The organism is Martinezella tropici, from assembly GCF_003287875.1.
GTDB lineage: Bacteria > Pseudomonadota > Alphaproteobacteria > Rhizobiales > Rhizobiaceae > Rhizobium > Rhizobium tropici_C.
The window spans coordinates 1-43,554 of sequence record NZ_QMKK01000053.1 but is presented as its reverse complement, the minus strand read 5'-3'; the positions used below and the strand labels follow the sequence as shown (position 1 = coordinate 43,554).

Sequence of the window (43,554 nt, the reverse complement as noted above, 5' to 3'; positions counted from 1 at the left end):
TGAGACCCCATGTCCTTAGCCGGCAGGGTGGCTCGTCTCGCATTATGTTCAGAACGAGGGTTAGCTGCAGCGCCAGAGCCTCAAACATAGGAGACGAGCCGTGGTCGATGATATCGCAGTTTACGTTGGTTTGGATGTGAGCAAGGAAAAAATCGCGATCGGTCTGGCGGAAGCGGGCCGCAAAGGTGAGGTTCGCTATTACGGCGAAATTGCCAACCGTGCTGATGCGGTGCGCAAATTTGTCGACAAGCTTGCTGGACGTCACGGACGCCTGTGCCTTTGCTATGAGGCCGGCCCGACAGGTTATGGATTGTATCGTCAACTTCGCGATCTTGGCCATGAATGCCTTGTCGTCGCGCCATCGCTGGTTCCGACCCGTCCGGGGCTTCAGATCAAGACGGATCGCCGCGATGCTGTCGCGCTTGCCGCGTTGTTGCGCGCTGGTGAACTGTCGTCCATCTGGGTTCCCGACGAGACACATGAGGCCATGCGCGATCTCTGCCGGGCAAGGGAAGTGACGGTCTCGGATCTACGGCGCGCGCGCCAGCATCTTTTATCGTTCCTGCTCCGGCACGGGCGGGTCTTCGAAGGCCGCTCTCATTGGACAAGAGCTCATCGAAACTGGCTGGCGACACAGCGCTTTGATCACCGTGCGCAGCAGATCGCTATGGAAGAATATATTCGTGCCATCGAGCAAATCGAGGAACGGCGTGAGCGGTTGACCCGGCAGATGGTGGCGCTCTTGCCGGACTGGTCGCTTAACCCTGTCGTCGAAGCGATCCAGGCCCTGCGCGGTGTCGCACAGATCTCGGCGGTGACACTGGTATCGGAGATCGGCGACTTCAGACGCTTCAACAATCCCCGGCAGTTCATGGCATGGCTGGGTCTGGTTCCCAAAGAGCGCTCGACCGGGGCCAGCGTGTCGCGGGGTTCAATCACGAAGGCCGGCAACACCCGTGCGCGGCGCATGCTGGTCGAAGGCGCATGGACCTATAGATTGCCTGCGCGTGTAAGCCAGGAAATCCTGAAACGAACGGAGGGGCTGCCTGAAGCGATCAGGGCGATCGCCTGGAAGGCGCAGGTGCGGCTATGCCAACGATATCGGCGCATGCAGGCTAGTGGCCGCCCCACAAACATCGTCATCGTCGCCATCGCGCGCGAGCTCGCTGCCTTCGCCTGGGCGATTGCGACGACAGTTCCCATTACCCCAACAAAGGCAGCCTGACGAAAAGGCATCAAGGGAAAGGAGAAAACAAGTTCAATTCCATCACGCTGTTTATTGCTGGGCGTGGCGGCCGGTCAGGGTAACCCTCGTTGTGATTCTGCGAGCCTGAAACGGCAACACGCGCCATGTGAGACAGAGGAAGGCCCGAGACGAACCACGGTCCTGCGGTATCCAACCCGCGCATCAGAGTCTGATCAACCGTCGTCTCAATGCCGCCGCGTCCTGCAATAACCAGCCCGTTTCTTTCGGCGCTGAAAAGCGAAACGAAAACCTATACCCCAATCCTTGAAAACGGACATGAGAATCACATCTCAAGCAAAATTAATAGGTCCTGAGCCTAGATCAAGACCTGAAGCGCAAGAGGCGAGCCTGAAAGATCGCGATGCGCTTCAGTGAACCGAAATGCCATTCTTTCTTCGTCCATTCAGCAGATGAATGAACGTGATGCCCTGCTCCAGCAGAAGCTCGGCAGCCTTCAGGTCCTTCGGGCCGAGATCCGACGAACAGCTGCGAAGATTGCATGCGAGAAAGAAGGAATTGGTGGCGGCTAGCGCATCGCCATCCTCCTCCGCCTCTTCGGCGGCAGCCTGCAGTACATCCGCAACGGCCGTCATAAGGTCGGCGCGCTCCTGCAGGTTCATTTCATCGAGACTTTTCGTGATGCCATTCATGACGCCTCCTCCGCGCACGCGAATATCTCCGGCATCGACCGGGCCGGCGCAGCTTGCAACTGGACATGATAGAAATGCGATTGGTAAGTCAGATATGGCGACGACGGCGTCAAACAGCAAGGCATGGCTTCCATGCCAAGAGCGCATGGCACTGCGGCCGGCACCCGAGGTGCGTTTGGCGGAATCGACCTATCGCGGGGATCGATCCTAAGGCGCCGTTGTCCCCGGGGACGTTCTAAAGGTGTGGTATCCAGTGGTGATCCGAATGGAGCCTTTCAAGTGGCATCCGTAAGCCAATACTTTCCGAATCTGAAAAATAAAGCCGCCTGCCGGAACGCATCGAAGACCGATCGACCTCCGATGCGGGATATCTCTATCAATGCCGTTCAGCGCGGACGGCGGATCGCCCGCAGTTTGCCGCTGCTGCCGCCGCCGGCATAGAACCGGTCCTTGCCATCGGATTCGAGGCCGGAGACGCCGGTCCCTTCGGGCATTTCGAGCCGCTCCAGCACTTCGCCCGTCGCCGGATCGACGCGGCGCACATCGCTTTCGTCGCCCTCCCAGGTGCCATGCCACAATTCTCCGTCGACCCATGTGACGCCGGTGACGATACGGTTGGATTCGATGGTGCGCTTGATGGCACCGGTTTCGGGGTCGATTTCGTAGATCCTGCGGCCGCGATGCTGCCCGACCCACAGGCTGCCGTCACTCCAGGCGAGGCCTGAATCGCCGCCGTTGCCGGGCGCGGGAATGGTGGAAATGATATTTCCTGTCGCGGGATCGACCTTGTGAATCTTGTCCTCGGCGATCTGATAGAGGTAACGCCCGTCGAAAGCGGTGCCTGCATGGGACGCAACGTCGATCGTGCGCACCTGTTCGCCGCTCTCCGGGTTCAGAGCATGCAGCTTTTCGCCGGAGGCGAACCAGACGTGCTGGCCATCGAAGGTAACTCCATTCACCCTCGGCGCGTTCTCGAAGGGACCGTATTCGCGAATGATTTCTGCTCGGGACTTTTTCATGCTTCCATCCTCCGGTCGGAATTGGTCGAGTGTCGATATGAGAGACCTTAGTCGCTCGGCAGCGGCCCAGGGAGTAACAATGTTGTCGGGAAGCCGACAACCGGCGGCATCATCCAGCGGCAGGCTCTCCCATTGCCGACACTTTGCACCATTCCAGCCGCTGCAAGCGCGTCGAGAGCACGCTGCACCGTGCGCGGGCTTGTCGCCAGTGCAATCGACAATGCTGAACTCGACCAGGATTCTCCATCCGAAAGCAGAGCGAGCAGCGAGCCATTCTCGACTTCCACCGGTGGCGCCAGTACCACGACACCGCGTTCTCCACGCGGCGTCAGCGCAAAACCGCGCGGCGTCGCGCTGATATCGGCCAATGGCTCCAGGGCGGCGCGAAGCCTCCCGATCTCGACCCTCAGCCGCGCCCTGTGGGATTCGTCGGCATGGCGAGCATGGAAGGCGCGGGAAAGCAGGGTAGAACGCGGTACATCGGCGGGAGCGGCCTCGGCAAGCGCGCGCGCCAGGGCAAAGAGCACCGGCCGGCTCGCAAGCGGCACGATCTCGCCGCCGCTGCGCACGATATTGCGGCAGGCATCGACCACCAATATTCCAGACGCCAACAGGGCCTCGACCTCGTCGAGCGACAGCAATTTCTCCTCGCCCTGGGCTACCAGCCGCGCAGCCGGGGCATCCAGAGCACGTGTCGCATCGCGCACTTCGATCATAAGTGCGGGGATCCCTGCCTTGCCGGCCGCTTCCGCGGCGCGCGCAAGGGCGGCGCGGGCCGGCGCGATCCGCAGGCGGCGGATGGCGATGCCGGCGACCGCCAGTTCATGGCTCGCCCTTGCGGCTGGTGGCAGCGGCGATGGATCGAGCTTCGCCAATAGGCGTTCGGCCTCGTCCAGATGGCCGACAAGCAACAGACGGCGTATCTGCAGGTTGCGGGCATGGGCGGCATTGACGTGGTCGCCATGTCTTTCGAGGGCCGCCCTTGCCGTCTCCAGCGTTTTTTCCGGCCAGCCAAGGTCACGCGACACAAGGGCAATCTCGGCTTCGGCCACGGTGCACCGGGCACGGGCGACAGCCTCGCGGGGACCAAAGGCGCGCGCGGCGCTCTTCAGAAGTGTCTTGGCGCGGACAAGATCTCCGAGCTGCGCCATGGCAATGCCGCGCAGCGCCAGCGCCGGCGCATCCTCGCGCAGCGACACACGCTTCAAAGCGCCCAGCACATCGCCTGATGCAAGCGCCTGAGCTGCAGCGACGATCAGCGAGTCCATCGAAATCCCGTCACACTTGTAACTCCCACCCCTTCGGTCTCCAGGGGTAAGTTATCGCATATCGGCAGGCAAGATGTAGCGCCGACACGGACGAGCTGACCGACAAGAGGAGATGAACCATGACGATGCATAGAACTGGAACGCGCCAGGAATGGCTTTCGGCACGGCTTTCGCTACTGGAGCAGGAAAAGGAACTGACGCGACGCAGCGACGAGATCGCCGCCCGCCGCCAGGAATTGCCCTGGGTGAAGCTGGAGAAGGACTACCGGCTCGAGACCGAGAAGGGCGTCGTTCCGCTCTCAGGCCTCTTCAAGGGCCGCTCGCAGCTTCTGGTCTATCATTTCATGTTCGGACCGGACTACACGGCCGGCTGCCCATCCTGTTCGTCGATCGCCGATGGCTTCAACGGCATCGCAGTGCATCTTGAGAACCACGATGTCGCTTTTTCCGCAGTATCCAGGGCGCCGCTTGCCAAACTGTTGGAATTCAAGCGGCGCATGGGCTGGACCTTCGACTGGGCCTCATCGGCCAATAGCGATTTCAACCACGATTTCAACGTCTGGTTCACGCCGGAAGAACAGCGCGACGGTGGCATCGAATATAATTACCGTCGCGAACCGCCGATGCCCGACGCTCAGGCGGGCAAGACGATGCAGCAATGGGAGCTGCGCGGCAGCGAAGGCCCGGTGCAATTGATGGCGTCAATGACAGGGACGAATGTCCCAACCTACACACGCGACCGGCCCGGCGTCAGCGCTTTCTCGATCCAGGATGGCGACATCTACCACACCTATTCGTCCTATGCCCGCGGCCTTGACGGTCTCTGGGGCATGTATCAGTGGCTCGATCGCGCCCCGCTCGGCCGCAACGAGACCGGTGTGTGGTGGAGACACCACGATCGATACGGAGCAAACTGATGTCTGGCTCATCCGAAAACAATGAAAGGGTCGGCAGACATGCCGCCGCCCCTGCCCTGCCAGCCATTGCCGGTCGCTGGCTGGCAATGGCCGCTGCGCCAAGTTTCGCCCTCATGACGGTGCTGTCTGCCTATGGCGCGACCGGCGACATGATCTGTTCGGCGCATGATAGTTCGATGCTCGGCGGCATGGTGCCGATGTATCTGCTCATGAGCCTCTTTCATTGCGGTCCCTGGCTGAAGCTTCTCGCGAGAGAAGAACCAGGCGCCCGCATATCAGCCTAGATGCCGACTAGGCGAGGTTCTTGAGATAGAGCGAAAGCAGCTGGGTCTGGGATGAGATGCCGAGCTTGCGATAGACGTTGCGGCGGTGAACCTTCACCGTCCCCGTCGAGATATTGAGCTTCAGACCGATCGATTCCGACGAATGCCCCTGTAAGACGAGTTCGACGATGGCAGTCTCCCGGCTCGTCAGATTGAGATCCCGCCAGACAGCTTCCGCTGGCGGGACAATCTCGTTCTCGCCCTTCCTGCGCCGGCTCCTGCTGCCGGCCACCAGTTGCGCATCGAAGCGCGAGGCGAGGCCGGCCCAATAGTGTCGCACCATGTTTGCGACGAGCGGTTCGACCTTCTTCAGCGTCGCAAATTCAGCAGGCGGAAAAACCCCGGTCCTCTCGCGCCGCATCAATGAAAGGACGATGGTGACGTCCTCGTCGGCATTGACGAAGAAGCCGATCTCCTCGGCAAGTCCGGTCTGCACATAATAGGTTCGGTAGTACTCGCTGGAAAAGAAGCGATCCGGCGCCAGCTCCCGCATCCTGAGCACGCCTTCGCGGCGGCTGCGCGCCGTGTGATAGAAGGGATCCAGCAGATAGGGGCCAGCCTGGTAGAGCGTGACGAAAACGACATGCTCTTGGGGATCGAAAGTGCTGTAGAGATCGATCGGCCGTTCCTTGCCGCGATAGGCGAAAACGACCACGTAATCGAACCGTACCAGCGACGCCATCATCTGGCGGAACGTCTCTCCGAACTCGGCATCCGTCATCGTCGATCGGCCGATCGTGGCGTTGAAGGCGGCAAACAGCCCTTCAAGGTCGGTGCTCATGTGACGGATCCCCTCTGCCGCCCTGCGCATTCAGCGCAGCCCCTATATACACCTCCCACGAAGCATTCTGCACGAAAATACCTCTTTCGGGGTATATACCTCGCGAGAAGCTCAGGCTTACTCTTTCCTTAACGACGGTGGCAATAAGGCAGATCAAGACTGCCGACCAACCGCAGGGAACAGACGTGGCATCCGCTTCAACGAACGATATCGAATTCCGTTCGGTCACGAAGAACTATGGCGCCGTGACCGCCGTGATGGACATCAATCTCAATGTGCCCAAGGGCGCATTCCTGGCGCTTCTGGGGCCTTCCGGCTGCGGCAAGACGACGTGCTTGCGCATGATCGGCGGCTTCGAACAGCCGAGCGAAGGCACAGTGCTGATCGACGGGCGGGAGATGAACGGTGTTCCGGCCTACCGACGCCCGGTCAACATGGTGTTCCAGCACTATGCGCTGTTTCCGCATTTCAACGTCGCGCAGAACGTCGCCTACGGGCTGAAGCAGATGCGCCCGAAGATCGGCGGTACCGAAATCGACCGGCGCGTTGCCGAAGCGCTCGAGATGGTTCGCCTCGGCGGTTTCGCCAAGCGCCGCATCCATGAAATGTCCGGCGGGCAGCAGCAGCGCGTGGCCCTGGCGCGCGCCATCGTCAACCGTCCCTCCGTGCTCCTGCTCGACGAGCCGCTGGCGGCCCTTGACAAGAAACTGCGCTCGGCCATGCAGATCGAGCTTCAGACGCTGCAGCGCGAGCTCGGCATTACCTTCGTTCTCGTCACCCACGACCAGGAAGAAGCACTGTCGATGGCCGATATCGTCTGCGTCATGAGCGCAGGGCGCATTCGCCAGCTCGGCACGCCGCAGGAAGTCTATGATCGCCCTGCCGATCTCTTCGTCGCCGATTTCGTCGGCAAGACCAACCGCATCGAGGCGACGATGGAAGCCGACGGCAAAACGCTTCGCCTGGCGGACGGTTCGGCACTGTCAACCGGCAAGCGGCTCGCACCGGGAGCGGCAATTGCCGCCCTGCGTCCGGAAGCGATCCATCTCAGCCGCGGCATGGCGGCAGCCGGTATGTCCTTCAAGGGCACGGTGACGCATCGCATCTTCCTGGGCTCGTCAGCCGAATATGCGGTCACCGTCCCCGGTCTCGGCGATTTCCTGATCACCTCGGATCGCCGCAGCATGAACGAAAGCGATCTCGTGGGTCCGGGCGAAGAGGTCTTCCTCGGCTTCGACCCCACAGCCCTCCATGTCTTTCCAGCATCGAATGCATAAGCCAAAACAAGGGAACAGCATCATGAGCAAGGATTATAAGGACAATCTTCCGATTTCAGCCGAAGGCTTCATGGACGAATTCATGCGCCTGAAGCGTGGCTCGATCAGCCGTCGTCACTTTCTGAATATCACAGGCCTCGGCCTTGCAACGGCGGTTCTGTCGCGCTTCCCGGGCGCGCTGTCGACGCCCGCCTATGCCGCCGGCGAACTCGGCACGCAGATGTCGATCGCGACCTGGCCGAACTATCACGACCCCGCGACCTTCGAGAACTTCAAGGCAGCAACCGGCGTCGCCGTCGAAGTCAACGTCTTCGGCTCGAATGAGGAAATGCTCGCAAAGCTCCAGGCCGGCGCCTCCGGCTGGTCGCTCTTCGTACCGACCAACTACACGATCTCGACCCATCACAAGCTCGGCCTCATCGAGGAACTCGATCTCTCCAAGATTCCGAATTTCAGCCAGGCAACGGAAAGCCCGCGCTTCACCAAGGAAGGGCAGATCGACGGCAAGACCTATGCCGTGCCGAAGAACTGGGGCACGACCGGCTTTTCCGTCAACACCAAAAAGATCAAGACCAAGCTTTCGAGCTGGAAGGACTTCTTCGAGATTGCGCAGACGGAGGCCGACGGCCGCGCCATGGTGCACGATTATCAGCTGACCACCATCGGCAGTGCGCTCGTTTCCCTCGGCTACGATTTCAACTCGATCAAGCCGGAAGAGCTCGCCAAGGCCGAGGAACTATTGATCAAGGTCAAGCCGCATCTCTTTGCCATCAACTCCGACTATCAGCCGTCGATGCGTTCGACCGACGCCTGGCTGACCATGTGCTGGACCAATGACGGCGCGCAGCTCAATCGCGACATGCCCGAGCTTGACTATGTGCTCGGCAAGGACGGCGGCGAGATCTGGACCGACTATTACGCGATCCCGAAGGATGCGCCGAACAAGGCCGCCGGCTATGCCCTGCTCAACTATCTGATGGACCCGAAGAATGCGGTGAAGGAGCACATCGCCAATGGCGCACCGACCACCGACAGCCGTGTGATCGAGCTCCTGCCGAAGGAAATCACCTCGAACAAGATCGTCTATCCGGATGAAGCCTCGCTGACGCCGCTCGAATTCGGTGCCGCCGTCACGCTCACCGATCCGAGCCGTGCCGAACTGATGGCGCGCTTCAAGTCGGCGTGATCGTTTTTCTTCGACCCGATCCCTTGCACCATGACGGCGGTAAGGGATCGGCTTCCTTCTCAGCACCGGCGGACAAAGAACCTCTCGATGCCCCTTAACCCTGCCACCAAACGGCGCCTCGTCACCGCTGCCCTTGTCGGGCCGGCAAGCATCTGGCTGTTCGTCTTCCTGGTGCTGCCCTTCATTGCCATCATCGTCTTTGCCTTTGGTGAGCGTGCGCCCGAAGGCGGCTATCAGGCAGCTTTCACCTTCGCGCAATTCGCCAATCTCGGCTCGCGGTCGGCCGCTTTCATCAATACGTTGATCCTTGCGCCGATCGGTGCGGCTGTCTGTCTGCTCGTTGCTTATCCGGTCGCCTATTATCTGGCCGTCAAAGCGAGCCCCCAACGCCGCCTGCTGCTCGTCTCCCTCGTCGTCGTGCCCTTCTGGACGAGCCTGCTCGTGCGCACATACGCCTGGATGTACCTGCTCGGCGCACGCGGCATTCCGCATCTGCTGGAATTCTTCGGCATAGAGAACACCAGACTTATCAACACGCCCGGTGCCGTGCTGCTTGGTATCGTCTATGGCTATCTGCCGCTGATGATCATGCCGATCTATGTCAGCCTCGAAAAGCTCGACCGCCGCCTCCTTGAGGCTTCTGCCGATCTCGGCGCCAGGCCCGTCTCGACCTTCTTTGGCATCACGCTGCCGCTCTCCTTGCCCGGCGTCATGACCGGCGTTGCCCTGGTGACGATCCTGTTGCTTGGCGAATATCTGATCCCGCAGTTGCTTGGCGGCGGCAAGGTGTTCTTCATCGGCAATGCGCTCGTCGACCTCTTCCTGCAATCGCGCAACTGGCCATTCGGATCGGCGATCGCCGTGACCCTCGTTGCTGTCGTCGTCATCGTGCTCCTGGTTGCCATGCGCATTGCCTGGCGCGTCGCCGGCACCCGTCAGGTGGATCTCGTCTGATGCGCGCGCTCGTTACCTTCGTCTATCTGTTCCTCTATACGCCGATCGCGCTCGTCGTCCTGTTCTCCTTCAACGCCGGCCGCAATGCCAGCGAATTCACCGGCTTTTCGACGCAGTGGTACGGACGGGCGCTATCCAACACTTTTCTGATGGAAGCGCTGCGCAACAGCCTCATCATCGCCTTTACCAGTGCCGCGCTCGCCGCAATCTTCGGCACCATGGCGGCAATCGGCTTGGAACGGCTCGGTCCTCGCGCCCGCGCCGTCTTCGACGGGCTCTTTGCCGCCGCGACCGTCGTGCCTGGTGTCGTCATCGGCATTGCGACGCTGGTGGCGCTCGTCGAGGTCTTCGGCATCATCAACCCGTTGATCGCAGCCGTCTGGCCTAGCGATCAGCCACCGAAATTCGCACTCGGGTATGGCTCGATCATCGCCGCGCACGGCCTCTTCACCATGGCGCTGGTGACGATGATCGTGAAGGCGCGCATTGCAAGCCTTGGCCGTGACATCGTCGAAGCCTCCAGCGACCTCTACGCCACGCCGCTGACCACGTTCCGGCAGATCGTGTTGCCGCAGATCATGCCATCGATCCTCGCCGGCTTCCTGCTCGCCTTCACCTTCTCCTTCGACGATTTCATCATCGCCTTCTTCGTCGCGGGATCGAATACGACGCTGCCGATCTATGTCTTCGCCTCGATCCGCCGCGGCGTCACGCCGGAGATCAACGCGATCGCGACCATGGTGCTGATCGCATCGCTCTTCCTCATTCTCATCGCGCGTTTCCTGATGCGCGAAAAGACAACGACAAACTGACCAGGGAAACATCATGATACTCAAGAATCGGGTCGCAATCGTCACCGGAGCCGGCTCCGGCATCGGCCGCGCCGGCGCGCTGATCATGGCGCGCGAAGGCGCGCATGTGGTCGTCGCCGATATCGACTTGGCAAATGCCGAGGAAACTGTGAGCCAGATTGCCGAGGCGGGTGGCAGCGCCGAAAGCCTTGTTGTCGACGTCATAGACGATCAGGCGCTTGAGGCCGGTGTCGCAAAGATCGCCGCCCGGCACGGACGCATTGATATTCTGCACAATCACGCCGGCGCTCAGGTCGCCGGTAATCTGGAAGAGGTCCCGGTTTCCGGTTTCGATAGGTCCTGGAACCTGAATGTTCGGGCGCATTTCATGGCTTCGCGTTTCGTCATGCCGATCATGAAGAAGGCTGGCAAGGGCGTCATCCTCAACACCTCGTCGTCATCGGGCGTGCTCTATGATCGCGAGATGATCGCCTATACCACCTCCAAACACGCGGTCACCGCCATGACCCGCCAGATGGCCGGCGACTATGCCCGCTTCGGCATCCGCGTCAACGCGCTCTGCCCCGGCTGGGTCGACACGCCGTTCAACGCGCCGTTCATCACGCAGATGGGCGGACGCAGCGCCATCGAAGATTACATCGCCGAGAAAGTGCCGCTTGGACGATGGGCCGATGTGTCGGAAATCGCCGAACCGATCCTGTTCCTCGTTTCCGACCGCTCCTCCTACATGACAGGTCAGATCCTCGTCGTCGATGGCGGCGAAACGGTCGTCTAGAGCCGTTTGTATTGACGCATTTCCGGACGGAAAACCGCTCCGCACTTTTCCTGGAATTGCTGCTCTAGGCTTGCGGACGTAGACGTCTCACCGATGCGTGAAATCCGTGCGCCGTCGTTCCTCTCAAAGCCAGTCCGGCAGCCCCGCCGCCACGCGCCCGGCGACAGCTGCCTCGACGCAATCGGCAAGGCTGCCAAAGCGCACGGCGCGTCCGCTGAGCCCCGGCCCGTAATGCGCATACTTGCCCGAATTGGTCATGACCGCACGCGTGCCGGGCGGAAAGACCGGCTCGGAGATCGAGCACCAGCAAAGGTCGGGCAAAACCTGCACGCCGCTGTCACGCAGCCGCGCCAGCGTCCCGTCAGCCTCGGCAGTCGCGATGACATCGCGCCCCGCCGTGACGATGACCATCACCTCAGGCAGGCGGCGCCGGCCGGCAAAGGCGTGGGCGAGCGCATGGCATTCGGCAAGCGAGGCGTGCGGGCTGCCGATGGCGACGAGCTCGACGGCTTCCGGCCCCTCGTTTAACATCCTCCAGGCGGCAGCCATGTCGGCGCGTGTGATGGTAAGGCGATCGGCATTCGGATCGAGAGCATCGACAGCCTCCGGCGTCACGCCTTCGACATGCAGCATGGGAGCAGCAGATGTTGTGCCAAAGGCAGCACAGAGCGCCTTCAGGTCGTCGCGCGCCGGATGTCCGGCGGCAAGACCACGCAGCAACGGAATGCGATCGGGAGACGCCTTTCCGGCGAGATAGCCGATGAGCGGCCAGAAAGCATCGTCGCGACCTTCGGGAAGTTCGACATCGAGGATACGCGTCGCCTTGCGATTTTCATCCAGATATACGCCCGAAAGCGGCGCGCGACCTGTCAATGCAATACAGAGATCGAGGAAATCGGGATGCTTGGCGGTGCGCGCACCAAGCACGCTGTTGGCGAAGATCACGGCATTGGACTCCGCCCAGCCAATGGCCTCGCCGGCGCCCGGTGCGCTGTCGAGCAGATAGGGAGAGCAGGTGAAAGTCGGGCGGCAGCCCATGCGCACATAGGCATCCGCCAGCCGCGCGGCGGGATCGCCAAAATCCTCCGGCACGCCCTGCGATCTCCAATTGGCGCGATCGACGGAAATGGCGTTCATGGTGGTAGGTATGCGCACACGTCCGCCGAACTCAGCCATCTTTTCCGCAAAGGTCAGGTTGGCTGGGCTTGCATAGATGCATCCATCGATATGACCCTGCGTCACGTCGATAAGCGAAGTGGCGCCCTGCTGAGCCGCCATGGCGGTCAATATGCGCGTGGCCTGAGCAACCGCAACGCCTTCGCCGCCCGCAAGCATGAACCTGTCGGCCTCCGTCAAGGAAAGCCCGGCGATAGCAGGTGGCAAAAGAGGCATGGTCTCGCCATCCGCGACGATGGCAGCGGTTTCGATCCTGACCGTCTTTGCATGCGCCAGACGGGCAAAGACATCCGGATGGAGCCGCACGACGGGCAGCTGCCGGCCGAACATTTCGGCGGCGACAAGTGCGCCGAGCGTCAGCACATCCTCGGCTTCGCAGAAGATCAGGGCAGCCGGCGCGCGGCCTGTCAGCGCGAGATCGAGCAGCACACCGGAACCACTGCAGGAGCCGCGGCTCGAAGGCATCATCAGGATTGCGCCAGTGAGACATTCGCCATGCAGAGGATGATGGATATCGATGACCTTGCCGGTGGCCGGATCGACCCCACCCCAGAAGCTGAGGGCCTCCTGCGTGGCGACGACGCGGCCCTCCGCCGTGCCACCCATGATGCTGCGAGCCGATGCCGTGTCGTTCATTTCATCGTGGGTCCATATGCGAGAGGATTGTAAGCACCGATGTGGAAATCCACATCGTCATGCCTGTTTGCATTAGAAGCGTTGCGGCGAGAAGGGCGTCAGATCGATCGCCGGCGCCTGCCGTGTCAAAAGGTCGGCGACAATACGCGCCGTGCCGGCGGATTGGGTCAAACCGAGATGGCCATGGCCGAAGGCATAGATCACGTCCGGCGTCGCCTTGGCGCTGCCGATCGCAGGTAGACTGTCGGGCAGCGATGGGCGGAAGCCCATCCATTGCACGCCACCTTCCGGCTTGAGGCTGGTCAAGAAACTACGCGCCTTCTGCAGCATGGCTTCGGAACGGCGAAAATTCGGCGGCAAGGCCAATCCGCCCAGCTCCACCGCACCACCGACACGAATGCCGGTCGAAAGTTTGCTGACGACGAAGCCATGGCCGCCGAAGGTGATCTGCGTGCGCAGGTCGAAGGCATCGGCCGGAAGCGTCGTGTTGTAGCCGCGTTCGGTTTCGAGCGGAATGTGCTCGCCGAGCGTCTTGGCGATCCGATGCGAGAAGGCGCCGGCAGCCAGAACAACCTTGCCAGCCTGGCGCAGCTTTCCATCCGCAGCCACCACCTCGACCCCAACCGGGAGCGCCCGAAGCGACGAAATCTCCGATGTCTCGATGACGCCGCCGTGGCTGCGAAAATGCGCGGCCAGCGCCAGCGTGTAGAGCTTAGGATCGGCGATGGAATACCAGCCGGGCGTGAAAGTGCCGAGGATGAAACGCGATGCCAGCCCCGGCTGGATCGCTGCCATCTCGTCGGCTTTCAGATGCTGGAATTCGATGCCGTGATTGCGGCGAACCTCCCAGCCTGGCAGCGAAGCGCGGAATTCCGCCTCGCTTTCATAGACTTGGAGATTGCCCTCCTTGCGCAACATGGAGAGCGTCTCCGTCGCGGCGAGAAACGGCTCAAGCTCGGCCTTGGAAAGATCCATCAGGCTTGTCTGGGCCGCCGTGGCGTGGGCAACGCGCGAGGGCTGGCAGGCACGCCAGAACCGAAACATCCAGGGCGCGATCTTGAGCGCATAGGCGGGCGGCACCGACAGCGGCCCGAGCGGATCGAGGAGCCATTTCGGCGCCTTTTTCAAGATGCCGGGGGACGCCAGCGGCAGGATATCCGTGAAGGCAAAGGCACCGGCGTTGCCCGCCGAAGCGCCGGCGGCCGGTCCCTCGCGGTCGACGACCATGACGCTCAAGCCCCGCGCCTGCGCCGCGATCGCGCTGGAAAGGCCAACAACACCGGCCCCAATGACGATAACGTCCGGTCTTGCCATCAACACGCACTCGAAAGAGATTTCTGCTGATACTGCGGCGCGCCGAAAATCTGTTTGGACTTGCCGATCTCGGTCATGGCGCTCCGGTGGAAATAGGCAACGCGATCGGAGACACCGCGAGCAGGTGTTGGTCCAAGCGTCAGGCAGATCATGGTCATCTCTCCTCCCGGTGCGGGATCAAGCGCAGATATTACGTCATCAAACAACATATGTTCCGGCGGCATGGCAAGCGTTCTTGTCGGAAGGATCGAGAACGTCTCGGCAACGTCGGTATGGGCCTGTTTTACCGTCATTTCTTCGGCTGCAGCAGCATGATATTTGCGGATGACGGTAATTCACTGGTCTTCCTCAACTGAAGCCGAAAAGCACGAAAGGATCGCATGTCGATTTCTTGTATTCTTTTTGTATTTATAATTTTCAAGTCTATGATGCAAGCGAACATAATATGGGAGAACCGAAATTGAGTGACGTGACCACCCTGACACCGGATGCGCTGCGAGGCCGTGTCGAAGCGATCCTTTTAAAAGCCGGCGTCAATGCGCAGCAAGCCGGTGCAATCGCGCGGGTGATCGTCGCCGGCGAACGTGACGCTTGCAAGTCGCACGGCATCTACCGCATCGAAGGTGTGTTGCGTGCGGTCAAGGCCGGCAAGGCACGGCCCGATGCGGTGCCGGTTCTCGAACAAAATGATGGCTCCGCCATCGTTCGCGTCGATGCCAAGAGCGGCTTTTCCAATGCTGCCTTCGAGCTCGGCATGCCTGTGCTTGCCGAACGGGCTCGCCGCTTCGGCATTGCCGCACTCGCCATCAACGACTGCACGCATTTCGCAGCGCTCTGGCCGGAGGTGGAAGCCCTGACGGATCGAGGCCTTGCCGCCTTCGCCATGTGCCCGAGCTATTCCACCGTCGCGCCCGCCGGAGGTACAGCGCCGCTCCTCGGAACCAACCCCTTCGCCTTCGGCTGGCCGCGCATCGACAATCCGCCTTACGTCTTCGACTTCGCGACGTCGGTTGCCGCCCGCGGCGAGATCGAGCTGCATCGCCGCGCCGGCAAGCCTCTTCCAGAGGGCTGGGCGATCGATTCCGACGGCCAACCGACCACGGATCCGGAGGCAGCACTTGCCGGCGCGATGCTGCCGTTCGGAGGCCACAAAGGCTCGGCCATCGGCACGATGATCGAGCTTCTGGCCGGCATCATGATCGGCGACTTCACCAGCCGTGAGGCGCTCGATTATCTCGGCTCCACGGCCTTTGCGCCGCGGCACGGCGAACTCATCGTTGCCTTCTCGCCGGAGGCTTTTGCGGCTGGTCGACCTGGAAATCCGCTCGCCCGTGCCGAAGTGCTGTTCGAAGCGATTGTCGGCCAAGGCGCGCGCCTGCCCTCACAACGTCGCTTCACCGCTCGCGCTCGTGCGGAAAAGGATGGTATCCCGCTGACAGCAGAGGAAATCCGCCAACTCGATCGCCTTGAAGAACTCGGCCTCGACGCCGTGGCCTGAGCAACGTCAAAACGTAACTGAAAGCTAACATAAGATAACAAAAGAGGCCCATTCGGGCCTCTCACGTTTGGGCTTGAGCTTGCGACCACTTAGGCCTTGTACTTTTCCACGGCGCCCGGAAGCTTGCTCCACTCGGCGTACCAAGTATTGAACAGCTTGAACTGCGCCTCGACATAGCCGCGCTGGCTGTCGTTCAAGACGTCGCTTTCGTTGAAGTGCAGCTCATATTCCTTGTCTCCCTTCAGCACCATCATGTGCTTGAAGAAGAGAACCAGGTCCGGACCTTCATCGAAGGATGACAGGACGGCGAGCGCCTGCTCGAGTTCAAGCGCGCGCTGGCGTGCATCGACGTCGCCCTTGGCTGCGGCCTGGGCGAGGTTGCAGAGATGAACGACTTCCCTCGGCAGGACGTTGCCGATGCCGGTGATGGCACCCGTCGCGCCGCAGTTGACGAAGCCATGGAAGACGGCCGTGTCGACGCCGATCATCAGCGACACGTCATCGTCGCGGCTCGTGATGTTCTCGGCGGCATAGCGCATATCGGCAGGGCCGCCGAACTCCTTGAAGCCGACGAGATTTGGATGCTCGGCACGCAGCGCAAAGAACAGATCGGCACGCGTGGCAAAGCCATAATAAGGGCTGTTATAAATCACGGCCGGAAGATCGGGAGCGGCCGACAGGATCGCCTTGAAATGCGCCTTCTGGGCAGCGATCACCGAGCCGCGCGACAGCACGCGCGGGATCACCATCAGCCCCTTGGCGCCGACCTTCTGCGCATGAGCGGCATGGGCAACGGCCGATGCCGTATTGACGGCGCCGGTGCCGACGATGACCGGCACGCCCGCCTTGGCCAGCCGCTCGACGCCCTCCATGCGCTGCGCATCGGTCAGAAGCGGCCAATCGCCCATCGAGCCGCAATAGACGACCGCCGACATGCCTTCGGCGATGAGCTGCTTGGCCTTGCGCACGAGCGCATCGAAATCGGGGCTGCGGTCGGGCTTGCACGGGGTCATGAGCGCCGGGATCACGCCGGAGAAAACGCTGGATTTCATCTGTCTATCCTTTTGGCTTTAGGGTGGATCGGCAACCAGCCCAGCCGCATCCGCCGCCGCGCCTTACCGTCTTTGCAGCATTGATATATCTTTGTATTTATTTTGTCGACAAGAAATATGCAACTAGAGCCGCACGTCGAGGCGATCTCCGCGCACCAGCAATTTCTGGATCTGCGCGACGATCTGTTCCGCATGTTCACGCGCCAGACGCTCGGCAAGCTCGATATCGCGCCCCGCGACGGCGTCGATGATTTCATCATGCTCCTCGACGAAACGGCGCGGCAAGCGGTCATTATAGGATTGATAGTAGAGGCGAAGGATGCGCCGTCCCTCATTCAGCAGACGCGAGAAAAGGCTCGTGAAATAGGGATTGCGGCCAGCTTCGGCAATAGCCAGATGCAGCGCGGCGTTGGTGGAGATCATGGCGAGCGCATCCTGGGCCTCGACGGCGGCAGCGAAATCCGCCTGAAGCGCGCGCACGGCCTCAAGATCCTCCGGGCGATGATACTTCGCCGCAAGTTGCGTGGTGACCCGGTACATGAGCACCAGCGCATCGAAATAGTTGTGCATGTTGAGGAAATCGATCTGCGACACCATGGTCGAGCGGTTGGGCAGCGTATCGATCAGCCCCTCGCCCGCAAGCCGCACCAACGCTTCGCGGATCGGCGTGCGCGACATGCCGAAACGTTCGGAAAGCTGCACCTCGTCGATGGGGCTGCCAGGGGGTAGTTCGAGATCCAGAATCTCGTCCCGCAGGATATCGTAGACCACCTTCACGCCGGAGCCGCGCTTACGCTCGTTTCGAAGGCTTGTTTCATTATCCATGGCTAGCTGACCCCTTCTTTCTGCGTGAGAAATAAAGGGGCATGCCAGGTAAATCAACGGCGCGGCCCGGAAAGGCTGCTTCGTTCCTATCATCATCGTCGCGTCGATGATTATGGACCGGACCTGCCCATTCCAACCGTGGGAAGAACCAAAGATGGCGCACTTCGCAGGTAGGCTCTGTCGCCTCTTTGCGCTACGGATCCGCGGAATGGCAAGCGAGGTAAATGAGATAGCGACGACCTTAGCTTACTTAAGCCTGGTAATCGTTGCGCCGTCCGGGGAGAGCTTTTACCTTCAATCTCCTTCGCATGCTTAGCGCCGCATTTGGAGATTGGATTGCAGATAGAAACTATCCGCCTACTGCTTCGACCTTCCAGGCTGTCGGACACCCCTGCCCTATTCCAATTTCTCGGAGACAGGGAGGCGATGAAACATACGCACGTAGACGAAACACAAACTGCTTGTCGTAGAAGGATTGCTGTTCATGAAAGGCGGCGGCGGCATGATGGATATGCGCCTTGGACCGTTATCAGGAAGGATGATGGAAAAATCATCGGCTGGGGTGGTTTGTACAACGATCCCTCTGATCCTGGGTGGGGTTGCGAGATCGGATACTTCTTCCATCCCGATGTCTGGAGACAAGGATATGCCTCGGAACTGATCTCTGCCGCATTAAATTTGGCCGACAACCAACTGAAGCTTCCTGCGGTCCGTGCATTTGCGCATCCGGAGAATGCTGGCTCGCGGAAGGTTCTGGAGTCGGCTGGTTCCAAGGTCGATCGCTTTTTGAATCGCCTTCTCTTCTCCAGACCTCGTCGATGAGATGATCTGAGTTCTCAAGGTCTTTCCTGGCGAAACCGCGCGACTTGCTACGAACACCGAGCGGGACGATATCTTAATCGATAAGAACACGCCGAAGGGGCTGCGCATGGGATTGTCGCACATGCAACTGATATTCATGCACAGATCGACAATGATAATCTTGCGCGCTTGAGAAGAGCGTTGCCTGGCTCACTGAGCTGAAGCCCGATTGTTTGGTGATTTCCGGTGACCTTATGGGCGATCGGTAGCCAGAACCCTGCTCAAGGCTGGGCAAGATCAACAGTTTGAGATTATGGTTAATGCTTCATTTAATTGAAGCTATTGCGGGCTTTGCTTCCGCCATTGCAGCATGACCAGCTGCAGCTCTCACGGATATCGCACATGGACTTTTGCGCGACAGCACTCCTATGCGTATCGTGACGCTGGCTCGCCGGCAAGGTATCTCAAGGTATCTGTGTCGTTATCTCCAGATTTTTCGATGTATATAGCGACTGCGCCTCGCACAGAAGCGGCCGATCCTGCATGTCCGTCGCGCATGACTTCGTACTGGCTTGTTTTCGCCTCCCGGACACGGTGTAGCAGGAGACGCCGTCAAGCCCTGCCCTACGGATCGGCGCATTGCTGCTCCGTGCAGATCGCCCGAATAGTGCCCGCCGCCAGACAAGGCGCCATATAAAGAGGAACGAAACATAAGGATCGTTGCACATCTAACGAGCGAAGTGCGCGTCCCTTGGCTTGCCGATTCAAGAGAAAGGTGCGCCGCGTACCCGGTACTTCTCGCGGCACGATGCAAGCTATCTTCCCAGTCATGAAAATCCCGTTAACCAAAACTTGCTGTGAGAGACGCCACCCCGTATATGGTCGACAGTTTGGCATGAGGCGAGAAGACGCAGGCGGATTTCTTTGCCGTCTCGTCAAAATCACTTCACAATCAATTCGTAATGGAATTGCACTCAGAGGAACGATTTCATGGAAGAACCCTGGACGACCGATCGCCAGCCGGTCACTGCGACCGAGCTCGATGTCAAAAAGGCGGCTGCGATCAATGCGCTCCTGCTTCGCCCTATCGACATCCTGCCTATCAAGGCCGGCGACCTCATCCGTCCTTTCGCGCTCGGCCTCTGGAATGAGATCCGCCCGCTGCTGAAGCCCGACGTGCCGGTCATGTCGCTCCGTCGCGCGACCAGCGCATTTCTTCATTCCAAGCGATATTACCAGGCCTGCGCGCAGCCGAATTCGATGCGTCACGATCTCGCCGGCAATCCGGTCGAGCAGCTCTCGGCCGAAGACAGGCTTGCGGCACAGCAGCGTCTGATCGCACTCCGCCAGACGCAGACCAAGACGGCCCCTCATCACGACGAACCAAGCCCGCCGCCGGTGTTGAGCAAAGCAGAGCTCATTCGGGCATCTCTTCTCGGCAACAGGCGTACGGACCGCGTTGCGCGTTGATACGCCAGGCGGGCCACCGCATCCCGGCAGCCCATCGAGTGAACTCATCATACCGCTTCATGGCGCTGCCCGCCTCGAATGGCGTCGGCCTGGATGCCGATGAGCGCCGGAACTTATCCATTACCCGGCCGACCGGTGTAGTCCGCGGACTACCGATCTCCTAAGCCCCTCACCTCAATCCTGTTGCCGTCGTGGCGCCATGGAAGGAATGGCGCAAGTAGTCCGCGGACTACCTCTCATCGAAGGCTGCGCGCCAGCCGCGCATACCGACACAAGCACACACAGCAAGGATATCAAGGGAGCGAAACCCGCCGCTCGGAGCGAACGGCAGCCTATGCATGCGCAAAAAGCAGCCAAAAACTGCCTTTTGTTTAAGCATTTGTAAAACGGCCACGAATCGGAGCATATTATAACTGCGTAGTTCAGCGGCAATCCGTCACAATTGCGCAGTTAATTGGGAAAATAACCATGCAGCCGAGTCTCGTGCTCCAAGACGATCAAGAGCATCTACCAACGCTTCTGGCAACAGATGCGCAAGAGCTGTCTTATCAGCTCCAGCAGCATCAGGCAAAGCTCTTTCCGCCTCAGTCACAGAAAACTATGCGGATGTTTTCGCCGGCTGAGGCCGCCGCATTTATCGGCATCGGGGAAGGTTACCTCCGCCAGATCGCAGCCGAAGGCCATGGGCCGGATCCGCTTGCCAATGGACGGCGGCTCTATACGGCCGAAGACATGGATCGGATCCGTAAGGTTCTCGACGAACGAAACGGAACGCCTAAATACGTGCCTTGGCGCCGCGGAACCGAAAAACTGCAGATCATCTCGGTGATGAATTTCAAGGGCGGTTCCGGCAAGACGACCACTGCAGCCCATTTCGCGCAATATCTGGCGTTGAGAGGCTACCGCGTACTTGCGGTCGACCTCGATCCGCAGGCATCCCTATCAGCTCTGTTCGGGCACCAGCCCGAGATCGACGTCGGCGAAAACGAAACGCTTTATGGGGCCATTCGTTATGAGGGCCCTCGCCCAATAGCCGATATCGTTCGTTCGACCTACACGCCAAATCTGCATCTGATCCCCGGAAATCTCGAACTCATGGAATTCGAGCACGAGACGCCGCGTGCAATGGCTGCCGGCAAGGCCGAGACGATGTTCTTTGCCCGCATAGGCGAAGTCCTGACCGAGATCGAAAGTTTCTACGATGTGGTGGTCATCGATTGCCCGCCGCAACTCGGCTTTCTGACGATGTCGGCACTCTGTGCCGCGACATCGATCCTCATCACCGTGCATCCGCAGATGCTCGACGTTATGTCCATGTCGCAGTTTCTGACGATGACGAGCGAGCTCATGTCCGTCGTCGAGAGAGCAGGGGGGCGCACCAGTTATGACTGGATGCGTTACCTCGTGACGCGCTTCGAGCCAAACGACGGACCACAAAGCCAGATGACCGGTTTCATGAAGGCAATCTTCGGCAACCGCATGCTCCATAACGCAATGGTCAAGTCGACGGCCGTTGCCGATGCCGGCGTCACCAAACAGACCCTCTACGAGGTCGAGCGTGCCCAGTTCACCAGGGGTACCTATGACCGCGCTCTGGATTCGCTCAATCTCGTCAACAGCGAGATCGAGACGCATATTCGCCTAACCTGGGGAAGGAAATAAATAGATGGCGCGCAAAAACCTTCTCGAAATCTCGGCGCCGAATACGAGCCGCACGGAGGCACCGGCGCCAAAGGACCATCGTCCGATCGCTGGCTTCCTGCCGCAGGCAAGAGGCTCCGCTCCGGTGGGCGGCATCACCAGGACGCTCGGAAATATCACGGAGAAGATGGAACGAGCCAGCGATCTCGAACGGCAACTGGCGGAAGGTCAGACGGTCGTCGATATCGATCCCGAGCTTGTCGATGGATCATTCGTTACCGATCGTCTGGAAATCGATCCCGTCGAGCTTGGTCAGCTGGTCGAGCAGATACGCGAACACGGCCAGCAGGTGCCAATCCTCGTACGCCCGCATCCGGAATCCCGCGGGCGTTTTCAGGTCGCCTACGGCCATCGTCGACTGGCGGCGGCAAAAGAGCTCAGCATCAAGGTGCGTGCAGTCGTGCGTCAGCTCACCGACGATCAGCTGGTGGTCAGTCAAGGCCAGGAAAACAGTGCCCGCACGAACCTATCCTATATCGAGCGCGCATTGTTCGCGTTGCGCCTTGAGCAGCGCGGTTTCGGTCGCGATGTCATCATGGCCGCACTCGGCGTGGACAAGGCAGCGCTTTCGAAGATGCTCATCGTTACCAGACAAGTGCCTCTCGCTCTCATCAGCGCGATCGGCCCCGCCCCCGAAATTGGCCGCAGGCGCTGGCTAGAGCTCGGAGAACGTCTCGAGAGCGTCCCCTCGGAACCAATCGTGGCTGAGTTGTCCGCGGACAACCAGCGTCAGCTGTCCAGTGATGCGCGCTTTCAGCGGGCGCTGGTTCTTGCAATCGGTAAACCAGCATCCGCCAAGGCAGCTGTTACGCCATCATCGATAGCCGGTGTTCCGGTGACGTTTAAGCGAACGCCGGCGCGCGCGACCTTTGTTTTCGACAGCAAGGCCGCCCCCGGCTTCGATCAGTTCGTACAGGAGAGGTTGCAATCTCTCTTCAACGAGTTCCAAGAAGGAAAGGATACGTAACCCGCAAAAGAAAAAGGCCCCCAAACGACGCCGTCGTGGAAGCCCTTCTCTGATCTTAAGCAAATCGAGAATCGCATTTCCCCGAATCACAGTCAAGAGTCTTTGGCATCGTTTTGGTGAGCAGACTTCTTTTGCCACAACGTAGGTGAAAGAAAATGGAAGCCGAACATGTGACGACGCCTTTTGGGCGGCGGCCGATGACGCTTGCCATGTTGATAGCTCAAAGAAGAGCCGATCATGGGAAATCCGTCAGGTCCGTCGACAAGTGGAAGATTTATCGTGCGCTCTGTGAAGCCAAGCCCTTGCTGGGCGTGACGGATCGAGCGCTGGCCGTGTTGAATGCGCTCTTGAGTTTCTATCCGAAGAGCGAACTCTCGGATGACGCCAACCTGATCGTATTTCCTTCAAACGCACAATTGTCGTTGCGCGCGCATGGCATGGCGGAACAGACAATCCGCCGTCACCTCGCTGTCCTGATCGCTGCCGGGCTTCTTGTCCGCCGGGATAGCCCCAACGGCAAGCGCTACGCTCGCCGGAACAGGGCAGGGGATCTCAATGAGGCTTATGGTTTCTCCTTGGCGCCTCTTCTGTCCCGCGCCGACGAGATCGAGCATCTCGCCGCCGAGGTCGTTGCCGAGCGATTGCACATGCAGGGTCTACGCGAGCACATCAGCCTCCACCGGCGCGATATCGCCAAGCTCATCGAAACCGCCATTGCCGAGGATATTGAAGGCCCTTGGGAAGCCGTCCATTCAGGCTTTCGCGCGCTCATTGATGACCTTCCGCGTTCGCCGAACGTGGCACAGTTGGAGACGCTGTTGGGGAAACTCGGCCGTCTGCGTGACGAAATCGTCAACCGATTGGAAACACATGCAGAAACTGCGAAACTAAGCGCCAATCCCTATCAAAATGAGCGGCACATACAGAATTCAGACTCCGAATCCCAAATTGAATCTGAAGCCACGTCCACAAAAAATGCCTCTCCACGAAGCTTCGCTCCGCGGACAACTCCAGTTCTCGTGAACATCCCCCCAGCTTCCGAAACTCTGCCGCCGATGCCTTGTACGCCCGACGGTAGTCACCCGGAGATTGGCACCGGAACAGAGTTGAAGTCCTTCCCGCTCGATCTCATTTTGCGAGCATGCCCAGAGATCACCGCTTACGGCCCGACCGGACAGATCAAGAGCTGGCGCGATCTGCTCTCTGCTTCACTCGTCGTCAAATCGATGCTCGATGTCAGTCCGGGAACCTATGGAGGGGCCTGCGCTGCCATGGGAGTGGAAAACGCTGCGACCGTCATCGCCTGCATCCTCCAACGTGGCTCCCGTATCAATTCCGCCGGTGCCTATCTTCGCGATTTGACACGGCGAGCGGAGAAAGGAGCGTTTGCCATCGGTCCTATGCTCATGAGCCTTCTTCGGGCGAATATGGCCCCAGCCGTGCGCAAGATCGCTTAGCATGTCCCGTTAACAGCATTGAGGATCTGATGGTCGGTTTCAGTTGGCACCACGACGAAATAACTCTGGCATTGCGTACAGCTCAAGATATTTCGCTGCCTCCGCAGCGAATGATAACTACCCTGCATCGGATCTTTTAGGGGAGGGCGCTTGGAGTTATGAACAGCCGGAAGGGTAGACATTTGCTGGCAAAAAAGGCATAAAAGTACAGAGATGTGCTGGCAGTAGGGATAGTCCTGGTTTGCAAATTCGATCGTTTTCGACTGAATTTCATCGCTCGCTAGCAGATTGATTTCATTGAAGTAAATTCGCTATCGGAAGCTATATCGAACTTTCATACCGTCGCATCTGTGTAAATTGCGTGACGAAGACAGGCTGTTCGTCCGCATACTAACTCGCCTCAGAAACAGGAGACAGCGGCCCATACCTGTTGCCACTGATCCTCCTGCCTTAATTTTCAGTCATTGTGACTAGACCGACGTCATTGCTGGTCGCAAATCGGTATCGGCCGCGGCGGCGGTGCCGGATGGTCGTTCTTGTATTGCGCGATGATCGGCTCCAAGGTTTCCTTCGGCCAAAATTTCGGAGTGCCGATTTCCTTCAGGCAGGACTCGTTCCAATACAATCCGGACTGTGCTGGAGAGCGCCCGGCTGCAACGGCCTTGGCGACTGCGTTGATGTCCGAGGATTCAGGATAGATGTAGAGGGTCGTTGGATTGTCCTTCACCATGGAGATGATCTGATTGGCATCCGATGTCGACCAGCTCGTGCAGCCATCGCTGCGGCCTCCCGCATATTCCACCAGCTTCCCGAGCGGAACGTATCCGTCGCGATTGGCATAGGGGCTCTGCGGATCCTTCTTCATGCAGATACCGGCAACCTTTGCAGCCGCATGGCCGCCAATCGCCCTGGCGCGTGCATTGGCGGTTTCGCCAACACCGTCGAACTGCACGAATGTGCGAAGGAAAGCAGCATCCTTCGTCTGCGAAATCCGATAATAACCCTTGAAGGTGGTTTTCGTTTCTTCCGTCACATAAGACCCGCCGGCCGTCAGGTTCGAATCCATCGCGTTGCCGAAGTTCCTCGCGCACATCCGGCCATTGCCGAAGTCGACGACGCCCTTGAGATCGCGGCCGCTGCCGTGGCCCGATGAAACCACCCGGAATGTCTGCGTCGCCTCGCAGACGATATAGAAACGCCCTGCCGATTTGCCGTCAGCCGGATTGTTCGGCCGGGTTGCATCCATAGCGAAATAACAGGGATTCCTGACCTTGCCTTCGCTCATCTTCTGCATGTAAAGCGCGCGCGCCCTTTGCAGAATCGGTCGGGCAATCTGACCGTCGCCTTCGCCGACATAGGCATTCAGCCATGCCGGAATATCCGATTGGCGCTCCGCGGCAAGAGATTGCGATGTTGAAGGGATGATGATGGTAAGAGAGCAAAGGCTGAGCATCTGGGCGACGCTTCGAATGGCATATCTCAACCGCACGAAAATAAATCTCCTGTCAAAATTTTCTGGATCCACATGCGCCGTAGCAGACAACCACGATCTTGGCAGTCCGCCCGCCACACAAGTCCGGCTGCCATGCGCTCAGATCCAGACATCATAATTGTGCGCTGCTTTGCTGAATGACGACCTAACGGAGGCGGGAACCTCGGCGGTCGCGGAAAGATTATTTGCCCGCCCTTAATTTCCTCATCCGCTTCGCGTCAGCATTCTTCACGGATCGCGGCGCAAATATGGCCGTGTTGTATCGGATGAGTTGCATTTGCTGACATGGGCTTTTGCCGGCCGTCCTAGGGTCAATCCCGGAGGATGAACAATCTGATTTTCTACCTCGCGAATAGCGAGATCCACCGGCAATTGCCCGATGCGGATTCTGGCCGATGATCAATCGACAAATTCAACGATCACGCCCGGTTTTACCATCCTTGCCAGCTCCTCCACATCCCAATTTGTCAGGCGGACACATCCATGAGAGCCGACTTTGCCGATGAGCTCTGGATCCGGTGTCCCGTGGATGCCATAAGTGGGTTCGGTCAAATCGATCCAGACCGTGCCGACCGGATTGTTCGGCCCGCTTGGCAGCTTCAGGATCCTCTTATTGCGACCCTGTTGAAAATTGATCTTCGGATTGTAGGTATATGTCGGCAATCGAGCGACGCCCTTGACCTTGTGTGAGCCTGAGGGGGAGGGCGATTCCTCGCTGCCGATCGTGGCCGGGTAGATCGTCAACAGCGACCCGTCTTCCGCAAAGGCGAATACCTGGCCCAACTTTCTGTGAACCTCGATCCGCTTCACCACGCCGGTCTTTGCCTCGCCAGGCATCGCAACCATGATTGTTTCACCCGAGGTAAAAGACGCGGTCGGATTGAGCGCTTTCAGGAGAGCGATGCTCATATGGAAACGTTCGGCTAATTTTTCGCCGATGCTCGTATAGCCGAGGCGATCCATCTTGGCTTGCTCGCCATAGTCCTTGGGAATGCTCTTCACCAGATCCTTCCCGTCATCCGACGTTATGACATATGGCTGAATGACGGGAAGCTGATCCTCAATCCGTCGGAGTACCTCTGGATCGAGTTTTCCATCGATGGGAAGCCGTTGCAAAGCTTCAAATCCTGCAATTGCTTTACTGAGATTCTCTCCGGCATAGCCATCGACAGCACCAGGAGAGGAGCCGGCTCGATCCAGCAGCACCTGAAGTTTGATGATCGCTGCGTCAGGCTTGCTCGGCTTCTTGCCCGGCGCTTCGGTCTGTATGGACGTGATGGCAGCGCCATTGACATCCTGAGCGGCTATGGGAGCGGCGACAGCCGGACTTGAAAATATCAAAGCGATAGAGATCGCAAGACAGCGTATATGAATCATGTCTTGAAAATCATTATCCGCGCAAGTTGTTCCGCCGGCTTATGGGTGGACCCGAATGGCTGATCCCGGCGAGGGGTCTGATTTTTCGCAGCTGTCGAAGATAAGGCTGGCCGCGCCGATCAGACCGGCATGCCGTCCGAGCTGAGCGGCAACGATCGGCACGTTGCGATAGGCGGGCATGGCGCGCTCGCGAACCGTCGCCGCCATTTGATCGTGCAGAAGATCAAAGCCATGCGAAATTCCTCCACCCATGACAAGCAAGTCGGGTGAATAGAGATGAAGCAGGTTTGTGAAGCCGATCCCCAGCCACCGTGCCTCGTCGATCAGCAGCGCCAATGCATCGGCGTCGCCCTTTCGCGCGGCTTCGACGACATGTCGTCCGGTCACGTCGGCATCGGCGGCGACCTTGCGCAGCACCGATCCGTCGGACGGCCTGGTGCGGGCCGTTGCCCGTCTGCCGAGTGCCGTGCCGGAGGCGACGGCCTCAAAGCAGCCGACTGCCCCGCAAAAGCAACGTTCGCCCTCGTTTGTGATCGTCATGTGGCCGATCTCGGCAGCCAGGCCCCGTCTGCCATGCAGGATCCGGCCATCGGCAATCACGCCACCGCCGATACCGGTCGACACTGTGACGAAGACCATCGATCCCGCCCCTCGGCCGGCGCCATATCGCCACTCGCCAAGCGCTGCCGCATTCGCATCGTTTTCGAGCCTTACGGGCAGCTTGAAATGGTTTTGGAGAATCTCCGCCAGCGGGACCTCATGCCATCCGACCAGGGTCGGGGCGGCAATGACGACGCCGGCGTCCGGATCGAGCGGACCGGGCGCGCCGATCCCGATCCCGATCGGCGAAAGATCGGGCGTTTGTGCCAACACCGTTTCAGCCAGCTGCTCGATCTGGCGGATGACTGCGGCGGGGCCGCCGACCGCATCCGTCGACAGGGACGAGAACGACAGAGGGCATCCCGCATCATCGACAAGTGCGGCGCGAAGCTCCGTTCCACCGAGATCGAATGCAAGAGCGACCTTTTTCACGAAACCCGGCTCTCCAATCCGTGCAGCCAGGCGATCCGGTCGCCGAGGTTCTTGTCGCCGAATGCCAGCGATCCAAGAACGACGGTCTGCGCTCCGGCCTGGCGCAGAAGCGGGACGGTTTGTTCGCGAATGCCGCCATCGGCGGCTAGGATTACCCGCTCTTCGCGGCCTGCTTTCCTTAGGAGGAATCGTGCCTCGAGCAGCCGGTCGCATGCCTTTTCGGAAAGGCTTTGTCCCTTGACGCCGATCGACGTTCCGAGCAGCGTCACGAAGGCGACGTGATCGATGAAGGGCTCGATCGCCGAAATGGGTGTTTCCAGTCGCAGCACCACACCGGCTTCGGCACCCAGCTCCTTGGCAAGTGCAATGGCACGCAAGCCGGCATTGCCGTTTTCAGCGTGGACGCTAATCAAATCGGCGCCCGCCTCGATGAACTGGCGCGTCTGCTCTTCGACGATTTCAGCCTCGACCATGAGATGCACGTGGATCGGTTTGGCGGTCGACTTGGCGATGCGCGCGACAAAATCCGGAAAGAACAGAAAGCCCGGCGTAAAGCGCGCATCGGCGACATCGATATGATGCAGGTCCACATAAGGCTCTATGCGCCTGAGGTCGGTTTCCATATTGGCAAGATCGGCCGACCAGAGCGAGAATTCGCCGAGAAGCCTGTTGCGGGGAAGCGCTGCGATGGCCGCCGGGCCGGAAAGGGGTCTGGACGTCATGATGGAACGAAGCTCCGGAGTGTTTTGGATGCGAAAAAATGTGCGATGGCGTCTTGGACCTCGGCAAAATGCCTGTTTTTGTCGACAGCCTTGGCGGTGACTTCGACAAAGCTTGCGCCTGGAATGACATTGGCGAGCGTCTGCGCGCAGGAGAGCGGATGGATCGCATCCCGACGGTTGCCGATAACCAGGGTGGGTATAGCAAGAGCAGCGGCGACTGCCTGCGGCACATCCGGCCCGTCGGCCGCTATGTCAGCCAGTACCGACGCAAAAGCGACGGCGTCCGGTCTGTCGAAATAACCAAGCAGGGAAGAGAAATTGTCCGGTGCCTCCGAGGCGATCCATCGTCCGGTTTCAGAGGCGATAAAGCGCCTTTTGGCCTCCTCGATCGGATGGGAATGGATCAGAGCGGCAACGGCGCGGATCGGCGCGAGATTGCCCGGTGATGCCTCGAAGGTCCAGGCGGGGCGCACGAGAACGAGTCCGGCGATCCGTTGGGCGTGATGATGGGCAAGGTGCAGCGCAATGGCCGCTCCCATCGAAATGCCGCCGATGATGAAGCGGTCGAACCCGTATTCGGTGGCCGCGGCCAGAACATCCTCTGCAAACATTGGGATCGAATAGGGTTGTGTATTGCCGAGTGAGGATGCGCCGTGCCCGCGGCATTCCAGTGTCAGCCGGTGAATAGCCGCCGCTGAGATATTCTGCGCCACCTGCGCCGCGTCGCCGCCGAGACCGTGCTGGAAGACGACGGGGAGTCCTTGCCCAGTCTCGTAGACGGCAAGTTCTGTATCATCGCGCTTGAACGATTTCTGTCTCATCATATCAGTGCCTTGAGAAAGCCGGCAACGCCGAGTGCCTCCGAAGCCGAAAGGCCATGGGTTACGAGCGGTCCGTCGAAATTCACCGAGCGCAGCCGCGCCATGAAATCGGCAAAATCCACAACGCCCTGTCCGGCGGTTGCAAAGCGACCATCGCTGTAACGATCCTTGGCATGCGCCAGAGCGATGTGACCGGCTGAGATTTCGACTGCCTCTTCGACGATCACCCGCGCCTCGGCCGGTGTTGCCTGTTCGAAGAGATTGGCCGGATCGAGCACGATGCGCAGCCGCCGCGATCCCATCTCGTCGATCAGTCGCCGGGCGTCGCGTGCCGACGTGACGATATTGGCCTGCTCCGGCTCGATGCCGAGGTCGACGCCATGCCGTTCCGCCAACTCCAGAGCCTTCGATATTTCAGCCGCCAGGTCGGTCCAGGCGGAGGGATCGCCATTGTCACGATGATAGGCCCATTGGTCGTTCGGGTCGCGAGTTCCGGTGCAAAGCGTTACCAGCGGAATCGAGAGTGCCGCTGCCGTTTCGATGACGACGGCGAATTGGGCGAGACCGATCCGGCGAATGGCGATATCGGGGTGAGCCATATTGTAGGTGCCGGACAGTGCGGCAAGCGAGATGCCCGTCGCCTCGACGGCCGCCCGGATCGCCGCGATCGTTTCTTCGGAAACGGCATCGGGCATGGATGGGAGGCCGCAGCAGGCGAGATTGAACTGCGCGCAAGCATAACCGCTGTCACGCACAGCCGAGAGAACGCCGAGCGGTTCGGTTCCGGGAAAGGTCTTGGCGAAGATGCCGATCTGCATCAGACCGCTCCCGTGACCGATGCAAGCTCGACGCGCTCGCCTCGCTCCACCGATCGGGCGATCGCCACCATCGCGCGGATGGAGGCCAGGCCATCCTCGACATTGGCGCCGCGCATCGGCGCGCCCTTCAGCGCGCTATCGGCGAGCCCCTCCAACTGCCGGCGGAAGAAATGGCCGTCGGCGCCGAGCGGCTTCCGGCTCGTCGCATCCTTCTCGTGGAAGATTTCCACTTCGCTGGAGCGGAAGTACCAGGGATTGAAAGTCTTTGCGAGAATCGAGCCGTTTTCGCCATAAAGCTGGAAACCTTCATGCCAATCCATGCGCACGGCAACCGTCAGGTCCAGATGACCGAGAGCACCGTTGGCAAACTCGGTCTCCACGAACCAGCAATAGGCACCGGCGCGTTCCAGAAGCCGGGCACGAACCGAGACGATCTCGCCGCAGAAGAAGCGGGCGGTATCGACCAGATGCGAGCCATGCGCGAGCATGAAATATTGCCGGAGATCGGCCTTGGGATTGCCCGATGGCTTGCGCGCAAGCTTGCTGGTGACGGGCAGCGGCTGGACCGCATCGGTATTGGTATAGCGGTGGGTGGAATCGCAATACCACGCCTTCATCGCAAAGATCTGGCCTATATCGTCGCGCACAAAATCGCGCGCTGCCTCAAGCGCCGGATCGAAGCGTTTCATGTGCCCGACCTGCAGGATTTTGCCGGACCGGCGCACAGCCTCGGCAAGCTGCTGCCCTTCCTCGACCGACACGCCGATCGGTTTTTCGCAGAGCACATGCTTTCCGGCTTCCAGCGCCTTGATCGACATCGGCACGTGATAGGCGTCGGACGTCGCGACGATTACGGCCTCCAGCTCGGGATCGGCCAGCATGGCATCATAATCGTCATACATCTTCTGCGGCTCGTAGGTCGCGCCCATGCGGGCCAGAAGATCTGGGGCTGCGTCGCAGATCGCATAAAGATCGGCATTCCGAGCCTTAACGCAGGATTCCAGATGCGCAAATTGCGCGATCGGGCCGCAGCCGAGTACTCCCACGCGAAGACGGCGACTTTCCTTTTCGATCATGGTTCTCTTCCTTATGCCCCGTAGCCGCGCATGGTTTGGCGATTGGCTTTGACCGCAGCGGCAGGATCGGTACCGGCCGTTTCGGATTCCTCCTCCAGCACCAGCCAGCCGTTGAAGCGTGGGGCCGCTGAGACGAGGTCGATCACGGCTGGCGTATCGAGGACGCCCTTGCCGAGCATCGCCCATCGGCCCTGCGCATCAACATCCTTCAGATGCAGGTAGCGGATACGGTCCTGATAGGTGTGCATCGTGTCAAGCATGTCGGCATGCCCCCGCAGGATATGACCGGTATCCGGCACCCAGCCGACCAGGCTCGGGTCGAGCAGAGCGAAGATGCGGTCGTAATCGGCCCGGTTAAACAACAGCGTATTGTGATGGGAGCTCGGATGCACGGCGACCTCGACCCCGGCGGCCTTGCCCAGTTCGCCGGCGCGATTGTAGAACTCGCCGGCAATGGCGAACTTGTCGTCTCGCGGGCCATCGGAAACGACGGTTGCCGAGCCGATGGAAACGAGTGCGTCGGGGAAATGCGCGGCATAATCGATCCAGCACTTGGCCGTCGCAAGATCATCTTTCATCGCGTCGGCGACGGTAAAGCCGCTCTTGGAACCGAAGGCGAAGGAGACGAGCGTCAGGCCGCAATCCCTCAATGCATTCGCGAAGGCATGCGGGTTCGCGCCATAGCGGCCGATCATCGTATCGGTGATTTCGATGCCGGAATAACCGCCTGCGGAAATCGCCGAGAGCAGATCGTCTGCCGTTCCTGTCCAGGCATTGCCGAGCATTTCCCATGTGAATGTCTGGCAGCCGACTTTTATGTCCTTGCGCATTCCCGCTATTCCTTGATTCCGCCTTGGGTCAGGCCTTCGATGATGTGTCGTTGGAAGAAGAGCACCAAAATGATGAGTGGCACGGTGACGACAGCCGATGCGGCGGCGATGTCTCCCCAGGGCACATAATATTGGTTGGTGAAGTTGGCGATGCCGACCGGGATAGTCTGGCTGCCGCTGTCCGAAGTGAAGGCCAGCGCGAACAGGAATTCGTTCCAGGCGGTGATGAAGGCAAGCAGGCCCGTCGTGACAAGGCTCGGCAATGACATCGGCAGGATGATATGCCAGAGCAGGCCGACCGGCCCGACGCCGTCTATGCGGGCCGCCTCGTCGATCTCGCGCGGCAGCGTTTCGAAATAGCCGAACAACACCCACGTTACGAGCGGCAGTCCGAGGGCGAGATAGGTGATGATCAGCGCGGTATAGGTATCGAGCAGCCCGAGATCGGAGGCGATGAGATAGAGAGGCCCGACGAGTGCGATCTGCGGAAACATCGATACCGAAAGGATGACCGTCAGGATGCCGAAGCGTCCCTTTACATCGAGGCGCGACAGCGAAAAGGCAGCCAGCGAGCCAACGATCAGGCAAAGAGCGGTGGTCGCCAGCGAAACGACGAGCGAATTCAGCACATAATGATGCAGGCCTTTTTCGACGAAGGCGTTGTAGTAATGCTCCAGCGTGAACGGGTTCGGTATGAGCGAGGGCGTTCCCTCGGTCAGCGCCTTGTCGAGCTGGAGCGATGTCGAAAACTGCCAGATGAACGGGCCGGCGGACCAGATGAGGATGAACAGGGCGCCGAGATAGATCAGGATGTTTTGGAAGACGGAGCGCTCTGCGTTCATGTCGTCCTCCTGATCTGGTGCACGAGGAAGAGGCAGAAGCCGATCGCGATCAGCCCCTCCGTGATGAACATGGCGGTCGAGACTGCCGAGCCGTAGCCGAACTGAAGCGTCGAAAAGAGTACTTTGTAGGACAGTGTCGAAAGCGTCTCGGTGGAATCGGCTGGACCGCCGCCCGTCAGCACATAGACGAGGTCGAAGACGCGGAATGCATCGAGCGCACGGAAGAGGCCGGCAATCAGCAGCGTCGGCATCAGGAGCGGCAGGCGAATATGCCAGAAGATTGTCCAGGCTCCCGCCCCATCAATGCGTGCCGCCTCTATGAGCGATTTTGGAACGGTCTGCAGCCCGGTCAGCAACAGAAGCGCCATGAACGGCGTGGTCTTCCAAACATCGGCGAGGATAATCGTCGTCAGGGCGGTATCGGGAGAGCCGTACCAGTTGACGTTCTGATCGATCAAACCTGCATGCAGAAGGATGAAATTGATGATGCCGTGCTGACCATCGAAGAGCCAGCCGAACATTTTCGATGTCACGACGGTCGGCATGGCCCAGGGCACGAGCATGGCGGCGCGGACCATACCCCGGCCGGTGAAGGTCTCGCAAAGGATCAAAGCCATCGCCAGGCCGATGAAGGTCTCGAGCAAGGTCGAGATCAAGGTAAACCAGATCGTGTGCCACCAGGCATTCCAGAACGGCGGATCGGCCAGCAGCTGCACATAATTGGCGATGCCGACGAAATCATTGTCCTGTGTGATCAGCGAACGGTTGGTGAAGGACAGATAGACGCCGTTGACGATCGGATAGAAGGACACTGATGCCAATGAGAGAAATGCCGGCAGCAGCAACAGCCAGGGCCAGAGGGCGCTTGACAGCGCCCTCGACTTGCCTGGGGTTTGCTCCGAAACGGCGGCCGTCATCGTTACCGCCATGTCAGCCGACGATCTTGTTGATCTGGGCCGCGGCGGCCTGCAGCTCCACCTTGACGTTGCCGCTGACGAGTGCCTTCGAGATGCTGGACTGCAATGCCAGCGTCACCTTGGCATATTGCGGCGTGATCGGCCGCGGCGTGGCGCCGGTGAAGACGCTCTGAAGGCTTGCCATGAACGGCTGCTCTGCCTTGAGCTTCGCATCCTGGAAGATCGCTGGCCGTGAGGGCGCAAGGCCGAAATTAAGGGCAAGCCGGGTCTGGGTTTCGGGTGAAGACATCCAGGTCAGGAATTCGATCGCCGCTTCCCGCTTCTTGGAGTTGGCGTTGACGCCCAGCTGGTAGCCGCCAAGGCAGGCCGAGCTCTTGCCGCCGGCAAAATGCGGCAATGGCGCAACCGCGACCTTGTCCACGACATGCGAGGCCTTCGGATCCTGCGCGATCGGATAGACATAGGACCAGTTGCGCATGAACATCGCCTCGCCAGATGTAAACGGCTGGCGGGAGGGCTCTTCGTCCCAGGAGAGCACGTTCTGAGGGCTGATCTTCGTCTTGTTGATGGTGTCGTACAGGAACTGGATCGCGGCAACGGCGGCATCGTCGCCGATGACGGAAGACTTTCCATCGGCGGACAGGATGGAACCGCCATTAGATGCAATGATCTCCACCGCGTCACAGACCAGAACCTCGGCCTGCTTGCCCTGCCAGAGATAACCGAATTTGGCGTCGCCGGCCTTCTGCGCCTCTGCCGCCATCGTCGCCATGTCGGCCCAGGTTTCCGGCACCTTGCCGCCGTGTTTTTCCACCAGATCCTTGCGATAGTAGAACATGCCGGAATCGACGAACCATGGCAGCGCGGTCAGCTTGCCGCCATAGGTGCAGGCAGCCACCGTGCCGGGGAAATAATCGGCGCGCTTGTCTTTCGGGAAATATTCATCAAGCGGCAGAGCCCAGCCGGCGGAGGCAAAACCCGCGATCCAGATCACGTCCTGGCTGAAAACATCGGGTGTTCCGTTGCGGCGGGCGAGCTGCTGGACGAGGCCCTGATAGACTTCCGTCGACGAACTCGGCGGCGGCAGTTCGATGAACTTGACGGTGATGCGGCTTTGCGACTCGTTGAAAGCCTTGACGAGATCGCCAAGCCCTTCCTTGCCGAAGAAGCTGGCGCTGGCAAAGCTGATTTCCGTTCGATCCGCAGCGCGGGCCGGGCGGATGCCGAGACCTGAGGCAACTCCAAGCGTTGCCGTGCCGATCGCGGCGCTAGCGGCACCCAGCAGCAGCTGACGACGATCAAGCATTATCGATTGTCCGGCACTCGTGGAGTGAGCCGGCGTCTTCTTGATATCTGTCATGTTTCCCTCCCAGGAAGACTGGCGATCTCCAAACCTCCGCGCCAGTATTCGCATATGTTTTATAAAAATTTGTCGCGCGTCAAGAAATAAGATGCTTTAAATCATTCCGGGAGTCATCGTTCGGATGCGCCGAGGCGCGGCGAACAGATGTGGCAGATCAGGGAGGATTGGGTAATATGGCTGGTAATTCAAAAGCTAAGCTCGGCATAGGCGTCATCGGCTGCGGTAACATCTCGATGACCTATCTGCGCAATGCAGCGCTGTTTGCCGGTGTGGAATTGCGCGCCTGCGCCGATATATCCGCGGATGCGGCCGTGTTGCGTGCGCGCGAATATGGCATTCGCGCGCTCAGCGTCGACCAATTGCTGGCCGATCCCGAAGTCGATCTCGTACTGAACCTCACCGTTCCAGCCGTCCATTTCGACGTCACCATGTCGGCCTTATCGGCCGGCAAGCACGTCTTCACGGAAAAGCCGCTGGCAACATCGGCGGCCGATGGACGGATTCTCGTGGCGGAGGCCAGGCGGCGCGGATTGCAGCTGGGGTCTGCGCCCGATACGTTTCTGGGCGCGGCCGGTCGTCGGGCGCGGCACCTGATGGATGAAGGCGCGATCGGCCGCCCGGTCAGCGGCACTGCCTTCATGATGGGGCGCGGCATGGAGCACTGGCACCCCAATCCGCAATTCTACTATCAGCCGGGCGGCGGCCCGGTCTTCGACATGGGTCCCTATTATCTGACGATGATGGTGAACCTGCTCGGTCCGGTCGTGCGGGTCATGGCAATGGCGACGAAGGGCCAGGAAGAGCGCCTGATCACCGCCGACGGCCCATTCAAGAATACGCGCTTCAAGGTCGGCACTCCCACAAACATCCTGTCGCTTCTGGAATTCCAATCCGGCGCGACCGTGAATTTCGGCGCCTCCTGGGACGTCTTTCGCCACTCCAATCATCCGATCGAGCTGCACGGTACCGAAGGCTCGTTGCGCTTGCCCGACCCGGACACGTTCGGCGGAACCGTGTCGCTGTCCGAGCGTGGCGACGATTGGCGTGATTTCGAAAGCGACGGCGAGCTTTACGGCGCGAGGAACTGGCCATTCGATGCACCGGACCGCGCCAACTACCGCATGCTCGGTGTCGCCGACCTGGCGCGGGCGCTCGAGGAGGGCAGGCAGCCGCGAGCCTCGGGGGAGCTGGCGCTTCACGTCCTTGAAATCATGGAGGCTATTCTCTTATCCGGCGAAAGCAGGCAGTCTGTCAGCATCGACACAAAGCTGGTCCCGCCACGGCGTCTTGGCGAGGATGAAGCACGCAGCCTTCTCGCCTGATTGCCGCAGAGGGGAGCAATCCAATGGAACAGCTGGATGAGAGCGCCCGACGCATTCTCGCCATAACCGATCCGTCAAGCGGCCGGCCTTTTGAAACCGGTACGGTTCAACAGGCCCGCATCGACTATGATGCCAATTGCCCGACGCTCCAAGGCACAAGGGAGGAGGTGGCCTCGGTGCAGGATCGCCAGATCGTCGGTCCGAATGGCCCGATCACGCTGCGCATCTATCGTGGCATCGGCGCGCCTTCAAAGGATGGTCGTGGTCTTGTCTACTTGCATGGCGGCGGCTGGGTGATCGGCAATCTCGAATCTCATGACGAAATTTGCCGATGGTTCGCCAATCTTGCCGAATGTACCGTGATCTGCCCGGACTACCGGCTGGCGCCGGAACACAAGTTTCCCGCGGGATTGACTGATTGCGTTGCGACATTGGCGTTCGCGGCACAATCCGCCGCTGATCTCGGCATCGATCCCGAACGAATTGCCGTGGCCGGCGACAGCGCCGGCGGCAATCTTGCCGCGGTGCTCGCATTGATGTCGCGCATCGGCGACGCTCCGCCACTTGCGGCGCAGCTGCTCATCTATCCCAACACCGACGCCGCGCAGACGGCCGACAGTTATCGCCGCTATGCCGAAGGTTTCGGCTTGACCACCTCGACGATGAGATGGTTTCGCGATCACTATGTCCGCACGGCGGCCGATATTGCCGACTGGCGGGTGTCGCCATTAAAGGCCGAGATCCTCGAGGGGGTGGCTCCGGCCTTCGTCATCACCGCCGGACACGACATCCTGGCCGACGAAGGCATCGCCTATGCCGAGCGGCTGCGGCAAGATGGGACGCGAATTGTGCATCGGCACTGGCAGGGACAGATCCACGGCTTCGTCTCGATGGGAAAATATGCGGTCGAGGCTCGGCAGGCCATAGAAGAGGCCGTGACGACTTGGCGTTCCTTCGAGGGACGCGCGAACTAGATTAAACGGTGACAGTAGGCTTCAGGCCGATTGCCGCATGACCAATGTGCCGGCCAGCGTGACCTTGTGCGTGATTGTCCGCACCGGGACATCCATGTCACCCAGCAGCGTCAGCAACGCATCGACACTGTTTGCGGTCATCGCGGCGAAATCCTGTGCCATGGTCGTCAATGGCGGGCAGGTATAGCGGCTCAAGGGATGATCGTCATGGGCGGCGACACGCAGATCGTCTCCCTTTTTCCGCCCAACCTTCAATCGATGCGCGAAGGCTGCCGACATGACCCCGAAGGCGAGACGATCGTTCGCACACAGGATGGTCTTGCGTGGCAGAGCCCTTGCCTGGAGCAGGCTGTCCATCTGCTCGTATCCGATGCGTTCGAATTCCCACGTGTAGGCGGCGTTGGTCTCTATCACCAGCGGCTCGTAGCCTGCGGCCTCCATCGTGGCGATATAACCTGCCAGCCTCTCCGGTGAGTTATGATTGACATGCGGAATGTCGAAATAGGCCGGCGCCTCACCGGATCGGCAGAGATATTCCACGATCGTCGCCACGCTCTGGTAGTTGTCGTTGCCGATGAACGGCGTGTTCCCTTCGATGTAAGTGTCGAAGTAAACGATGGGCAGGTTCTGCGCGAGTTTTTCAAAGGTGCGCGGATCGGATTTCCGCCCCAGCGGTGCGACAAGCGCCCCTGCCACCTTCAGCGACAACATTGTGTTGACCGCTTCTGCTTCCAGCTCCGGCAATCCGTGCGACGAGAACACGATCGGCCAATAGCCTTCATTGCGCAGCCGCAATTCCAGTCGATTGACCATCTCGGCATAAAAGGGGTCGGTGAGGGCGGGCACCAGAATGCCGACATTGCGGGTCCGCTTGCGATTGAGATTCCGTGCATACAGATTCGGCTGGTAATCCGACGAGCGAAGCGCCGCCTCGATCAGCGCCCGTGTCGTCGGTTTCACGCTGGTCGGGTCATCAAAATACTTGGAAAGGGTCGGGCGAGAGACGCCGCAGGACTTTGCGAAATCCTCCATCGTCCTATGCGTCAATTTTTCCATCAAAAGCCGACCGTTTTTCCAATCATCTCGATCCAGCAGAGCGGTTCAGCTTTTCACGGAATCTCTGAACCGCTCCATCTTTTGTCGTCTCGCAATTCCGGACGGAAAATCGCGCAGCACTTTTCCTGGAATTGCTCCGGTGATCGTTATGCGTCTCCAAGGAAAGAAGCGCAACCGTAGGCGCAAATTCCAGGTAATTTCTTTTCGCCTTCATGTCACAATAAAAAATGACGTGCGGAAATTTATTAATTACCGTGTTAAGGCTAAGCGGCGAAAATCGCGCGTCCGGCACGTCGCCTTCGACCGTTAGCCGACCCGATCGCAATTCCGCAATTCGCTTGCGCTGCTATTGAATGCTGAAGGGAAAATATTTGGCGTTGATCATGTCATAGGTTCCGTCCGCCTTGATGGACTTCAGCGCCGCATTCAGGCGTGCAAGCCGCTCGCTATCATCCAACCGTACTGCGATCCCGGAACCGTCGCCGAAATATGTCACGTCGACCAGATCAGGTCCCCTGAACTCGCAGCAGCTTCCCGCCTTTGTGTTCGCAATCCAGTCGTAAATGGCAAGTTTATCTTCCAGAATAACGTCGACGCTTCCATCCGCCAGTCCCTTGTACAATTCGGGTGACGACCGAAAAACCGTCTTGCGCATTTGCGGATAAAGATTGTTGGCAAAGGATTCCTGGGCTGTTGACGATGTTACACCAAGGTTTTTGCCGCCAAGCGCGGCGGGGCTTACGTCTTTGATCGGCGAATCTTTTCGCACGATGAACACCGACGGGCTGCTGTAGTATCTTTCCGTGAAGGCAACCTTCTGGCGCCGTTCGGCGCTCATCGACATGGACGAGATAATCGCGTCGTATTTCCCGGCAACGAGATCGGGGATCATGTCATCCCACTTCTCGATGATAAATTGGCATTCGAATTTGCCAATCTCGCAGACGGCATTGGCAATATCGATGTCAAAGCCTTGGAGCTTATTATTTGCATCGAGATAATTAAAAGGTGGAAACGCGCCTTCGACGGCTATTCGCATCGGCATGCGCTCTTGCGCACCCACTTGAAAAGGCAAGGTTGCGGTCAAAAGGAGACCTATGCCGCCTGCTACTAACCTTCTGCGCAATATAGTCTTAACCGATGGGCGCGACATAGTAGAGAACCCTCAATAAGTGGTTGATCGCGCAGATAATACGCAGTTGTTTTTAATTCTACGTGAACGCTTCTTTGTTAGATCTATTCTGGCCGTGGTTTTGATTTGATGATGACGCCCTAGTCCAGTGGTGTTTGGGGATCTGCGCTTGCACATTGTCCGTTCCTCCAACCCGAAGTCGTTTCAACAGTCCTGGATGACTTCTGGGAGGATTCTGTTTCTGATCGCCGCCAGTGGCCTGGGAGCGATTGGGCTTGTCGTGCTTTCGGCGCTGTGGGCGGGAACTGAAAGCGACGCTGCCGCTCTCGATCGACAGCGGCTGCTCGTCAATGCGCGCCTGCGAGAGCAGGTCGATCAGGTAGCACGGGTCATCGGACAAGTCGGCAACGGTTATATTGCCGCAAACCGCGCTTATTCGGCCTCCGGCACTTCCACGGTCTCGTCTGCCTTCAATACTGTCTTGACGACGGCGGCCGGGAGTGCGGTCAGCCAGACGGCAACATCCGTCTTCGGCTACGACCAGGCTTTCGTCGTGGATGAACATGGCGAACTGGTCATGATGGCGGATGGCAAAACGGAAAAGCGCTATCGGTGGATGAAGCCTCTTCTTTTGCCACTTCTTCGCGAGGCTGGCGCCGCCGCACACCAAGACATGACATTCACCGGACATTTGCCTGGGTCATCGGACAATCCCGCCGGGAGTTCGGTGCCGGTTCACCGCGGATTGGCCAGTTTGCTCCGCCTGGAAGGTCGGCCAACGATCGTCGGCATTGCAGCCATCAAGGAACCACACGAGAGACAAGGGCAGTCGTTGTGGCAATTCCTGATCGTCGTGCGGTTCCTTGATGGAGCTGCGCTGGACGAATTGAGCCGTGAACAAGGGCTGAATGGCGCGCGCTTCGCACGCACCGCCGATGCAGACGGTGACGAAGTTGCGTTTCAGATCGACGATACGACAAACGGCGAACCGATTGGCTTTATCGTATGGCGGCCCGACCTTCCGGGATCAAGGGTGATCGGCAGATTGATGCCGGCCCTTTCGATAGCAGCGTTGATGATGGCGCTTCTCTTCACGGTCTTGCTTCTCCGCCTGCGAAGCAGTCTCGGTGAATTGAAGAAAAGCGAGTTCCACGCAAGACAGCTTGCCCTCCACGATGTGCTTACCGATCTGCCCAATCGTGCGATGTTTGCGATCAGGTTCGACGAGTGCCTGGCCGAATTGGAAAACTCTTCAGAGCGATCGGCAATCGCGCTTCTTGACCTGGACCGGTTCAAAACCGTGAACGACACATTCGGTCACGCCGCGGGCGACGAACTCATCAGGATGGCGGCGGAGCGGATCCGTTCGCTCCTTCGCTCACGAGATACTTTAGCCCGGCTCGGAGGAGATGAATTTGCCCTGCTTCTGCGCGATGTCAAAGACCACGATCAAACGCTGCCGGGAATTTGCGAAGCGATCGTTGCGGAACTTAGCAAGCCGTTTCCCCTCTTGAAGGGTGAGGCGGTTGCCCGGGTTGGCTGCTCGATCGGCGTGGCGATCGTGCCCGACGCCGGGCGCAATGCGGATGACATCATGCGTTATGCCGATGCCGCGCTGTACGAGGCAAAGATAAGCGGCAGGGGGCGGTGGCTGGTTTATTCGCCCTCCATGGACGGCGGCAGAAACGCCCGCGACATTCTTAAAAACGAATTGCGTGAGGTTTTGGCCAAAGTTCGCGTCTTGTCCGGCGTTGGTGAGGCGCGCGAGCTGCCGGCTGACCGAGCCGACTTCGGGTCGCTGGAAGTTTATTACCAACCGGTTTATCAGGCGGGCAAAGGATATGCCGTGTCGGGCGCCGAGGCGCTCGTGCGCTGGAATCATAGCCAGCGTGGGCTTTTGACGCCTGCAAGCTTCATCCCCGCAGCCGAAGAAGGCGGGCTTATCGACGCACTTGGATTCTGGGTCTTGCGCGAAGCCTGCACGGCCGCCTGCAACTGGCCCGAGAACACGTTTGTCGCCGTCAACGTGTCTCCATCTCAGCTAAGGAGGCCCAATTTCGTCGAGGAAGTAAGCGCCGTTCTTCAAGAGACTGGATTACTGCCGTCGCGACTTGAGCTCGAGCTTACCGAAACCTCGCTCATCGAGGATTATGCGGACATCTATGCGGTGCTGAAATCCCTACGCAGCCAGGGTGTTCAAATTTCCCTCGATGATTTCGGAACCGGCTATTCCTGTCTCAGCCATTTGACGCGTTTTGACATCGATCGGATCAAGATTGATCGCTCGTTCGTCTCGCTCCTCGGCACAAAAGCCAATGGGGCAGCCATTGTCGGCGCCATCATCTCGCTGAGCAACAGTCTCGGTATTTCGACAACGGCGGAAGGGGTCGAAACAGAATATCAGCGTGATTTTTTGGCGGCATTGGGCTGTACGGATCTCCAAGGCTATCTGTTCTCCAAGCCGCTTCCGCTTCAAGAGCTCGATTGCTTCGAGAACCCTCGGAGTCACGAAAAATTACTCGCGACCAATTGAGAAATCAGATGGCTTTCGCAAACCGCGACGCCTTGATCAAGGAACCGGCGATCGTTCCGCCGAGCCGGACGGCGCCGTCGATGATCCCGATCTTTCCCTAGAGCAGATCCTGTTCAATCCGGGTCATATCCAGCAGCCTTGAAGTAATTCGCGCATTCTGCAGGAGTGAAGCGGGGTAGCAGGGCGCCAACTGCGTCCCACAGGGCGTCGATCTTTCGCTCTGCCCGACCTCGCAACATGGCTTTCAGTTTGGAGAATGCGTTCTCGATGGGGTTAAAGTCAGGGCTATAGGGAGGGAGAAACATGAGTTTGGCACCGGCACGCTCAATGGCGTCGCGCACGCCGGATGTCTTGTGTGCCGGCAAGTTGTCCATGACGACGACATCACCGACCTGAAGGGTCGGAACCAGCACCTGCTCGACGTAGGCCAGGAAGACGTTACCGTTCATGGCGCCATCGTAGACAAACGGTGCGGTCATTCCCGTGAGGCGCAATGCTCCGGTAAAGGTCGTTGTTTTCCAATGGCCGTGCGGAACACCGGCTCGGCAACGCTCGCCTCGAAGTGCACGCCCGCGTAGACGGGCCATCTTCGTCGAGAGGCCGGTTTCATCTATAAATATCAGTCGTTCAGGATCGAGATCGAGCTGACCATCAAACCAAACGCGCCGACGCTTCAGGACATCCGACCGGTCTTGCTCCAGTGCATGTGCGGTTTTTTTAAACGTCCATCCGCGGCCTCGCAGCCAGGCACCAAGCGCACTCCGGCTGATCCTCACCTGTTGATCAACGGACAAACGCTCGACCATTTCATTGAGCGTGATGTCCCTACGGTCCTCGATCAGTTCGACAACGAACGCCTCGTGTGCATCGAGCGCCGACGGTCGTCTCCAACCTTGTGGCCGGGAGGTCGGCTCGCCCTCTTTTGCTCGTGCGATCCACCGGATCGCCGTCGAAATTCCAACTCCGAACCGGGCTGCGGCTTGTCGTGCTGACATGCCCGCCGCAGACGCTTTCAAAACCCGTAATCGAAGATCATCGCTCAGCGCTTGTGCCATCATCCACCTCTTTGCTGTGGATGTTGAATCAGCTTCGCCGCGCCGCGTCACTTCACAATCGATTCATCGATCGCAGGACCTGCTCTA

At 59.5% G+C, this 43,554-nt stretch carries 40 protein-coding genes; 17 read left to right on the top strand and 23 right to left on the bottom strand.

Annotated elements, in window-relative coordinates; translation table 11 throughout:
- Window positions 1-100: 100 nt before the first annotated feature.
- Entirely contained in the window at window positions 101-1,225 is a 1,125-nt protein-coding gene (locus DQ393_RS25335; RefSeq protein WP_112339943.1) for an IS110 family transposase, read from the top strand.
- 389 nt (window positions 1,226-1,614) lie between these two features.
- Here the strand turns inward: DQ393_RS25335 and DQ393_RS25330 are convergent, their stop codons facing one another.
- The 3 genes from DQ393_RS25330 to DQ393_RS25320 all read right to left on the bottom strand — a co-directional run bounded on the left by DQ393_RS25330 (window position 1,615) and on the right by DQ393_RS25320 (window position 4,183).
- Entirely contained in the window at window positions 1,615-1,896 is a 282-nt protein-coding gene (locus DQ393_RS25330) for a hypothetical protein (protein ID WP_112344459.1), read from the bottom strand.
- A 386-nt stretch (window positions 1,897-2,282) separates the two neighbouring features.
- Window positions 2,283-2,915: a Vgb family protein gene (locus DQ393_RS25325; RefSeq protein WP_112344458.1), complete on the bottom strand. Its 633-nt coding sequence runs from the start codon at window positions 2,913-2,915 to the stop codon at window positions 2,283-2,285.
- Between the two features lie 47 nt (window positions 2,916-2,962).
- Window positions 2,963-4,183, bottom strand: coding sequence for a helix-turn-helix domain-containing protein (locus tag DQ393_RS25320; RefSeq protein ID WP_112344457.1), 1,221 nt, complete (start codon window positions 4,181-4,183; stop codon window positions 2,963-2,965).
- A gap of 119 nt (window positions 4,184-4,302) precedes the next feature.
- Here DQ393_RS25320 and DQ393_RS25315 point away from each other — a divergent pair, with 119 nt between their 5' ends.
- Together DQ393_RS25315 and DQ393_RS25310 are read left to right on the top strand one after the other, a co-directional pair.
- Entirely contained in the window at window positions 4,303-5,100 is a 798-nt protein-coding gene (locus tag DQ393_RS25315; protein WP_112344456.1) for a DUF899 domain-containing protein, read from the top strand.
- Complete coding sequence (locus DQ393_RS25310) at window positions 5,100-5,384, top strand: hypothetical protein (protein WP_112344455.1); 285 nt, start codon at window positions 5,100-5,102, stop codon at window positions 5,382-5,384. Before DQ393_RS25315 ends, DQ393_RS25310 begins: the two co-directional genes overlap by 1 nt.
- Window positions 5,385-5,391: 7 nt before the next feature.
- Here the strand turns inward: DQ393_RS25310 and DQ393_RS25305 are convergent, their stop codons facing one another.
- The gene (locus tag DQ393_RS25305) at window positions 5,392-6,204 is read right to left on the bottom strand and encodes a helix-turn-helix transcriptional regulator (RefSeq protein ID WP_112344454.1); all 813 of its coding nucleotides are present in this window, start codon (window positions 6,202-6,204) and stop codon (window positions 5,392-5,394) included.
- 185 nt (window positions 6,205-6,389) lie between these two features.
- On the opposite strand from DQ393_RS25305, the gene DQ393_RS25300 reads away from it, so the two are divergent.
- The 5 genes from DQ393_RS25300 to DQ393_RS25280 all read left to right on the top strand — a co-directional run bounded on the left by DQ393_RS25300 (window position 6,390) and on the right by DQ393_RS25280 (window position 11,208).
- Window positions 6,390-7,481: an ABC transporter ATP-binding protein gene (locus DQ393_RS25300; RefSeq protein ID WP_112344453.1), complete on the top strand. Its 1,092-nt coding sequence runs from the start codon at window positions 6,390-6,392 to the stop codon at window positions 7,479-7,481.
- A 22-nt stretch (window positions 7,482-7,503) separates the two neighbouring features.
- On the top strand, window positions 7,504-8,667 hold the full coding sequence (locus tag DQ393_RS25295) for a polyamine ABC transporter substrate-binding protein (protein WP_112344452.1): 1,164 nt from the start codon (window positions 7,504-7,506) through the stop codon (window positions 8,665-8,667).
- A gap of 87 nt (window positions 8,668-8,754) precedes the next feature.
- Window positions 8,755-9,621 carry an ABC transporter permease gene (locus tag DQ393_RS25290; RefSeq protein ID WP_112344451.1) on the top strand — a complete coding sequence of 289 codons (867 nt, stop codon included), beginning with the start codon at window positions 8,755-8,757 and terminating at the stop codon, window positions 9,619-9,621.
- Window positions 9,621-10,433, top strand: a complete 813-nt coding sequence (locus tag DQ393_RS25285; protein WP_112344450.1) for an ABC transporter permease — start codon at window positions 9,621-9,623, stop codon at window positions 10,431-10,433. Before DQ393_RS25290 ends, DQ393_RS25285 begins: the two co-directional genes overlap by 1 nt.
- Before the next feature lie 13 nt (window positions 10,434-10,446).
- Window positions 10,447-11,208, top strand: coding sequence for an SDR family NAD(P)-dependent oxidoreductase (locus DQ393_RS25280; RefSeq protein ID WP_112344449.1), 762 nt, complete (start codon window positions 10,447-10,449; stop codon window positions 11,206-11,208).
- A gap of 123 nt (window positions 11,209-11,331) precedes the next feature.
- On the opposite strand, the gene DQ393_RS25275 is transcribed toward DQ393_RS25280, so the two are convergent.
- The 3 genes from DQ393_RS25275 to DQ393_RS25265 all read right to left on the bottom strand — a co-directional run bounded on the left by DQ393_RS25275 (window position 11,332) and on the right by DQ393_RS25265 (window position 14,627).
- Window positions 11,332-13,020, bottom strand: a complete 1,689-nt coding sequence (locus tag DQ393_RS25275) for a cis-3-hydroxy-L-proline dehydratase (RefSeq protein ID WP_112344448.1) — start codon at window positions 13,018-13,020, stop codon at window positions 11,332-11,334.
- A 72-nt stretch (window positions 13,021-13,092) separates the two neighbouring features.
- Window positions 13,093-14,334: an NAD(P)/FAD-dependent oxidoreductase gene (locus DQ393_RS25270; protein WP_112344447.1), complete on the bottom strand. Its 1,242-nt coding sequence runs from the start codon at window positions 14,332-14,334 to the stop codon at window positions 13,093-13,095.
- Window positions 14,334-14,627, bottom strand: a complete 294-nt coding sequence (locus DQ393_RS25265; RefSeq protein ID WP_112344446.1) for a hypothetical protein — start codon at window positions 14,625-14,627, stop codon at window positions 14,334-14,336. The genes DQ393_RS25270 and DQ393_RS25265 overlap by 1 nt, the downstream gene beginning before the upstream one ends.
- A gap of 167 nt (window positions 14,628-14,794) precedes the next feature.
- Between DQ393_RS25265 and DQ393_RS25260 the strand changes: the two genes are divergently transcribed.
- On the top strand, window positions 14,795-15,832 hold the full coding sequence (locus DQ393_RS25260) for an Ldh family oxidoreductase (RefSeq protein ID WP_112344445.1): 1,038 nt from the start codon (window positions 14,795-14,797) through the stop codon (window positions 15,830-15,832).
- A gap of 89 nt (window positions 15,833-15,921) precedes the next feature.
- Here DQ393_RS25260 and DQ393_RS25255 read toward each other — a convergent pair whose 3' ends face one another.
- Together DQ393_RS25255 and DQ393_RS25250 are read right to left on the bottom strand one after the other, a co-directional pair.
- A complete protein-coding gene (locus tag DQ393_RS25255) occupies window positions 15,922-16,884 on the bottom strand; it encodes a dihydrodipicolinate synthase family protein (protein ID WP_112344444.1) in 963 nt (320 codons plus the stop codon).
- Between the two features lie 123 nt (window positions 16,885-17,007).
- Window positions 17,008-17,709 (bottom strand): GntR family transcriptional regulator, encoded by a 702-nt coding sequence (locus DQ393_RS25250; RefSeq protein WP_112344443.1) that lies wholly within the window; start codon window positions 17,707-17,709, stop codon window positions 17,008-17,010.
- A gap of 324 nt (window positions 17,710-18,033) precedes the next feature.
- On the opposite strand from DQ393_RS25250, the gene DQ393_RS25245 reads away from it, so the two are divergent.
- The 5 genes from DQ393_RS25245 (at window position 18,034) to repC (ending at window position 24,105) form a co-directional block, all read left to right on the top strand.
- On the top strand, window positions 18,034-18,531 hold the full coding sequence (locus DQ393_RS25245; protein WP_348628026.1) for a GNAT family N-acetyltransferase: 498 nt from the start codon (window positions 18,034-18,036) through the stop codon (window positions 18,529-18,531).
- 969 nt (window positions 18,532-19,500) lie between these two features.
- Window positions 19,501-19,980: a ProQ/FINO family protein gene (locus tag DQ393_RS25240; RefSeq protein WP_112344441.1), complete on the top strand. Its 480-nt coding sequence runs from the start codon at window positions 19,501-19,503 to the stop codon at window positions 19,978-19,980.
- Between the two features lie 468 nt (window positions 19,981-20,448).
- Window positions 20,449-21,642, top strand: a complete 1,194-nt coding sequence (repA, locus tag DQ393_RS25235; RefSeq protein WP_112344440.1) for a plasmid partitioning protein RepA — start codon at window positions 20,449-20,451, stop codon at window positions 21,640-21,642.
- Between the two features lie 4 nt (window positions 21,643-21,646).
- Entirely contained in the window at window positions 21,647-22,648 is a 1,002-nt protein-coding gene (gene repB, locus DQ393_RS25230; protein WP_112344439.1) for a plasmid partitioning protein RepB, read from the top strand.
- A 155-nt stretch (window positions 22,649-22,803) separates the two neighbouring features.
- Complete coding sequence (repC, locus tag DQ393_RS25225) at window positions 22,804-24,105, top strand: plasmid replication protein RepC (RefSeq protein WP_112344438.1); 1,302 nt, start codon at window positions 22,804-22,806, stop codon at window positions 24,103-24,105.
- A 481-nt stretch (window positions 24,106-24,586) separates the two neighbouring features.
- Here the strand turns inward: repC and DQ393_RS25220 are convergent, their stop codons facing one another.
- The 11 genes from DQ393_RS25220 to DQ393_RS25170 form a co-directional block, all read right to left on the bottom strand.
- Complete coding sequence (locus tag DQ393_RS25220) at window positions 24,587-25,594, bottom strand: hypothetical protein (protein ID WP_112344437.1); 1,008 nt, start codon at window positions 25,592-25,594, stop codon at window positions 24,587-24,589.
- A 402-nt stretch (window positions 25,595-25,996) separates the two neighbouring features.
- Window positions 25,997-26,974 carry a L,D-transpeptidase family protein gene (locus DQ393_RS25215; protein WP_112344436.1) on the bottom strand — a complete coding sequence of 326 codons (978 nt, stop codon included), beginning with the start codon at window positions 26,972-26,974 and terminating at the stop codon, window positions 25,997-25,999.
- A 39-nt stretch (window positions 26,975-27,013) separates the two neighbouring features.
- Window positions 27,014-28,006 (bottom strand): ROK family protein, encoded by a 993-nt coding sequence (locus tag DQ393_RS25210; protein WP_112344435.1) that lies wholly within the window; start codon window positions 28,004-28,006, stop codon window positions 27,014-27,016.
- A complete protein-coding gene (locus DQ393_RS25205; protein ID WP_112344434.1) occupies window positions 28,003-28,728 on the bottom strand; it encodes a ribulose-phosphate 3-epimerase in 726 nt (241 codons plus the stop codon). The genes DQ393_RS25210 and DQ393_RS25205 overlap by 4 nt, the downstream gene beginning before the upstream one ends.
- The gene (locus tag DQ393_RS25200; RefSeq protein WP_432422029.1) at window positions 28,725-29,552 is read right to left on the bottom strand and encodes an alpha/beta fold hydrolase; all 828 of its coding nucleotides are present in this window, start codon (window positions 29,550-29,552) and stop codon (window positions 28,725-28,727) included. Before DQ393_RS25200 ends, DQ393_RS25205 begins: the two co-directional genes overlap by 4 nt.
- On the bottom strand, window positions 29,549-30,367 hold the full coding sequence (locus DQ393_RS25195) for a sugar phosphate isomerase/epimerase family protein (protein ID WP_112344433.1): 819 nt from the start codon (window positions 30,365-30,367) through the stop codon (window positions 29,549-29,551). Before DQ393_RS25195 ends, DQ393_RS25200 begins: the two co-directional genes overlap by 4 nt.
- A complete protein-coding gene (locus tag DQ393_RS25190; RefSeq protein ID WP_112344432.1) occupies window positions 30,367-31,443 on the bottom strand; it encodes a Gfo/Idh/MocA family protein in 1,077 nt (358 codons plus the stop codon). Before DQ393_RS25190 ends, DQ393_RS25195 begins: the two co-directional genes overlap by 1 nt.
- 11 nt (window positions 31,444-31,454) lie before the next feature.
- Window positions 31,455-32,273, bottom strand: a complete 819-nt coding sequence (locus DQ393_RS25185) for a sugar phosphate isomerase/epimerase family protein (RefSeq protein WP_112344431.1) — start codon at window positions 32,271-32,273, stop codon at window positions 31,455-31,457.
- 5 nt (window positions 32,274-32,278) lie between these two features.
- Window positions 32,279-33,115, bottom strand: a complete 837-nt coding sequence (locus DQ393_RS25180; RefSeq protein ID WP_112344430.1) for a carbohydrate ABC transporter permease — start codon at window positions 33,113-33,115, stop codon at window positions 32,279-32,281.
- Window positions 33,112-34,032, bottom strand: a complete 921-nt coding sequence (locus DQ393_RS25175; protein ID WP_245430453.1) for a carbohydrate ABC transporter permease — start codon at window positions 34,030-34,032, stop codon at window positions 33,112-33,114. The genes DQ393_RS25180 and DQ393_RS25175 overlap by 4 nt, the downstream gene beginning before the upstream one ends.
- A 13-nt stretch (window positions 34,033-34,045) precedes the next feature.
- Entirely contained in the window at window positions 34,046-35,392 is a 1,347-nt protein-coding gene (locus DQ393_RS25170) for an ABC transporter substrate-binding protein (protein ID WP_112344428.1), read from the bottom strand.
- 176 nt (window positions 35,393-35,568) lie between these two features.
- Here DQ393_RS25170 and DQ393_RS25165 point away from each other — a divergent pair, with 176 nt between their 5' ends.
- Together DQ393_RS25165 and DQ393_RS25160 are read left to right on the top strand one after the other, a co-directional pair.
- Window positions 35,569-36,717, top strand: coding sequence for a Gfo/Idh/MocA family protein (locus DQ393_RS25165; RefSeq protein ID WP_112344427.1), 1,149 nt, complete (start codon window positions 35,569-35,571; stop codon window positions 36,715-36,717).
- A 23-nt stretch (window positions 36,718-36,740) separates the two neighbouring features.
- A complete protein-coding gene (locus DQ393_RS25160; RefSeq protein WP_112344426.1) occupies window positions 36,741-37,691 on the top strand; it encodes an alpha/beta hydrolase in 951 nt (316 codons plus the stop codon).
- Between the two features lie 21 nt (window positions 37,692-37,712).
- On the opposite strand, the gene DQ393_RS25155 is transcribed toward DQ393_RS25160, so the two are convergent.
- Both DQ393_RS25155 and DQ393_RS25150 read right to left on the bottom strand, forming a co-directional pair.
- Window positions 37,713-38,747: a LacI family DNA-binding transcriptional regulator gene (locus DQ393_RS25155; protein WP_112344425.1), complete on the bottom strand. Its 1,035-nt coding sequence runs from the start codon at window positions 38,745-38,747 to the stop codon at window positions 37,713-37,715.
- A 346-nt stretch (window positions 38,748-39,093) separates the two neighbouring features.
- On the bottom strand, window positions 39,094-39,900 hold the full coding sequence (locus DQ393_RS25150; protein ID WP_112344424.1) for a transporter substrate-binding domain-containing protein: 807 nt from the start codon (window positions 39,898-39,900) through the stop codon (window positions 39,094-39,096).
- A gap of 127 nt (window positions 39,901-40,027) precedes the next feature.
- On the opposite strand from DQ393_RS25150, the gene DQ393_RS25145 reads away from it, so the two are divergent.
- Window positions 40,028-42,412: a putative bifunctional diguanylate cyclase/phosphodiesterase gene (locus DQ393_RS25145; RefSeq protein WP_112344423.1), complete on the top strand. Its 2,385-nt coding sequence runs from the start codon at window positions 40,028-40,030 to the stop codon at window positions 42,410-42,412.
- 113 nt (window positions 42,413-42,525) lie between these two features.
- On the opposite strand, the gene DQ393_RS25140 is transcribed toward DQ393_RS25145, so the two are convergent.
- Window positions 42,526-43,467, bottom strand: a complete 942-nt coding sequence (locus tag DQ393_RS25140) for an IS630 family transposase (RefSeq protein ID WP_112340577.1) — start codon at window positions 43,465-43,467, stop codon at window positions 42,526-42,528.
- Window positions 43,468-43,554 lie beyond the last annotated feature (87 nt).

What these genes read in the sequence shown, in the direction of transcription:
- DQ393_RS25330 (WP_112344459.1), bottom strand. Translation starts at nt 1,896, where the DNA reads ATGAATGGCATCACGAAAAGTCTCGATGAAATGAACCTGCAGGAGCGC.
- DQ393_RS25325 (WP_112344458.1), bottom strand. Translation starts at nt 2,915, where the DNA reads ATGAAAAAGTCCCGAGCAGAAATCATTCGCGAATACGGTCCCTTCGAG.
- DQ393_RS25320 (WP_112344457.1), bottom strand. Translation starts at nt 4,183, where the DNA reads ATGGACTCGCTGATCGTCGCTGCAGCTCAGGCGCTTGCATCAGGCGAT.
- DQ393_RS25315 (WP_112344456.1), top strand. Translation starts at nt 4,303, where the DNA reads ATGACGATGCATAGAACTGGAACGCGCCAGGAATGGCTTTCGGCACGG.
- DQ393_RS25310 (WP_112344455.1), top strand. Translation starts at nt 5,100, where the DNA reads ATGTCTGGCTCATCCGAAAACAATGAAAGGGTCGGCAGACATGCCGCC.
- DQ393_RS25305 (WP_112344454.1), bottom strand. Translation starts at nt 6,204, where the DNA reads ATGAGCACCGACCTTGAAGGGCTGTTTGCCGCCTTCAACGCCACGATC.
- DQ393_RS25295 (WP_112344452.1), top strand. Translation starts at nt 7,504, where the DNA reads ATGAGCAAGGATTATAAGGACAATCTTCCGATTTCAGCCGAAGGCTTC.
- DQ393_RS25290 (WP_112344451.1), top strand. Translation starts at nt 8,755, where the DNA reads ATGCCCCTTAACCCTGCCACCAAACGGCGCCTCGTCACCGCTGCCCTT.
- DQ393_RS25285 (WP_112344450.1), top strand. Translation starts at nt 9,621, where the DNA reads ATGCGCGCGCTCGTTACCTTCGTCTATCTGTTCCTCTATACGCCGATC.
- DQ393_RS25280 (WP_112344449.1), top strand. Translation starts at nt 10,447, where the DNA reads ATGATACTCAAGAATCGGGTCGCAATCGTCACCGGAGCCGGCTCCGGC.
- DQ393_RS25275 (WP_112344448.1), bottom strand. Translation starts at nt 13,020, where the DNA reads ATGAACGACACGGCATCGGCTCGCAGCATCATGGGTGGCACGGCGGAG.
- DQ393_RS25270 (WP_112344447.1), bottom strand. Translation starts at nt 14,334, where the DNA reads ATGGCAAGACCGGACGTTATCGTCATTGGGGCCGGTGTTGTTGGCCTT.
- DQ393_RS25265 (WP_112344446.1), bottom strand. Translation starts at nt 14,627, where the DNA reads ATGACGGTAAAACAGGCCCATACCGACGTTGCCGAGACGTTCTCGATC.
- DQ393_RS25255 (WP_112344444.1), bottom strand. Translation starts at nt 16,884, where the DNA reads ATGAAATCCAGCGTTTTCTCCGGCGTGATCCCGGCGCTCATGACCCCG.
- DQ393_RS25250 (WP_112344443.1), bottom strand. Translation starts at nt 17,709, where the DNA reads ATGGATAATGAAACAAGCCTTCGAAACGAGCGTAAGCGCGGCTCCGGC.
- DQ393_RS25240 (WP_112344441.1), top strand. Translation starts at nt 19,501, where the DNA reads ATGGAAGAACCCTGGACGACCGATCGCCAGCCGGTCACTGCGACCGAG.
- repA (WP_112344440.1), top strand. Translation starts at nt 20,449, where the DNA reads ATGCAGCCGAGTCTCGTGCTCCAAGACGATCAAGAGCATCTACCAACG.
- repB (WP_112344439.1), top strand. Translation starts at nt 21,647, where the DNA reads ATGGCGCGCAAAAACCTTCTCGAAATCTCGGCGCCGAATACGAGCCGC.
- repC (WP_112344438.1), top strand. Translation starts at nt 22,804, where the DNA reads ATGGAAGCCGAACATGTGACGACGCCTTTTGGGCGGCGGCCGATGACG.
- DQ393_RS25215 (WP_112344436.1), bottom strand. Translation starts at nt 26,974, where the DNA reads ATGATTCATATACGCTGTCTTGCGATCTCTATCGCTTTGATATTTTCA.
- DQ393_RS25205 (WP_112344434.1), bottom strand. Translation starts at nt 28,728, where the DNA reads ATGACGTCCAGACCCCTTTCCGGCCCGGCGGCCATCGCAGCGCTTCCC.
- DQ393_RS25200 (WP_432422029.1), bottom strand. Translation starts at nt 29,552, where the DNA reads ATGATGAGACAGAAATCGTTCAAGCGCGATGATACAGAACTTGCCGTC.
- DQ393_RS25195 (WP_112344433.1), bottom strand. Translation starts at nt 30,367, where the DNA reads ATGCAGATCGGCATCTTCGCCAAGACCTTTCCCGGAACCGAACCGCTC.
- DQ393_RS25190 (WP_112344432.1), bottom strand. Translation starts at nt 31,443, where the DNA reads ATGATCGAAAAGGAAAGTCGCCGTCTTCGCGTGGGAGTACTCGGCTGC.
- DQ393_RS25185 (WP_112344431.1), bottom strand. Translation starts at nt 32,273, where the DNA reads ATGCGCAAGGACATAAAAGTCGGCTGCCAGACATTCACATGGGAAATG.
- DQ393_RS25180 (WP_112344430.1), bottom strand. Translation starts at nt 33,115, where the DNA reads ATGAACGCAGAGCGCTCCGTCTTCCAAAACATCCTGATCTATCTCGGC.
- DQ393_RS25175 (WP_245430453.1), bottom strand. Translation starts at nt 34,032, where the DNA reads ATGACGGCCGCCGTTTCGGAGCAAACCCCAGGCAAGTCGAGGGCGCTG.
- DQ393_RS25170 (WP_112344428.1), bottom strand. Translation starts at nt 35,392, where the DNA reads ATGACAGATATCAAGAAGACGCCGGCTCACTCCACGAGTGCCGGACAA.
- DQ393_RS25165 (WP_112344427.1), top strand. Translation starts at nt 35,569, where the DNA reads ATGGCTGGTAATTCAAAAGCTAAGCTCGGCATAGGCGTCATCGGCTGC.
- DQ393_RS25160 (WP_112344426.1), top strand. Translation starts at nt 36,741, where the DNA reads ATGGAACAGCTGGATGAGAGCGCCCGACGCATTCTCGCCATAACCGAT.
- DQ393_RS25155 (WP_112344425.1), bottom strand. Translation starts at nt 38,747, where the DNA reads ATGGAAAAATTGACGCATAGGACGATGGAGGATTTCGCAAAGTCCTGC.
- DQ393_RS25150 (WP_112344424.1), bottom strand. Translation starts at nt 39,900, where the DNA reads ATGTCGCGCCCATCGGTTAAGACTATATTGCGCAGAAGGTTAGTAGCA.
- DQ393_RS25140 (WP_112340577.1), bottom strand. Translation starts at nt 43,467, where the DNA reads ATGGCACAAGCGCTGAGCGATGATCTTCGATTACGGGTTTTGAAAGCG.